Source organism: Paenibacillus sp., assembly GCF_035645235.1.
Lineage (GTDB): Bacteria > Bacillota > Bacilli > Paenibacillales > YIM-B00363 > Paenibacillus_AE.
Genome location: NZ_DASQMZ010000065.1, coordinates 1 through 57671 on the forward strand (window position 1 = coordinate 1; position 57671 = coordinate 57671).

Annotated in this window: 52 protein-coding genes (1 of these 52 running past the window's edge); 3 read left to right on the plus strand and 49 right to left on the minus strand. The window is 62.2% G+C overall.

The window, feature by feature from the left end:
• The 36 genes from VEZ38_RS05955 to VEZ38_RS06130 form a co-directional block, all read right to left on the minus strand.
• A partial coding sequence (locus tag VEZ38_RS05955) for an SNF2 helicase-associated domain-containing protein (protein WP_324892427.1) occupies positions 1 to 783 on the minus strand: 783 nt, incomplete at its 3' end.
• 166 nt (positions 784 to 949) lie between these two features.
• Positions 950 to 2374: an FHA domain-containing protein gene (locus tag VEZ38_RS05960; RefSeq protein ID WP_324892428.1), complete on the minus strand. Its 1425-nt coding sequence runs from the start codon at positions 2372 to 2374 to the stop codon at positions 950 to 952.
• Positions 2375 to 2388: 14 nt separating this feature from the next.
• Positions 2389 to 2892, minus strand: coding sequence for a prepilin peptidase (locus VEZ38_RS05965; RefSeq protein WP_324892429.1), 504 nt, complete (start codon positions 2890 to 2892; stop codon positions 2389 to 2391).
• Entirely contained in the window at positions 2889 to 3479 is a 591-nt protein-coding gene (locus VEZ38_RS05970; protein WP_324892430.1) for a hypothetical protein, read from the minus strand. Before VEZ38_RS05970 ends, VEZ38_RS05965 begins: the two co-directional genes overlap by 4 nt.
• A 15-nt stretch (positions 3480 to 3494) precedes the next feature.
• Complete coding sequence (locus tag VEZ38_RS05975; protein WP_324892431.1) at positions 3495 to 5306, minus strand: hypothetical protein; 1812 nt, start codon at positions 5304 to 5306, stop codon at positions 3495 to 3497.
• 13 nt (positions 5307 to 5319) lie between these two features.
• Entirely contained in the window at positions 5320 to 6336 is a 1017-nt protein-coding gene (locus tag VEZ38_RS05980; protein WP_324892432.1) for a hypothetical protein, read from the minus strand.
• Positions 6311 to 6520 (minus strand): Flp1 family type IVb pilin, encoded by a 210-nt coding sequence (locus VEZ38_RS05985; RefSeq protein WP_324892433.1) that lies wholly within the window; start codon positions 6518 to 6520, stop codon positions 6311 to 6313. Before VEZ38_RS05985 ends, VEZ38_RS05980 begins: the two co-directional genes overlap by 26 nt.
• Positions 6521 to 6540: 20 nt before the next feature.
• On the minus strand, positions 6541 to 7419 hold the full coding sequence (locus VEZ38_RS05990; RefSeq protein ID WP_324892434.1) for a type II secretion system F family protein: 879 nt from the start codon (positions 7417 to 7419) through the stop codon (positions 6541 to 6543).
• A gap of 1 nt (position 7420) precedes the next feature.
• Positions 7421 to 8188 carry a type II secretion system F family protein gene (locus VEZ38_RS05995; protein ID WP_324892435.1) on the minus strand — a complete coding sequence of 256 codons (768 nt, stop codon included), beginning with the start codon at positions 8186 to 8188 and terminating at the stop codon, positions 7421 to 7423.
• A complete protein-coding gene (locus VEZ38_RS06000; protein ID WP_324892436.1) occupies positions 8185 to 9384 on the minus strand; it encodes a CpaF family protein in 1200 nt (399 codons plus the stop codon). The genes VEZ38_RS05995 and VEZ38_RS06000 overlap by 4 nt, the downstream gene beginning before the upstream one ends.
• Positions 9342 to 10418: a hypothetical protein gene (locus VEZ38_RS06005; RefSeq protein WP_324892437.1), complete on the minus strand. Its 1077-nt coding sequence runs from the start codon at positions 10416 to 10418 to the stop codon at positions 9342 to 9344. The genes VEZ38_RS06000 and VEZ38_RS06005 overlap by 43 nt, the downstream gene beginning before the upstream one ends.
• Positions 10419 to 10494: 76 nt before the next feature.
• On the minus strand, positions 10495 to 12111 hold the full coding sequence (locus VEZ38_RS06010; protein ID WP_324892438.1) for a serine/threonine protein kinase: 1617 nt from the start codon (positions 12109 to 12111) through the stop codon (positions 10495 to 10497).
• A gap of 98 nt (positions 12112 to 12209) precedes the next feature.
• A complete protein-coding gene (locus VEZ38_RS06015; RefSeq protein WP_324892439.1) occupies positions 12210 to 13298 on the minus strand; it encodes an SAM-dependent methyltransferase in 1089 nt (362 codons plus the stop codon).
• A complete protein-coding gene (locus tag VEZ38_RS06020) occupies positions 13274 to 14041 on the minus strand; it encodes an ABC transporter ATP-binding protein (RefSeq protein WP_324892440.1) in 768 nt (255 codons plus the stop codon). The genes VEZ38_RS06015 and VEZ38_RS06020 overlap by 25 nt, the downstream gene beginning before the upstream one ends.
• A gap of 90 nt (positions 14042 to 14131) precedes the next feature.
• Positions 14132 to 14980 (minus strand): deoxyribonuclease IV, encoded by an 849-nt coding sequence (locus VEZ38_RS06025; protein ID WP_324892441.1) that lies wholly within the window; start codon positions 14978 to 14980, stop codon positions 14132 to 14134.
• A 15-nt stretch (positions 14981 to 14995) separates the two neighbouring features.
• Entirely contained in the window at positions 14996 to 15934 is a 939-nt protein-coding gene (locus VEZ38_RS06030) for an Fpg/Nei family DNA glycosylase (protein ID WP_324892442.1), read from the minus strand.
• Positions 15935 to 16462: 528 nt separating this feature from the next.
• The gene (locus tag VEZ38_RS06035) at positions 16463 to 17932 is read right to left on the minus strand and encodes a ribonuclease H-like domain-containing protein (RefSeq protein WP_324892443.1); all 1470 of its coding nucleotides are present in this window, start codon (positions 17930 to 17932) and stop codon (positions 16463 to 16465) included.
• Positions 17929 to 20220, minus strand: a complete 2292-nt coding sequence (locus tag VEZ38_RS06040) for a DEAD/DEAH box helicase (protein WP_324892444.1) — start codon at positions 20218 to 20220, stop codon at positions 17929 to 17931. Before VEZ38_RS06040 ends, VEZ38_RS06035 begins: the two co-directional genes overlap by 4 nt.
• A gap of 117 nt (positions 20221 to 20337) precedes the next feature.
• Positions 20338 to 24558, minus strand: coding sequence for a discoidin domain-containing protein (locus VEZ38_RS06045; protein WP_324892445.1), 4221 nt, complete (start codon positions 24556 to 24558; stop codon positions 20338 to 20340).
• A 147-nt stretch (positions 24559 to 24705) separates the two neighbouring features.
• A complete protein-coding gene (locus VEZ38_RS06050; RefSeq protein WP_324892446.1) occupies positions 24706 to 25698 on the minus strand; it encodes a LacI family DNA-binding transcriptional regulator in 993 nt (330 codons plus the stop codon).
• The gene (locus VEZ38_RS06055) at positions 25695 to 26789 is read right to left on the minus strand and encodes a GTP-binding protein (protein WP_324892447.1); all 1095 of its coding nucleotides are present in this window, start codon (positions 26787 to 26789) and stop codon (positions 25695 to 25697) included. The genes VEZ38_RS06050 and VEZ38_RS06055 overlap by 4 nt, the downstream gene beginning before the upstream one ends.
• 4 nt (positions 26790 to 26793) lie before the next feature.
• Positions 26794 to 29196, minus strand: a complete 2403-nt coding sequence (locus tag VEZ38_RS06060) for a GH116 family glycosyl hydrolase (protein WP_324892448.1) — start codon at positions 29194 to 29196, stop codon at positions 26794 to 26796.
• Between the two features lie 456 nt (positions 29197 to 29652).
• Positions 29653 to 29868 (minus strand): hypothetical protein, encoded by a 216-nt coding sequence (locus VEZ38_RS06065; protein WP_324892449.1) that lies wholly within the window; start codon positions 29866 to 29868, stop codon positions 29653 to 29655.
• 87 nt (positions 29869 to 29955) lie between these two features.
• On the minus strand, positions 29956 to 31227 hold the full coding sequence (locus tag VEZ38_RS06070; RefSeq protein ID WP_324892450.1) for a molybdopterin-dependent oxidoreductase: 1272 nt from the start codon (positions 31225 to 31227) through the stop codon (positions 29956 to 29958).
• Positions 31228 to 31382: 155 nt separating this feature from the next.
• A complete protein-coding gene (locus tag VEZ38_RS06075) occupies positions 31383 to 32768 on the minus strand; it encodes a hypothetical protein (protein ID WP_324892451.1) in 1386 nt (461 codons plus the stop codon).
• A 21-nt stretch (positions 32769 to 32789) separates the two neighbouring features.
• Entirely contained in the window at positions 32790 to 33440 is a 651-nt protein-coding gene (locus VEZ38_RS06080) for a PulJ/GspJ family protein (RefSeq protein WP_324892452.1), read from the minus strand.
• Entirely contained in the window at positions 33437 to 33835 is a 399-nt protein-coding gene (locus tag VEZ38_RS06085; protein ID WP_324892453.1) for a type IV pilus modification PilV family protein, read from the minus strand. Before VEZ38_RS06085 ends, VEZ38_RS06080 begins: the two co-directional genes overlap by 4 nt.
• Before the next feature lie 24 nt (positions 33836 to 33859).
• Positions 33860 to 34486, minus strand: a complete 627-nt coding sequence (locus tag VEZ38_RS06090) for a copper amine oxidase N-terminal domain-containing protein (RefSeq protein WP_324892454.1) — start codon at positions 34484 to 34486, stop codon at positions 33860 to 33862.
• Positions 34487 to 34490: 4 nt separating this feature from the next.
• Positions 34491 to 35282 carry a hypothetical protein gene (locus tag VEZ38_RS06095; RefSeq protein WP_324892455.1) on the minus strand — a complete coding sequence of 264 codons (792 nt, stop codon included), beginning with the start codon at positions 35280 to 35282 and terminating at the stop codon, positions 34491 to 34493.
• The gene (locus tag VEZ38_RS06100) at positions 35279 to 36169 is read right to left on the minus strand and encodes a hypothetical protein (protein WP_324892456.1); all 891 of its coding nucleotides are present in this window, start codon (positions 36167 to 36169) and stop codon (positions 35279 to 35281) included. The genes VEZ38_RS06095 and VEZ38_RS06100 overlap by 4 nt, the downstream gene beginning before the upstream one ends.
• Positions 36166 to 37278, minus strand: coding sequence for a type IV pilus biogenesis protein PilM (pilM, locus tag VEZ38_RS06105; protein WP_324892457.1), 1113 nt, complete (start codon positions 37276 to 37278; stop codon positions 36166 to 36168). The genes VEZ38_RS06100 and pilM overlap by 4 nt, the downstream gene beginning before the upstream one ends.
• A 76-nt stretch (positions 37279 to 37354) precedes the next feature.
• Positions 37355 to 38125 (minus strand): A24 family peptidase, encoded by a 771-nt coding sequence (locus VEZ38_RS06110; protein ID WP_324892458.1) that lies wholly within the window; start codon positions 38123 to 38125, stop codon positions 37355 to 37357.
• A 58-nt stretch (positions 38126 to 38183) separates the two neighbouring features.
• The gene (locus VEZ38_RS06115; RefSeq protein ID WP_324892459.1) at positions 38184 to 38543 is read right to left on the minus strand and encodes a competence type IV pilus major pilin ComGC; all 360 of its coding nucleotides are present in this window, start codon (positions 38541 to 38543) and stop codon (positions 38184 to 38186) included.
• A 27-nt stretch (positions 38544 to 38570) separates the two neighbouring features.
• On the minus strand, positions 38571 to 39779 hold the full coding sequence (locus VEZ38_RS06120; RefSeq protein WP_324892460.1) for a type II secretion system F family protein: 1209 nt from the start codon (positions 39777 to 39779) through the stop codon (positions 38571 to 38573).
• Between the two features lie 22 nt (positions 39780 to 39801).
• Positions 39802 to 40854: a type IV pilus twitching motility protein PilT gene (locus VEZ38_RS06125; RefSeq protein WP_324892461.1), complete on the minus strand. Its 1053-nt coding sequence runs from the start codon at positions 40852 to 40854 to the stop codon at positions 39802 to 39804.
• 138 nt (positions 40855 to 40992) lie between these two features.
• Positions 40993 to 42666, minus strand: a complete 1674-nt coding sequence (locus VEZ38_RS06130; protein WP_414694675.1) for a GspE/PulE family protein — start codon at positions 42664 to 42666, stop codon at positions 40993 to 40995.
• Positions 42667 to 42868: 202 nt separating this feature from the next.
• On the opposite strand from VEZ38_RS06130, the gene VEZ38_RS06135 reads away from it, so the two are divergent.
• Positions 42869 to 43183 (plus strand): YbjQ family protein, encoded by a 315-nt coding sequence (locus VEZ38_RS06135; RefSeq protein ID WP_324892463.1) that lies wholly within the window; start codon positions 42869 to 42871, stop codon positions 43181 to 43183.
• A 127-nt stretch (positions 43184 to 43310) separates the two neighbouring features.
• Here VEZ38_RS06135 and rnz read toward each other — a convergent pair whose 3' ends face one another.
• The gene (rnz, locus tag VEZ38_RS06140; RefSeq protein WP_324892464.1) at positions 43311 to 44237 is read right to left on the minus strand and encodes a ribonuclease Z; all 927 of its coding nucleotides are present in this window, start codon (positions 44235 to 44237) and stop codon (positions 43311 to 43313) included.
• A gap of 3 nt (positions 44238 to 44240) precedes the next feature.
• Complete coding sequence (metH, locus tag VEZ38_RS06145) at positions 44241 to 47684, minus strand: methionine synthase (protein WP_324892465.1); 3444 nt, start codon at positions 47682 to 47684, stop codon at positions 44241 to 44243.
• A 179-nt stretch (positions 47685 to 47863) separates the two neighbouring features.
• On the opposite strand from metH, the gene VEZ38_RS06150 reads away from it, so the two are divergent.
• Positions 47864 to 48406 (plus strand): acireductone dioxygenase, encoded by a 543-nt coding sequence (locus VEZ38_RS06150; protein WP_324892466.1) that lies wholly within the window; start codon positions 47864 to 47866, stop codon positions 48404 to 48406.
• A gap of 29 nt (positions 48407 to 48435) precedes the next feature.
• Here VEZ38_RS06150 and VEZ38_RS06155 read toward each other — a convergent pair whose 3' ends face one another.
• The 5 genes from VEZ38_RS06155 to VEZ38_RS06175 all read right to left on the minus strand — a co-directional run bounded on the left by VEZ38_RS06155 (position 48436) and on the right by VEZ38_RS06175 (position 51053).
• A complete protein-coding gene (locus tag VEZ38_RS06155) occupies positions 48436 to 48903 on the minus strand; it encodes an Hsp20/alpha crystallin family protein (RefSeq protein ID WP_324892467.1) in 468 nt (155 codons plus the stop codon).
• A 120-nt stretch (positions 48904 to 49023) separates the two neighbouring features.
• Positions 49024 to 49806: an HAD family hydrolase gene (locus tag VEZ38_RS06160; protein ID WP_324892468.1), complete on the minus strand. Its 783-nt coding sequence runs from the start codon at positions 49804 to 49806 to the stop codon at positions 49024 to 49026.
• Positions 49803 to 50333 (minus strand): hypothetical protein, encoded by a 531-nt coding sequence (locus VEZ38_RS06165; RefSeq protein WP_324892469.1) that lies wholly within the window; start codon positions 50331 to 50333, stop codon positions 49803 to 49805. Before VEZ38_RS06165 ends, VEZ38_RS06160 begins: the two co-directional genes overlap by 4 nt.
• Positions 50334 to 50337: 4 nt before the next feature.
• Entirely contained in the window at positions 50338 to 50523 is a 186-nt protein-coding gene (locus tag VEZ38_RS06170) for a DUF896 domain-containing protein (protein WP_324892470.1), read from the minus strand.
• A 149-nt stretch (positions 50524 to 50672) separates the two neighbouring features.
• Entirely contained in the window at positions 50673 to 51053 is a 381-nt protein-coding gene (locus VEZ38_RS06175) for a LysM peptidoglycan-binding domain-containing protein (RefSeq protein WP_324892471.1), read from the minus strand.
• A gap of 195 nt (positions 51054 to 51248) precedes the next feature.
• Here VEZ38_RS06175 and lexA point away from each other — a divergent pair, with 195 nt between their 5' ends.
• Positions 51249 to 51872, plus strand: coding sequence for a transcriptional repressor LexA (gene lexA, locus VEZ38_RS06180; protein WP_324892472.1), 624 nt, complete (start codon positions 51249 to 51251; stop codon positions 51870 to 51872).
• A 209-nt stretch (positions 51873 to 52081) separates the two neighbouring features.
• Here lexA and glnA read toward each other — a convergent pair whose 3' ends face one another.
• From glnA to VEZ38_RS06210, 6 genes are all read right to left on the minus strand, one after another.
• Positions 52082 to 53410 carry a type I glutamate--ammonia ligase gene (gene glnA, locus VEZ38_RS06185; protein ID WP_324892473.1) on the minus strand — a complete coding sequence of 443 codons (1329 nt, stop codon included), beginning with the start codon at positions 53408 to 53410 and terminating at the stop codon, positions 52082 to 52084.
• Positions 53411 to 53434: 24 nt separating this feature from the next.
• The gene (locus VEZ38_RS06190) at positions 53435 to 53845 is read right to left on the minus strand and encodes a MerR family transcriptional regulator (RefSeq protein ID WP_324892474.1); all 411 of its coding nucleotides are present in this window, start codon (positions 53843 to 53845) and stop codon (positions 53435 to 53437) included.
• A 96-nt stretch (positions 53846 to 53941) separates the two neighbouring features.
• Positions 53942 to 55201 carry an aminotransferase class I/II-fold pyridoxal phosphate-dependent enzyme gene (locus VEZ38_RS06195; RefSeq protein ID WP_414694674.1) on the minus strand — a complete coding sequence of 420 codons (1260 nt, stop codon included), beginning with the start codon at positions 55199 to 55201 and terminating at the stop codon, positions 53942 to 53944.
• A gap of 29 nt (positions 55202 to 55230) precedes the next feature.
• Entirely contained in the window at positions 55231 to 56511 is a 1281-nt protein-coding gene (gene hflX, locus VEZ38_RS06200) for a GTPase HflX (RefSeq protein ID WP_324892475.1), read from the minus strand.
• Positions 56512 to 56641: 130 nt separating this feature from the next.
• Entirely contained in the window at positions 56642 to 57292 is a 651-nt protein-coding gene (locus VEZ38_RS06205) for an HD domain-containing protein (RefSeq protein ID WP_324892476.1), read from the minus strand.
• Positions 57293 to 57361: 69 nt separating this feature from the next.
• Positions 57362 to 57671 carry the end of a glycosyltransferase family 2 protein gene (locus VEZ38_RS06210; RefSeq protein WP_324892477.1) on the minus strand. 1142 nt of this gene lie beyond the right edge of the window, so only the last 310 of its 1452 coding nucleotides appear in the window; its start codon lies beyond the right edge, outside the window; the stop codon is at positions 57362 to 57364.

Genomic DNA, 57671 nt, shown 5'->3' on the forward strand with positions numbered 1-57671 from the left:
GGCTTCGAGCGGCGCCGGCGCGTGCCACCACGACGGCAGCAGCGTCGCGAAGCCTCGCCGCTCGAGCGCGGCGGCGCCCGCCTCCAGAAAATCCAGCGCCTCCGCCTCGGTCAGCGCGACGTCCGAGCGGTCGATGCGCGAGCGAGCGAGCGGCGAAAACCGCTCGGCCGCCTCCGCGAGGCCGCGCGCAAGCGCATCGTGCGCGTTCCGAAAGATGCGGCCGCCGAAGGCGGGATCCCGCTCCGGCCGCATCCACACGCGTCGCGCCGACACGAACAGCGTTTCCTCGTCCGCCGCTTGCAGCCCGGGAACGAGCCGCCACGCTCCATCGGCCCGGTCCGGCTCGAGCAGCGCGAAGGCGACGCGCACGTCGGCCGCGGCCGCGTCACGCTCGATCGCACCGAGCCATTCGGCGATATCGTCCGCGAGCCAATCCGGCACCGCGGGCGCCCGCTCCGGCGCGTCGGTCAAGAGGCCGTACGCCCATCGCTCGAGAGGCGTATGCGGCACCCCGTACCGCGGATCGAGCGCGCGGAACGCCGCTTCGCGCAGCTCGGTCGAAATCGCCGCTCGCACGCGCGCGTCGACGAGCCGCTCCACCGCCTCCCGGTCCGGGAGCGCCGAGCTTTCCCCGGGCGACGATCGCAGCGCGGGATGCGACCAAAACGGCGCCCACCGCGCCCGCGCCGCCGTCTCGCCGCCGCCGGCGTCTTCGAGCTTTGTTGAGGGGGCGTACCACCCTTCCCGGATGATGCGTCGAGCCCAGACGTCCTCCGTATTCAATCGATTCGACTCCTCGCTTTTCCATCAAAAGGTGTATCTACTAGCATAACAAATGGAAAAGCCCCACCGCAACGACCGCCCCGTTCTTCCCGCCCCGCCGCGCCGTTCGCTACGCGGAGGAACGAGGCGCCATGAAAAAAGGAGCCTCGCGGCTCCAAGAAACATGTTAAACGCTCGAAGAGGCCCGGTGGATTGCGCCCGCGCGGCGAATGCGGATGACGGCTCCCGGCAGCCGAAGCATATCCCCGTCCCCCAGCTCGTAACTCTCATGTGGACGCATAAGCCGGTCCATGGCGTACGTCCCGTTCGTAGAGCCGAGATCGCGCGCGTGTACTGCGCCCTCGCTCGCGGCGAGCTCCAGATGGATGCGGGAGGCGGCGGCATGGTCGACGACGACGTCTACGCCGGTCGGCCCTCGTCCAAATCGCAGCGGCTCGCCGCCGATCTCCACGGTTTCGATGCGGCCGGAATCCTCGTGCGTAATGTCCAATGCCCATTCGGCCGGAGTATCGACCATACCGGACAATAAGACGGTCGGCTCCGCGCCGACGTCGGAAAGCAGGGTCGTGCGGAGCGCCAACGACTCTGGTCCGCCGCCTTGGAACGGCTCGTCCGCCGCTTGGCGCGTCGCCGCCTCCTGACGGAACGATGCCAGCGAAGGCCCGGTTGCCGGTTCGCCCGCTTCCCCCGCTAATTTCTCGCTTTTGTAGCGCTTAGCGAGCGTGACGACCAGGGGGACGCAGCCGAGGCAGGCGGCGACGAACGTCAGGGACGTCGGTCGTAGCACGAACAAGATCGCGCACGCCGTCGCGGCAAGCAGCCGTATGCACTCGGCCGAAGAAATACGAGGCGTACTAAAGCGCAACGTCTCGCCGTCCCCGGCGTCTCGACGCGTCCCGTCGCCGGCGTCGCTTCCGCCTTGGCTTGCGGCGCCCCGCGCTAGAGCGCCAAGGAAATCGTCGCGTTCCGGCGATTCGTACGGCGCCCTCACCACGCAATGTTCCGCCCCCGAAGCCGGCGCCCAACGTTCGACCTCCTCCATCCACACGCGATGGCTGAAAGTATCCGGCTCCCACCGACCGGGATGAAGCCGCTTCCGCCACGCCTCCGGCAGTCCGTTATCGGATAAACAGTCATACAGCGCTTTCCATTGCTCGAATGCGCGCTCGGGCGTCCCGAACCCGACAAGCGGGACGGCCATCAACAACACCTCGTCGAGATCTCTCCCCACCCAAATCCAATCCGGATCGAGCACGTATTCGGTCTCTCCGATGCAATAGGTGTAGCCCTCCCTCAGCGCCGAGCCGAGCGACGCGAAGAAGGCCTCCCACTTCGTCTCCCGCGGGCGCTTCCCCCGCAAAGCGTTCCGAAGCTTCCTCAATCCGGCGACCCGGTAGCGAAACGCGATAAGACCGTCCGTCGTCTCGGATCGAAACGGTACCGTACCCGCCAACCGGTTATGCTCCAGCATGCCGACTTGCGTTCGGATCGCAAGGTCAGGGGACAATCCCTCCTCCCGACATACAACGATTTCGGGACCGTTTCGCGTATCGATTCTTGCCACCAAACCGGCCTTAGCCCATACCGACATGCTCCCGTTCCCCCTCAATGCATCTTCCATAACGCGACCGCGACGGCGGCCGGGGCGGCGCAGAGCAGGAACGGGAACTTCGTCGTTCCCCGTTCCGGCAGCCGCAGCCGTTCGAATCCGACGCGAACGTATATCCCGGCGACGGTCTCCATCCATCTCCGGCGCAGTTCGGGCGACGCCGCTAGTCCGATCGCGGCGGCGACGCCCGCGATCGCGACCGAGGCGGCAACCAACAAAGCCGCGGATTGGGGCCCGACGAAGGCTCCTGCCGCCCCGAACCATTTCGCGTCGCCGGCGCCGACGGCTTTGACCGCGTAAAGCGCCGCGCCGAATGCAAGCCCGACGGCGGCGCCGGAAGCGGCCGCCGACCAGCCGACGGCGGACGGATCGACGCCGTGCATGGCCGCAGCCGTCGCCGCGCCGGCCAAAAGCCACCCGTTCGGCAATCTTCGATACCGAAGGTCCCACCATAAGGACGCGGCCGCAAACAATACGAAAGCAACCGACGGAATGTTCATAAGGAGGGAAGCTCCGGCTTTTCGCCGACCCAGCAGCGCTCCACCGCGTACGCCGTCAGAACGACGTCCCGATTCAGGAACGGGATCGGGAGCGCGAACCGATATTCCGCGGCAAGCCCGAAGTAGCTGCCGCCTTCGGTCGCGAAATTCGGAAGCAGCGCCGCGGAGACGGTAAGCCGTTCCCGCTCGAGCAGCGGTTCGCCCTTGGGGTTGCGATCGACGAACGACATGACGAACGGTTCGGCCCAAACGCGGTGCGCCGCCGCATCCGTCCAAGCCGGCGTCGACGAAGCGCCGCTCGCCTCCGGAGCGAGCCGCTCCTGAAGCAGGGCTTTCGCCGAGTACGGCAGTAATCGCCCGATTTGCTCCTCCAGCTGCCGAACGAACTCGTTCTCTTTGACCGCTCGGGCGGCAAGATCGACCGGATACGCGTGGGCGGCCGTCGCTTTCACCGCCTCGTCTACCGCTTCCCGAAGCGCGGCTTCCGTCTTCCCCGCCAGCAATAACGATGCGAATGCCAGCACTAAACAAAGCAGGAAGGGAAGCGCGACGGCCGCTTCCAAGGCGACCGATCCCTTCTCGTTCATGCGTTGCTCCCCTTTCTAGTAAGACTCCACGACCGTTGCCTCCCTAGGCGCGAACGGCAATAAGCTTCGCCTGACCGGGACGGTCGTTCGGACGCGCACAGCCGTGTAACGTTCGGTCAGATCGATGCCCGTGTTCAGCTCGATTAACGCTTGCATGCGCGACATCGTCGATTCGTTCCGACTGTGGAGCAAGTAAAACAGGCGAAGATGATCCTTATAATCCATGACCGCTCCGGGGACGAACGGAATCTCTACCGCTTCCCCCGACAGCAAAACATCCGCGTCGTCGTTCGCCTTCTTGGCTCCCTCCGCGAGGGCGGTCAATAGGGCGACCATCGGGGATGCGGCTTTCGCGGCCGATTCCGGCGCGAGAAGCGCCTCCAGCGTCCGCAGTCCGGTACGGAGGGCGAACAGCTCGGCATGCATCGCGGATAAGTTCAAGTGGCACGTCGGCAGTCCATACAAAATGTACTCGGCCTCCTGGCCTTGCAGACGATGCGAGCTCGCGTTCCCGATCCTCGTCTTCACCTTCGCGGCATATTTTTGTTTCTCGCTTGTCCGAAACGTAAAATGCGTGACCGCGAATTCGTTCAGATAGGTTTCGTCCCTCAGCTCGGCGACCGCACGCGCGATTCGATCGGTAAAGTCGAGGGAAGCGGTCAAATAGGCATCCGCATCGCCCTCGTCCATCTCGGGCTGCATGCCCCCGGACGCGAGATGCTCGTTGTAAACGCGATATTTCTCGAACAACCCTTCGGGACCGGTTAACGTCATGTAATCCGAAAACGTGTCGACCGTGCAATAATCCTTCCAGTTGTCTCGCCTGCGGCTCAGCTGCCTTTCGGCGGCTTGCCTTTGTTCGGCTTCCATCCTGCGGACGTTCCCGCGTTCACGCTCCCGGTCGGCTTCGGCCGCGCTCCTGGCGGAAAGCCATTCCGAGGAGGCGGTTCGGACGTCCTCTCGCAGCTCCTCGCGCCGACGCTCGCGCTCCTCGACGCCTTCCTCGCCGTCCTCCTCGCCCTCGAGCGCCAACCATGCGGCGTGCATCGAAGCGACGGTCGCCGCTCCCGACAAATACGTGCCGAAGTAGGAGGAGGGATATACCGATACGTGCGGGAACGTCGTCTCCGGACCGTTCGGCGCTCTCGGCGCGGGGGCGTTCAACTGCTTTCTCAGTTCGTCGTTCGCCCGCTCCGCGTTCGAAAGCGCCGTCTGTAAGTCGCTTACGGACGGCTGCAGAGAACCGCCCGCGGCGCCCGCCGATCTCGCGATACGTTGCGCGATCGACCACGCTTGATCGAGCGCAACTTCCCGACGCTCTAGTGCATCCTGCAGCGTCTTGGACAAAGCGGCGTATTGCTGAGCCGCGGCGAGCTGCTGCTTGCCGGCGGCGAGCTTCTGAGCGACATGGATGCCGAACTCGATCGGCGCGATGAATTTCATGCGCTCCAGCACCTGCCGTCGGAAGACGCGATGGTCCCCCAGGTGGTAGAACGGCTCGATTTCCAAGGCTGCCGGCGGCTTCGCCGCGTCGTACCACGGAAAGCCGCCGACATCCGCTTCGGCGCGCAACCCCGGTCCCGCGGGTAACCCTCCCCCCATGCGTGTGGACTTCCCGGACGTGCCGAACAAGCCGTATTCCAACAACCCCGGCTCGAAGCTCGACAACGCCGCTCTCCCGATCCTTCGCGCCTCCGCCTCCGCTTCGGAAGCCCCAAGGCGTGCGCGGACAAGATCGCTTAATCCCAGAACGAGCGTGAAACACGATACCGCCGCGAGGAGCGCGTACAACGTCATGCCGCCCCGTTCGTTCCGCACCCGTTTCATATCATCACCTCCGTTACGCATGCACGACGATGACGATGCCGCGCTCTTGCAACATCCGCCGCAGCGCCGCCGAGGGACCGGAAGCCGATTCTCCGGTTCGCCGGTAGAAATGCCAGACGACGCCCCGAACCTTCCCGTCCTGCAGAAGCTCCGCATCCTTCGCAAGCTGATCCAGCACGTCTTTATTCGGATGCTTGCTCCCGATATACGTCTGGTGAGCCACGTTCTGCTTATCCAGCGCGTCGACGAGCCTCCATTTTCCGTTCTTCCGCGTGGAGATCCTCGCCTCCCGTCCCATTACGAGGGTTCGCGTGTATCGGACCGCTTCGGCATGGTGACGAAACGTCAAATTTCGGTCGGCGGCCGCGGCGGAATTCGCCCGATCGAGCCAAGGGGCGAACGTGCTTCGGATTTGTCCAACGCCGAAATCGAGCCGCAAAGCGGGAAGATACCCGAGCAGCAGCTCGAAATTTCGAATCGTTTCCGCCGGCTCGACGATCGTTTCCGCCGAGGCGCCGGCAGCCGTACGCGCGAAGCCGACCGGCGCGGATAGCGGAACGGCCGCCTCGACGGCCACCTGCCTCGACCACCCGCCGTCGCGGAACGCGCTCTTGCCGCGATACGCCGAAGGCCAGCCGAACGAAGCGCCGGAAAGCTTCTTCGCGATACGCTCTTGCGAATCGACCTCGGACGGCAACGCCACCTCCGCCGCGGCGACGGTCCCGATCGTTCCCAGCCAAGCGTTTCCCCCGTCTTGGTTCCACCGCCAATACAAGGACTCCGAGCTCGTCTGAGCGAACATTCCGCTGGCGGGATGTTTCGCGCTGTCGTTCCAGTTCGCGGCCACCCGATCCGCGGACTGCTCCGCCGTCGCATAGACGAGCGCGGCTTGCGCGCACGCGATCGCGAGGAATGCGGCGGCGGCGGTAAGCGCGAGGGCGACAGGCAGCAACAGCGCGGACTCCAAGGTGTACACGCCTTTCTCGTCGCGCCATCGTTCCGGGTTACGGCAGTTGAATCGTATTTTCATTCAACGTATCCGTCACGTGATCGTTCGTGTTCTGGAATAAATCGTTAATCCACGCCATGATCCATTTCCGAAACGCGATCGCGACCACAAGCACGACGGCGATAATCAACAGCATCTCTAAGGTGCCGATACCGTCCTCCTCTTTCCAAAACGCGTTCCACCGTTCTCTGGCCGTCGTTCCCATTCGAACTCCTCCTCATAAAATTATCTCATCATCATCACGGCGGGCGCGGCGACGATCGTCATGACCGCGACGAGCATCAGCATCATCGGGAAGAGCAACTTCGCCGATGCTTGTTCGCCTTTCGTCCGCACATATGCCTGTTTCTTCTCCAGCAACGAGCGCGATGCGTCCTGAAGCGCTAACGCGAACGATTCCCCGCCGCGCTTATAGTGCATCAACACCGTCGTCACCAGCGCGCTTACTTCGGGGAAACCGCATCTGCGCTGCATTTCCTCTAAAGCTCTAGGGAATGGAACGCCATTCGCCATGGCGACGCCCGCCTTCGCCAGCTCGGCGTACAGCGGATGCAACCGCTTCTCCCCGTACGCTTCGCCGGCGCGCCTCCAAGCGCCGTGGAGCGTCTCCCCCGCGGCCAGCAGCAAAGAAAGCTTGTGCATGAACGTCGGCAGCTCGGCTACGAAAGCTTCCCTTCTTTGCGCAGCCTTCCCCGCCAAATCCCGCCACCGAAGGAACGGAATCGCGGCCGAGACGGCGGCTAAAAACGACGCGACGCCGGCGTCCGCCGCAGCCATCAGCGCTGTTACCGTCGCCAGTCCGGCGGCCGCCGTCATCGCGAACGTCTCGACCGTCCACGTATGGGCAGGGTCCGCTTCCTTGTCTCTTCCGTATACGATCGCGCAATACCTGGCGAGCTGGGGAAGCTGCGCGATCAGCAGCGAATACCCTCCTGTCCATCGGAGCCACGCCGCGGCGACCGCCATCCCGGCGGCGTACGCTTTGGCCGAGGCGGCGGAAGACGGCTTCTCCCCTAAAAATCTTGCGACATCGGCGGCCGGGAGCCTTCTGTAAGTCCAAAGCGCCGCTGCAGCCGCGGCCAATATACAGACGAGCGCCGCCATGTCACGCCTCCAGCCTCATGATCTTGTCGGCGAGCCAGCTTCCCGCTCCGAGCATGCCGAGAGCGGCGATCATCACGAGCCTTCCCTGACCCGTATAAAGCGGCTCCATATATTCCGGCGAGCCGTACCGAAATACGCCGACGATCAAGAACGGAACGACGGTCAGCGCCTTCGCTTCGAACCGTTTGCCGGCGATGAGTACCGACAGTTCGCGATCGATATTCATCTTCTCGACGATCGTACGGGACGTCTGACGCATCACCTTCACCAAATCGCCCCCGGTCCGCCTGCACGTCGCGAACATGTCCGCCCATTGCTCGATTTCCTCGATCGCCAATTCCCGGCTAAACTGCTGCAAACCGGATTCCAACGGCAAACCGTTGTCCGTTCTTCGGTTCAACCTCTCTAGCTGAGACAGGAGCGCCGACCGGCTCCCGCCGTACAACCGGGTTACATCCGCTTCCGCCTCCCGGAAGGCGTTCTCGATCGATTTCCCGGCTTGTAACGAGGAGGCTAGAGCGAACAGCAGCTCCTCGAATTGAGCCGAGGTCGTCCGCTTGCGGCGGACGACGAGCGCATCGATGCGCCGGAAGGCGACGAAGCTTCCGGCGGCGGCGAGCGCGGCCGAGGCGATCCATGCCTCGAAGAAAAGCCAGCCCACCGCGGCGAACGCCCCCATCCACCCCGCGGCGACAGCCGTAAGATACGCCGCGCCGGGTCGGTACGCCGACGGAATGCGCTCTAGTTTCGTTCGAACGAACCGAATCATTCCCCTCCTCCTTCCCCCGCTTCGAGCCTTTCGTCGTACCGGATTAAGGGTCCGTCGCCGGCAGTCTTTCGTGCGAACAGGACGCGCAGGCGGTACTCCTCGCCGGCTAAGCCGTCGACGGCGACGATCTCCGTAACTTTCCGGCTGTAATCCGGCATGCGCGAAACATGGACGATCAGATGCAATGCGGAAGCGATCTGCCGGCGTACGACCGGCACGGGGAGGTCCGCGCCGCCGATCGCCATCGTCTCGAGCCGGCTCAACATATCTCGAACGGAGTTCGCATGTCCCGTAGACATGGAGCCTTCGTGCCCCGTGTTCATCGCCTGAAGCATATCGAGGGCCTCCGCCCCTCGCACTTCCCCGACGATGATGCGATTGGGCCGCATGCGCAGAGCGGCTCGAAGCAGTTGCCGGATCGTAATTTCTCCCTTCCCTTCCGTGTTGGCAGGTCGCGTCTCCAAAGAGACGACGTTAGAAAGCGAGGTCAAGCGGAGCTCCGCCGAATCCTCGATCGTCACGACCCGTTCGCCGTCGGGAATCGCTTGGGAAAGCACGTTCAGCATCGTCGTCTTTCCGGAACCGGTGCCCCCGCTGACGAAAATGTTTTTCTTCCTTCGCACGGCGCTTTGAAGGAAAGACGCGGCATCCGGCGTCAACGCCCCCCATTCGAGCAAGCGGTCCAGCGTGATCGGCTTCTCCGGAAATTTACGAATCGAGAGGGTCGGGCCGCAAAGCGCGATCGGCGGGAGCACCGCGCAGACGCGCGAGCCGTCCGGAAGTCTCGCGTCTACGATCGGCGACGCTTCGTTCACCGTTCGATTCACCTTCGATACGATCGATTGAATAATGTCCTCGAGCCGCTCCTTGCTTTCGAACCGATGCGGGTATCGATACAACCGTCCCTGCTTCTCGTAAAACAACGCTTCATGCCCGTTCGCCATAATTTCCGTCACGTCCGGATCGGCGAGCAGCGGCTCCAAAATATCGAGTCCGCGGAACGACGCCAGCACCCGTTCCTCGATGCGAATCCGTTCGTCCGACGTCCAATGCCGCTCCTTGCCGACTGCGGCGATGCGTCGGCGGACAAGCGCCCGCAGCGCTTCTTCCGAATAATCGCCCTCCGCGTCCAGCTCGGCGCGCACCGATTCCCTTAGTTCATAGGTATCGCGCTGTACCATCGAGGCGTCGTACATCGGATCATCAACTCCTCCGCGATCCGCTCCGCGGCTTTCCGAAATAACGCATCGTTCCATGATGCATCTTGCTTCCACTCCGGAACGTAAGGCAGACGGAAGGCGTTCGCCGCCCAGGATGGCGAATCGAGAACGTTGTCCGGAAGGCATCGATTCAGCACGAACGCCGCCTTGGCGCGGTAGATGCCTCCCTCCCTCCATTCGGGCCAATCTCCGAACCACTTCTCCGTCTTCTTGAGACATCCCTCGTCGCTGGCCGCGACGCAAACGATCGCGTCCGCGCGATCGCAAACCGATTCCGCCCAGGGAGACCAGCCCGCCCCCGCATCCGCCAAGACGACGCCTCGACCGATATGACGGGAGGCTTCCTCCAGCAGCCCTACGCCTTCCGCGCGGCCGACCGAATGCCATTCCCGATACGACCCGCTCGGATCGAATCCGTGAAGCCAGGCGTCGCCCCGCTGCGCGGCTTGCGCGGGAAGCGCCGACTTCAATGCGTACAGCCAATCGGAGACGTCGTGCGTCGCCGTATCGAAGCCCGGCCCTTCGGGCAGGCTGCCGGGTTCGAGACTCGCGACGAACGTGCGCGTTCCGCTCGCCGCCCAAGCGGATGCCAAATGCGCGACGATCCGGGTCCGTCCGACCCCTCCCGCCGGAGACCAGACGCCGACGACGACCGACTCCCCCGACGTTCCCACGCGCTCCGCGCTTCGTTCGATCCAGGCGCGAAGCAACTTTGGAGCCGCCGTGTATTTCGAAGCGACCGGCACGCCGTTCGGTCCGACGCCATATCCGACTTCCCCGAACCAAACGACGCTGCGATCCTCCGGCTCTATGGGACCGATTTCGCCCGCCAGTTCGATTCCGACCGCGTAAAGATCGAATCGACGCTCCCTTCTCCACCCGGCCAGCAGCTCCGGCCGCGTGCATATCGTAATATCCGCCTCCCTTCGAATGTCGGAATTTCTCGCGTATTCCGCGATTCGGCGAGCGTAGTCGCCGTCCGTGTCGCATAACGCGATGCGCAGCCGCATCTTCCTCCCCCTTCCGTAGACGACAAAAAAAGCACACGCAGACCAACAATGGTCAGCGGTGCTTCCGCATGTCAACCTATGGATGAAATTTGTTTTTATTATAATCGATCGCCCATTTATTGGCAAGCCATCTTTTCGCGGTCGCCGCGAAGCCGTCGCGCCGGCCGGACGCGGGAGCGACGCGCAGCAGGAGCGGCCGCAGCGACGCCGCGAGCTCCGCGCGCACCTCCGAATCGTCGAAGGGCAAGCGGCCGCGCCACTTCGCGGACGTCACCCGATCGTACGGCAGCTCCGGAACGACGGCGATCGGCCGCGCCGAAAACAGCGAGAAAAAATCGGGCAGCTTCGCCGATACGGGCATCCGATTCGCCGCCCATTCGACGCGTCCGTCGGCCCCGCACTCGTTCAAGCGACGCCAATTGGCGACGGCCGCGGACGAGCGCAGCCCTCCGGGATCCGGGGCCGCTACGGCGACGACGAGATCGCTGGCACGCAGCAGCGCCTCGGCGGCTTCCGGCTCGGCGGTGGACGGAATATCGAACACGACGACGTCCCCCCGGAGCTCGAACAGCAGCTTATACAGCGCCGCGGCATCGTACGCGGCCGGCGTCGAGGAGGAATCGTCCGGCGAAAGTCTCCAGTTCGCCCCGCCGTCGCGCCACCCTTCGCCGCCGGAAGACAGCATCCGAAGGAAAACATCCCCTTCCGACCACGGGAAAGACGCATACGTCGGCCGAAGGCTTCGTTCGGCGAGCAGCCGGACGACGGCGACGGCGAGGAACGTCGCGCCGGCCTTCGGGAATAAGCCGTAGATGCTTACGATCGTCCGATGTCCGCCCCGCCCCCCCGAGCCCCCCGCGGAAAATTCGCGGCTCTCCCCCGGGGCCGCCCCTTCCCGCGCGATCAAGGCGGCCTTCGCCGATTTCGCGTCGGGGAACCGCCTTGCCGGATCGTCCTCGAGCAGCCTCTCCACCGCTTCGCAGAGCTCGCGGGGGAGGCCGGGAGCCGCCTCCCGCAGGGGGCGTTTCGTAAAGTTGTAAAACTGTCCCCCGCTAAGCAGAAAATACAGCATGCTGCCCAGCGAATATAAGTCGGCGCGATGATCGGTCTGGCGATTGGCGAGCAGCTCCGGCGCGGCGAAGCCGACCGATCCGACGTGCACCGTGTCCGCCGATTTGCCTTCTTTATACGTACGGGCGATGCCGAAGTCGATCAGCCGCAGCGCGTCGTCGGGACCGACGATCACGTTCGACGGCTTCACGTCCCGGAAGACGACCGGACTGTCCCGCGAATGTAAATAATCGAGCAGCTCGCAAAGCTGAGCGCCGTAATGCACGACCGTCGTCCACGGCAGCGCGTGCCCGTGCGCGGCGGAACGTTCCAGCAGCGTCTCGCCCTCGAGATAATCCATAACTAGGCAGCAGCCCGCGCCCGCGACGGAAAAATAATCCACGATGCGCGGCAGCGACGGGTGGCGCAGCGTCGTCATGATCGCCGCCTCCTTCTCGGCCTGCGCCGGATCGGCGGCGTCCGGCGGCACGCACTTCAGCGCCCAACGCTGCCCCTTGAGCCGCAAATCCTCTGCGAGGTAGACGCGTCCCATGCCGCCTTCCCCGAGGCGTCGTTCGATACGGTAGCGGCCGGCGACGACCTCGCCCGAACGGAACGGATCGGGCGGATCCTTTTCCAACATAAGCTCCCTTCTTTCCCAAAAAAAATAGCAAACCGGCATACGGGAAGCCCGCATGCTGGTCTGCTACCATTCAGTATAATAGGACGTCGGAAGCACCGTCAAGACGACCGGCGCCAGCGGCACGTCAGTTCCTCCCGATTGTGGAACAGCTGCTTCGCTTGCACGAGCTTCGCCTCCGGCGCCATAATGCTCTCCACCTCTCGGAGCGTCGCGAACGCCTTGCCGTGCATCAGCTTCACGGTCGTCAGGACGAGGCCGTCCCTCGAGACGGACGGGAGGAGCCGCTTGACGAGCTCCGCCATCCGCAGCGGATCCCAGCTCATGTCGCATACGAGCAAGTCGAACTCATTCGCCGGGAACGTCACGTCGGCCGCGTTCTTCTTGATGTACGTGAAGCCGTGCTCGCGCAGCAGCGACGGATGCATGTCCGCCGGGTCGACCGCCGTCACGCGCAGCCCTTTCTCGAGCAGGAACGAAGACCAGCCGCCGGGCGCCGCCCCGATATCGAGCGCGCTGTGGTACGCCCCGAAGTCGATTCCGAACGCCACTTCCGCCTCCATCAGCTTGAATTTCGCTCGGGAAATATCCCCATCCTCTTTTCGAAAATGCACCGCGCCCCCCGACCACGACGACAAATTGTCCCGCGGCGTCGACCAACCGACGTAGGCCGTGTCTCGGGCCAAATAGACGGACACGATATATTCCATGTCCTGGACGACGGGGATCGCGCCGTGCGCGGCCGTCAGCGCGTCGTCGACCGCTCGCTTCACGTCGATCGGCGCCAGCTCCGTCTTCGGCGTCTGCGGCGCCTCCGCCTTGCGCGCCTGCACGGCGACCTTCTTGCCCGACAGCGGCGCATCGGCTTCTGCGACCGCCGTACGTATCGCCGCCAGCGCCGCCTCCGCCTCGCCGCCGAGCGGTACGGCCGCATGCACGGGCTGCACATGCCGCAGGAAGACCGGCGGGCGCTCGCGAAGGCAGCGCAGCGCCGCCTCGCGCGGCTCGTCGACCTCGAAGCGGAATACGTCGCCCGGCGAGAGCGACTGCGTCTTCGCCTTGCCGAACAACCGCTGCAGCTCGTTCGCCGCCAGCTTGCCGAAGCCGCGGTTGGCCGTGCCGATCCAGACGCTGCCCTCGGCGGATGCGTTTTCTGTCTCTTCCGTCAGCTTCGTTTCACTCGAATCCAAGGCCGATCCCCCTCCCAATCGAGCGCTACCTTCACGTCGTACGCTTCTTCGATGAGCGCCTCCGTCAATACGTCATGCTTCGGTCCCGCGGCGGTAATCCGCCCGTCGCGCAAAAGGGCGACGTGCGTAAGCGCCGGAATGAGCTCCTCCAAATGGTGCGTCACGTACAGCAGCGTCGCTTCGCCCGCGATCGATTCGACGACCTCTAGGTAATTTTCGCGTTGATATAAATCTAGTCCCGAGCACGGCTCGTCCAACACGATCAGCTCCGGCTCGCCCATGAGCGCCCGGGCGAGCAGAGCCTTCTTCCGTTCGCCCTGAGACAACGTCCCGAGGGGATTGTCCGCGAGCGCGTCGAGCCCGAATCGGCGCAGCCTCGCCATCGCCCGCTCCTTCACCTCGGGATCGATGGCTTCGTAGAAGCGGAGGTGCGCGTACGCCCCGGTCGCGACCGCTTCCCACACCGGGTCGCGCGGCGTCAGCTTTTCGAACAGCGATTGGCTGATATACCCGAGCCGCTTGCGCTGCTCGCGCAGGTCGACTTGCCCGTACGTCGCGCCGAGGACGACGACGCTTCCCTTCGACGGAAACTGATATCCGCTGATGATTTCGAGGAGCGTCGTCTTGCCCGAGCCGTTGCGCCCGAGCACCGCCCAATGCTGACCCTTTTCTACATGCCAGGAGATATCGCTAAGAATATTGCGCTCCTCGCGGATGAACGTCACGTTGGACAATCGAATCATGGCTGCCGAATCCTCCCGTACAATGCCTTCTCGTAGGGAAGTGTATCGCTCGCGCCGCAGGATTGCAAGCGATCGATCGTCGCTTCGCCCTTAGGCCAACGTCCGCACGAACTCGATCTCCGCCTGATGAGAGGACGCGGCCGGCACCGGCGTCTCCAGTACGACCGGTATTCCGGCGAGCTCCGGGGTGCGCAGCGCCTCCGAGAGCACCTCGCCCCCGATATGACCGCCCCCGATATTGGCGTGCCGGTCGCGGCGTGCGCCGGAGGCGTAGACGGAATCGTTCAGGTGCAGCGCCTTCAGGTGCTGCCAGTAGCCGATTTCGCGTCCCTTCTCGAGCAGCTGCGTCCAATTCGTTCCCGTCCAGACGCCGCTTGCGAACAAGTGGCACGTGTCGAGGCAAAACCCGATCTTCTCCGGGTAGTCGGACAGCTGCCGGATGCTGACATGCTCCTCGAGCGTCGTCCCGATCGCCGTGCCTTCGCCGGCTTGGTTTTCGATGAGCAGCTTCGCGCGGCCGTTCCAATCCCGCAGCGTCTCGTTGAGCGCCGACAAAATGATCTTGTACCCCTCAAGCGCGTCGCCGCCGCCCTTCCACTTGCCGAAATGGACGACGACCCCGTCCGAGCCGCATGCCTCCGCGATGTCGAGATCGTTGCGGAGCGAGCGGATCGTCGGCTCGCGCAGCGCGCCTTCCGCGGCCAAGTTCGTCGCGTACGTCGTGTGCGCGATGCTCCGGATGCCCCGCTCCCGGCACAGCGCGGCGCAAGCGGCCGCATCGGCTTCGCCGAACGCCTTGATCGATAGCCCCCTCGGGTTTTTCGGAAAATATTGAAACGCCGTCGCGCCGATCGCCGCCGCTGTTTGGGCGGCGCCGGCGTATCCGTGCTTTATGCTGATATGGCAGCCGACATGCTTGAGCTTCGTCGTCGCGATCATCGCCATCCTCGCCTCCTACCGCTGGCACCGTTCGCAATAAAACACCTTGCGTCCGTTGCTTTCGGTCTTCGTAATCGGGCCGCCGCAGCGGTCGCACGGCTCCCCGCCGCGGTCGTACACCTTGCAGCGGTCGTTGTAGCCGCCGGTTCGTTCGTCCCCCGCGTAGAGGGGGTCCTCCATGTACCCGCCGTACCGGATCGCTTCGGCGAACGTCGAACGCATGGCCGCGAACAACCTGCGCAGCTCGGCGTCGTCGACGTCGGCCGTCTTTCTTAGCGGCAGGATGCCGGCGGCGAACAGCATTTCGTCGGCGTAGCAATTGCCGATGCCGGCGAACACCGCTTGATCGGTGAGCGCGAATTTGATCGCGCCGCGCGCCCGCCGCAGCCGCGCCGCGAACGCTTCCGCGTCGAGCGCCGGATCGAGCGGGTTGGGGCCGAGCTTCGAGAGCTTCGTCTCCAGCTCCTCCGGACCGTAGATGTGCAAATACCCGAGACGAAGTCCATGAAAATATAGCTTCTTCCCTGCGTCGAACGTGAAGACGACTTGGGCGGTTCGGTCGGGCGCCTCGTCCGGCGAACCGTAAAACATCGAACCGCCCAGCATCAGGTGGAGCGCCAGCGTGTCCGCCGTCGCTGCGCCAGCGTCGGCGTCAGCGCCGACGCTGGCTTCGGGGCGCTCGAGCGTGGCGACGCCGCCCCGGCCGGCGGGCGCTCCGGCTGCCGCCCCCCCTCCGCCGCGAGTCGCGCCCCACCGGTCGTCCAACCGGAAAAGCAGCATTTTCCCCGCACGATCCACCCGTTCGATCGCCCGCCCTTCGACGCGCCTGCGGAACTCGTCGACCGGCACGTTCACCGTCTTCTCCCTCGTCACCTCCACGTCCCGCACGACCCGTCCGGCGATCCGCTCGTTCAACATCGTTCGGTACGTCTCCATCTCCGGCAATTCCGGCACGCGCTCACTCCTCCAATCGGCATTCCCGCGGTACGCGGCGCTTGATCCGGCATGCATGCCATGACGACATGCGCGGACCGTGGGCCTGCCTCTATTTGGATTAGATTGCCTGACGAAGTGGATTTTTATGACAAGCTCAGAATTTGAGCATTTTTCGCCGTTATGCGCAAGATTTGCGCATAAGTTAGCCCGCCGCTGCTCTCGAAAGCGTAGCGCGGCGCCCCGCGCCGACGTGCCGACGGCGGAAGGGCATCGTATGCTCAGAATTTGAGCATATCTCGCCGTTATGCGCAAAATTTGCGCATAAGTCAGCCCGCCGCCGCTCGCGAAAGCGCAGCGCGGCGCCCCCGCGCCGACGGCCGCGGGCGCAAAGGGCCCCGTATGCTCAAAATTTGAGCATATCTCGCCGTTATGCGCAAAATTTGCGCATAACCCGCCCCCCGCCGCTCGCGAAAGCGCAGCGCAGCGCCCCCGCGCCGACGGCAGCGGCGAGAAGCCGCCCCGCCAACGCAAAGCGGCGCCCGCGGCTTAAAATAAGCCGCCGGCGCCGCTTTTGCGCGATAGGCGCGCCTTGCGCTTGCGCAGCTCCGAGAGCTGCTCCCGCAGCTTGCGCTCCTCGCCGTCGCCCGCTCGGCCCGCCAGCGCTGCGCGCCGCTGCGCGGCGTCCAGGGCGGCTTCCGTCCAGTACAGCGCCGCGGCGGCGTCTTTCAGCCGATGCTCGTAAGCCATCGCCAGCTCCACGTACGGCTCAAGCGGCGCCCACCGCCGGCCGGCCGTCTCCTCCGCCAGCATCCGCCAGAGCCGAACCGCCTCCGCCCAACGCTTGCGCCTCTTATAAAATTGCGCCGCCTCGCCCCAACACGCGTACGCTTCCGACGCCGGCCGCTCGGCCAGCGCCTCCATCGCGCCGCACGCCTCGTCCTCGAAGCCGAGACGCTCGTACCAGAGCGCGAGCCGAAGCAGCTCGGCCGCCGGCAGCTCCGCGAGCGTTGCGCCGACGTCGAGCAGCCGGCCGAAGTGGATCGCAAGCGTCAGCAGCGTCGCGATGTCCGTCTCGTTGTGCCGAACGACGCCTTCGAGCACGGAGACGTTCCGTTCGGCCAAATACTGAAAGTACAGCGCCGGCGCCATCGAGCCGGGCACGTCGTCCTCGCGAAACACGCCCAGCTTCGCCTCCTCCACGGCGCCGAGCCGCACCGACGGCATCGTCGTCCGCCAGAGGCTGCGGGACGGATACAAAAAATCGAAATGCGCCGGATCCTTCGGCACGGCCATGCGCTGCAAAATAAACCGATTTTTCACGAGCGGCCAGTCGAACGTCCGCCCATTGTACGTGACGAGGTGGGTAAACGCGGGCAGCGCCTCGGCGAGCATGCCGAGCATCGCCGCCTCCTCGCCCGGATGGCGAATCAAATATTGCCGCACCGTGAAGCCTTCCGCCGTCCACCAGCCGATGCCAATGAGGAACGGCACGTTGCCCGCGCCTTGCCCGAGACCCGTCGTCTCCGTATCGAGAAACAATAGCTTCTCCGGCTCGACGCGCCGCCCCGCCGGATCGAGCCGCGTCAGCGCGGCCCCCGCGCTCGACAGCTCGGACACCCCGTACTTCCCGTGCCGATGCGCCGCGCCGTACCGCACCTCGCGCACAAGGCACGCCCCGGTCGGCCCCGGCGCCAGCGCGAATCCGAGCTTCGCCCACGCCGCCGCCTCGACATCCGCTTCGTCCGCCTTCCGGGCCGTCCCCTCTACCCGAGAAGACCCCGACGACGTCCCCGCCTCGACCGACACGACCGCCTCCGGATCCCGCACCCTCGAATCCGCCGCTTCCAACTCCAAAAACGCGCCCGCACCTGGCAGCGGACCGGCTCCCGATTCCGGCATTGCCCCCGCATCCGCCGGCGCGCCCGCCCCCGGGTCCCGCTCCGGCAAATCCGCCGGCTTCGCCCGCGCGCCGCTCCCGGTCAGCCGGCCGAGCCGCTCCCGCAGCCTGCCGCTCATACGTCCGCCGCCAGCCGCTCGACCAGCTGCAGCGCGAGCGACTTCCCGAGGAGGCCGACCTCCTCGATCGGGCCGACGCACGCCGGGCAGCCGCTGAGGCACGAGCAGCCCGAGATGATGCGCCGCGCCTCGGACAGCAGCTCGCGATGCGACTCGTACAGCCGCTCGCTTAAGCCCACGCCGCCCGGATAACGGTCATAGAAGAAAATCGTCGGCAGCTTCGACTGCGTCGCCTTCACCTGCGGCACGACGCGAATGTCGAACGGATCGCACATTAAATACAGCGGCGCGATATGAATCATCACGTTCGCCAATCCCAGCAAGGCATACTGCAAATCGTTCGCGGTCGCAAACCCGCCGTGCTCGTCGTTCAGCGTGATCCAGTACGAGCTCGTGTGCAGCTCCTCCTCCGGCAGATGGATCGGACCGGCGCCGATATTTTCGTGGGTGCGAAGCTTAATTTTCTTGAAAATGGTCGCCCGCGCGTTCACCGTCACTTCGCCGTAATTCGTCATATGGCCGGCGCCGCCGGGGCGCTCCCGGTCGGCATGCAGAATCTTCAGGTCGACCGCCAGGTTCGCGTCCGTGAAATAATCGACGTCCACCTCGCGCACGTACGCCTTCTTCTCCTCGTAATCGAGCTTCTCGACCTGGTACTGCACGCCTTCGTGAATATAAATCGCTTCCTCATGCACGAGCGTCTGCGCGCTGAACCGATCGACCTCGCCGATGACCCGGTGCTCCGGTTTCGTCATGTCGATGATGACGATATTTTCCTGCGCCGCCGTCCGCAGCGAGATGTTGTTCGCGGGAAAATGCTGCTCCATCCAGTAATACTTGCCGCCGTTCTGATGCAGCACGCGCTCCTCGACGAGAAACTCGAGCAAATCTTCAAGCCGCTCTTCGCCGAACTTGTCCCCCTCTTGAAAAGGAAGCTCATACGCCGCGCACTTGACGTGATCGAGCAGGACAAGCAGATTATCCGGGTGAATGCGCGCCTGCTCGGGCGACCGCTCGAAGAAGAAATCCGGATTTTGAATGACGTATTGGTCGAGCGGATTGCTGCTCGCGACCAAGAACGTCACTGCCGTCTCGTGGCGCCGGCCGGCGCGGCCGGACTGCTGCCACGTGCTCGCGATCGTGCCCGGGAAGCCGTTGAGGACGCACGCCTGCAGCTGCCCGATGTCGATGCCAAGCTCGAGCGCGTTCGTCGACACGACGCCGCGAATCTCCCCGTTCCGCAGCCCTCGCTCGATCTCGCGACGCTGCTTCGGCAAGTAGCCGCCCCGGTATCCGCGGATCGACTTCACGCCGAGCTCGTTCTTCACCAAGTCTTGCAGATACGTCAGCAAAATTTCGACCCGCACCCGGCTGCGCGCGAACACGATCGTCTGGATGCCCTGCTTCAGCAGCAGCGCCGCGAGCCGCTGCGACTCGAGCACGCTCGACTTGCGAATGCCGAGCTGCCGATTGACGACCGGCGGATTGTAAAACACGAAATGCTTCTCCCCCGCCGGCGCGCCGTTGTCGTCGACGAGCGCGACGGTCTCTCCGATCAGCTTCTCCGCGTGCTCCTTCGGGTTCGCGATCGTCGCCGAGCAGCAAATAAATTGCGGATTGGAGCCGTAAAATCGACAAATCCGCTTCAGCCGCCGAATGACGTTCGCCACATGGCTGCCGAAGACGCCCCGGTACGAATGCACCTCGTCGATGACGATGAATTTCAAATTCTCGAACAGCTTGACCCACTTCGTATGGTGCGGAAGGATCGCGCTGTGCAGCATGTCCGGATTCGTCACGACGATATGGCCCGCGTTGCGGATGGCGGTACGTACCGTCGGCGGCGTGTCGCCGTCGTACGTGTGCGCTTTGATCTCGACGCCCATCCGCTCGACCGTCTCCTGCAGCTCCGCGACCTGATCCTGCGCGAGCGCCTTCGTCGGGAACAGGTACAGCGCGCGGGAGCTGTCGTCGGCGAGCAGCTGCTGCATGACGGGCAAATTGTACGTCATCGTCTTGCCGGACGCGGTCGGCGTCACGGTGACGACGTGGCGGCCCGCTTCGATCTCGCGGAACGCCGACGCCTGATGCGTATATAGCTTCGTAATGCCCTTTGCCTCGAGCGCGGCGCGGATTTCCGGGCGCAGCCCGTCCGGGAAGGCCGCATACTTCGCCTCGCGAGGCGGGAGGGTGCGCCATTCGGTGACATTTTCCATAATTTCTTTCGTCGATCTTATCAGTTCAAGGAGCTCCTCCATGGAGGAGACTTTGCCGGTCAGTCGGTTCATGCGTTCGTTGCCCTCTTCCGTATATGCATACCCCTATTGTACAGAATATACGTTCGCCTGGGAAGCGAAAAATAACCGGCGATCCCGGAGCGCGAAGCCCCGAAATCGCCGGAACGGTTACGGCTCGACGCCCCACACGAGGACGCCGTTATGATACATGGTCACGTTCGAGAATTCCCCGTACGACGTAAAGCTAGGGCCGTACGAGTAGTCGTTCGACTCGTTAAAGTTAGACCAATCCGCATTGTTGATGCGCGTCTTGATGTTGCCGGTATCCGCGCCCGCGGCGAGGCTGCCCGCGCCGGAGGTGAAGCCCACCTCGAGGTACGCGTCCGCGGTCGACGTCGCAGGACTGTACGAATGAATCGTCCCCGTCACGTACGACTTGCCGATCGTCGCGAAATCGATCGTCGCCGTCTGCGAGCCGGAGGATTCCTTCTTGTAGTAATAGCGAATCTTCAGCTCGCTGAGCGGAATCGACGTCGTGCCGTCGTTGACGATCGTAAAGTACGGACGGATGTCGTTGTCGCCCGTCGTTCCCCCGTCGCCTTCTTGATACAGCAGCTTCAAGGCCGAAGTCGGCGGAGGCGTCGACGACAGCGTCGTCGCGCTCGCCGAACCGCTCGCCGGCGAGACGTTGCCTGCTGCGTCCTTCGCTCTGACCGTATAGGTATACGTCGTCGAAGCGGCAAGACCGGTATCGCTGTAAGAGGTGCCGGTCGTCGTGCCGACGAGCGTCGAGCCGCGATAAACTTCGTATTGCGCGACGCCGACGTTGTCGCTCGACGCCGTCCAAGCGAGGTTGATCGCGCTCGACGAAGCCGCCGTCGCCGTCAAGCCGGTCGGCGCGGTCGGCGCTTGCGTATCCCCGCCACTGCCGCTGCCGTAGCCCCAAATTTCGACTTCGGTGATGCTGTTCCACAGGTTGTCGCTGTTGCCGTGGCCGACGATGCGCACGTACCGGGCGGACGCATCGGCGAAGTCGAACGTCTCGAGCGCCGTCGTCGTCCCGCTGCTGGAGCCGCTGAACGCTTGCGTCCAGCTCGTGCCGTTCGTCGACAACAGAATGTCGATGGCCGTCGTCCGAGACGCGCCGTTATAGAACGCGATCTTCACGAGGTCGATCGTATAGCTCGAGCCGAGATCGTACTGGATCCACTGCCCGTCGCCCTCCGCGGACCAGCGCGTCGACAGGCTGCCGTCGATCGAGTCCCCCGGCTCGTTCCCGGATTGATAGCTGCTGGCCGTCACGGCTGCGATCGTCAGCTTCGCCGACGTGCCGCCGCCCCCGGAGCTCTGAGTCGTCGCCGACGCCGTCGCGCTGTCGCCGGAGACGTTCCCGGCCGCGTCGAACGCCCGAACCGTGTAGTTATACGTCGTCGACGCCGTCAAACCGGTGTCGCTGTACGACGTCCCGGACACGGTGCCGACGAGCGTGCCGTTCCGATAGACGCGATACCCGGCTACGCCGACGTTATCGCTGGATGCCGTCCAAGCGAGATCGATCGCGCTGGACGAGACCGCCGTCGCCGTCAGACCGCTCGGCGCGGTCGGCGCCTGCGTATCGCCGCCGCCTCCGCCGCCGCCGCAATCGAGCGTCGCGGTGCCGGCGCCCAGCAGCGAGGCTCCCGAGAACGTGTAGCAATCGTACACGCCGGAGTTCGGCGACGCGGAGAAATCGACCGTCTCGTTGTAGGTCCAGGTCCCGATCAGCGTGCCGTCCGGCTTCTCCAGATGCGCCCAGCCGGATCCGTCCCAGCCGATCTGGTAGATGCGATTCGTCTGATCATAAGGCGCATACGACGTATACGCCGCGCCCGCGCTTTGCTGTTTCTGCATGTTATTGTTAAAGAACACGTTGTTCTCGCCGGTCGCGCCCGACCACTTCGACGCATGCGGACCGGCGCCGTACCAGATCGGGTACCACGTGCCGCCCTCCGGCTCGGCACCGCCCTCCCCTTCGCCCCAGCTTTGATGCAAATACGGAATGACGATCGTGTTTCGTTCGATCAAGTTGTTCCGTTCCCACCCGCCGTGCAGGTTCATATCGACGGAGAACGAATTGCCGGTCACGACGTTGCCCGTCGCCGACCATTGCAGCGTAACGTGACGGATCCGGTCGACCGTATTGTTCGCGATGATGCTGTCATAGAGCTTCGAGCCGCGCAAGTAGCCGTGACCGCCTTTGCCCTTGTTCCATGCGCCGAATAGGACGTTGTCCCGGAATTCCATATGTCGCGCGAATTCGGTGACGATCGGATGCGACCCGGTCATATGCGTCCGAATCCCTTTCACCCAGCCGTTCGCCGCCCACTTGAAAACGATCGCATGGAGCGCGTATTCCGGCGCTTCGTTCGTGTATTTCAAGCCGACGCCGTTCGGATTCGAAACCGCGTCGTAATCGTTGGAGTTCTTGTGGCTGTACGGCGTATAAGAGATATCCTGCGTGAAATAGAAGTTCTCGAAGCCGACCCCTTCTACGGTCTTGACCGGCATGACCCGGCTGTAGTACGTCGTTCCCAAGATGTCTCCGCCGTTGCTGTAAGGTATATCGAACTCCAGCGGCTTGTCGATCGTCAAAGTATCCCCGCTGACGCCGGTCACCTTGAACATCTGGCTCCGCATATGCTGATTGATCCAATACTCCTGCGGCGCGCCCATCGATTGGTAAAACTCGACGGTGTTCGCCGCCCCGACGTAGATCGTGTCCCCGACGGAGAAGCGGTCCCCTTCCCCGGACGCGACTTGCACCGTCGTCCCCCCCTTGCTGCCGCCGCCGCCGGAGGCGACGCGCACGCCGGACAGCCAATGGAAGTTAATGCTGCCTTCGTAATTCGTATCGTTCGGATGCTTCTCCCGGTCTTCGACCCGGAACGCGCCGTACCCCGGCCAGAGCCGCCCGTCGATGACCGGGAGGCCGTTGTCCGACACGTACGTGCTGGCCGGCTTGAACACGATTTTCGTCCCCGTGTTCGGATCCGATCCGGCGCCGCGCAGCGTCACCCAGCTCGCGTCCATCCGGATGAAGCCGGACAGGTCGATCTGACCGGCAGGAAGCTGAAGAATCGCCCTGTTGTTCTCGCTGACCGGACTGCCGTTCACCGTTAAGCTGCCGCTGCGGATACCGTCGATGACGGCTTGCAGCTCCGCCGTATCGTCGTTCCCGTCGTTCGCCGCGATGCCCTTCGTCGTCAGGTCGACGACCGTGCCGCCGGTCGGGAGCGATTGCCCTCCCTTATAGCCGGCTTCGGACCAATCGGGCAGCACCAGACTTCCGCCGGTCGGAGGCGGCGGCTCTTCGCCCGGAGGCGGATCCCCCGCGTGGAACGTATTGTTCGTGTACGTGTTGCCGTCCCCCGTATTCGTAAGGCTCTGGTTGGAGGTTTCGTTTGACGGACACCACGGATTCGTGCTCGTGCGGTTGACCTCCGCGATATCGTTGTCGATGTTCGAATTGTTTTGGCGATAAAACACGTTGTTTCGAATCGTCGTGTTATACCCCTTCACGTCGATGAAGCTGTCCGCGAAGTTGTACGTATCCCCGACGATGCCGCCGCCGAGAAACGTATTGCCTTCGACGAGCGTGCCGCCCGCGCCTTCCTTAATGTCCATCGGCTCGGCGCGCACGAGCGAACCGGTCGTGTTGTTCCGAACGATCGTATTCATAACCATCCGATCGTACCCGTAACCCGGCTCCACCGAGCTGCCGCTTTGGCCCTCGTTGACGTCCCACGTCGATCGGTCGGAGCCGATATAGATGCCCTCGGCGAAGCCCATGTCCGTCGCGTCGAGCGTCGCGCCCGTATCGTCGACGAAGCTGTTTTCGATAATGACGTTAGAGCTTCCGTCCCGTACGTGAATCGCCTCTTGACCCGTGTGGTATACGCGGGCGCCGTCGATGACGGTATGGTTCGAATTGTCCAAGATAATGCCTTTCTGGCCGTGCGTGACGTGGATGTCCTCGATTCTCCAGTAATCGCCCGTAATGTAAAGCGTGTACCCGATCTGGGCGATGTCTCCCCCTTTGAGGATCGCGGGGTTCGCCGGATCCTGACTGCGAATCGTAATCGGCGCCGACGACGTGCCGTCGACCGTCGAGTAGAAATACGCCGATCGCAAGCCGACCGTATCCGCCGTCGGATCCTCGTAAGTACCCGGCGCCACCAGAATCGTGTCGCCCGGCTGCGCGGAAGTCAGCGCGGCTTGTATTTCCGCGACCGTATCCACATAGACGTTCGCCGCCTCGGCCCGATCCATCGGCCCCGCATACGCCAACGCAGACGCCGTCAGCGCGAATGCGAGCAACGCTTTGCACCCTTTGTTTCCGCCTCTTCTCATCGTCTTCCTCCATTCATTTTGTAATCGCTTTCGCGGCACAAATAGAACATAACGGAAACGATACGCGGGCGACAGAGGTTTTTTTTATACGTTATAGGAGGTTCCGCAGGTCGTATTGGGTTTATTTTAGATGCGGCATGCAATGATTTACAGCGCAGGCAAAATCAGCGTTCCGGGGAGCACGACCCTTCCGCGCAGCGTATTCCCCTTCATCGCCTCCGCGAGAAACCGGACGGCCATGGCGCCGACCTCTGCCCTCGGCACGTCCACGGTCGCGATGCGCGAGGCGACCTCCTGCTCCCCCCGAATGTTGTCGCAGCCGATCAACTCGACGTCTTTGCCCGGCGTCAGTCCGACATCGCGCATATAATGCAGCGCGCCGTACGCGGATCGGTCGCTTACGGCGAATACGGCGGTCGGCCGATCCTCCAGCTCCATCACGTACTTCATTTCCAAATAGCCCTTGATATGCTTTCGGTCGAAGTTAGGCGAGACGTAGTCCGGCCTCGGCGGAAGCCCTGCCGCCATCATAGCGGCGCAATAGCCGGCGTATCGGTCGACCAGCGGCTTGTATTTGACCGGACCGCTCAGGAAGCCGATCTTCGTATGGCCGCGGCCGAGCAAATATTCGGTCGCCGCATAGCCGGCGCCGAAGTGATCCGGATGCACGGACAGCACGTCGCCGCGTCGCGTGTAGTTGTCGACGAGCACGAGCGGCGTCTCGTAAGACTTTAATTCTTCGATCATCGCGTCGGTAATTTCGCCGCCGCCGAGCAAGACGATGCCGGAGACGTCGTCGACCCAGTCCGCCGGCGACGCATCCGGGCGGACGAACGTCAGCGCGACCTCGAAGCCTAAGGCGCGCGCTTCCAGCTCGATCGCTCGGATGATGTCGCCGTTATACGGATCCGACCAAGCCGCCGACTCCTCCATGAGCAGCCTGACGAAAGGCCGTCCCTCGGCCATGGCGCGGTCATGGTTGATTTCGGCGTACGCTTGTCGAATCGTTTGCTTCGTCTCCTCGGAGAAGGAGCCTTTGTTATTCAACACGAGGGAGACCGTCGCCGGGGAAAAGCCGGTTTTCTCCGCGATGTGTTTAATGCCGGGCTTGCGCCGAGCGTTGTCCTGCTTTTCCGTCATGTCCGGGCCTCCATTCGATGCGTCGGCACGGGCCTCGCCGGCGCGAAGCATTCCAGCTCGCGAATCGCGACGTCCAGGCCGAACGCGTCCGCGATCCGTTCCAAGCCTCGGAGCGCCCCCCGCTCCAGCGCCGTTTCGTCCGCCTTCGCTCTCGCGTTGATCCACACCGCCGCGCGGTCCGTCCGCCACGACGGCGCCGTTCCGTCCGAGACGGCCGGCTCGTCGCCGCGCACCGCATTCATGCGCAGCGCATGCGCCGCGTCCTGCGCCCAAAGCTTGAGATGGGCGATTTCCGCGCCGGCCTCCGCGAACGCTTCCCGGAGCGCGGCCATGAGCGCGGCGCATACGGTCGGCGCGTCGAAGCCGCGCCCTCCGACGTCGCAGGAGAGGTTCAACCAGCCGAGCTGCGCCTCGCCGGCCGCGTAGACGTCGTAGTCGATATCCAGCGCGGCGCCGCGCGAGGCGTCGGCCGCAAGCGCCGCGTCGAGCCAAGCGTCGACGCCTTCTCCCGTTCGCGCCGACACGCCCGCGACGAATGCCTTCGGGTAATCCAGCCGCAGCCGCTCGAGCAACGCTTCGGCCCGCGGCGCCGCCAGCGTATCGACCTTGTTAAGCAGCAAGAAGGACGCTTCTTCGAGCTGCTTGCGGAATATATAATCGATCTCCGGCGTGAATCGGCTTCCGCCGCCGTACAGCTCCTCCAGACGCCGCGGATCGATGATCGAGGTGACCGGACGCGGCCGGACGCGGTCGCCGTGCAAGGCGAGCAGCGGGCGCACGACGGTCGCCGCCAGGTCGGTGCAGCTGCCGACCGCCTCGGCCAAGACGACGTCCGGCCGATTCGCGGCGAGCAGCACGTTGACCGTATCGGTCAGCTCGTCGAATTTGCAGCAGAAGCAGCCGCCGCGCACTTCTCCGTACGGCATGCCGGAGCGTTCGGCCGACTTGGCGTCGATCAACAAGCCGCCTTGATCGTTGGCGATGCAAGCGGCCTGAAGCCCCCTCGCCTTCAGCCGATCCGCCGCGGCGAGCATCCATGTCGTCTTCCCGGCGCCGAGAAACCCGCTCAGCGGAATGAACGTCGTCGCCATCGCGTTACGCCTTCGCGATGCGGTCGATCGGCACGGCGCCGCTCGCGCAATCGAAGAACGGGACGCCGCCGCGCAGGCCGGCGATGCCGTAACCGCCTGCGGCCGCGAGGAAGCAGCTGTAATCGCCGCGCCCGCGGTCGGGCACATACAGCGTCCGTTCGACGGCGTCGTACCGGACGCCGCTCCACCCTTGCAGCAGCGCGTAGGACGCCATCGCCCGGGCGTACCAGTGGCCGCACTCGTATTCGTTGTACGGATTGCGGCGGCTCCCGTCGTAACGGCTTCGGCACGCTTCGACGATGTCCAGCGCCTCCCGCTCGCAGCCGAGCGAGAGCAGATGCGATGCGACCTGATATTCGATGCCGGTCCACACCTCGTTGCTGTAGACGAACGGCAGCGACAGCCGCCCGCCGCGCGGCCACGTGCACAGCAGCAGCCCGCCCTCGTCGCCGAGCGCATAGCCGGGGCGCTGCGGATTCGCGTGCTCCGTCAACTCCCGCTTGAAATTATACCGGTACACGCTGAGCAGATGGCTCCGGACCTTCTCCCGATCCAAAATGTCCCCCAGCCCGCACATCTCCGCGAGCCATGCGCCGATGACGCCGTCGGATAAGCAGCCTTTCCCGTATTGGTATTTAGGACCTTCGCGTTGGAGCAGCTCCAGCGCCTCGGGCGAATAATGAGTCTGGAACGAGAGCTCTTGCTCGGGCGGCTTCGCCCGAAGCCCTTCCCAGACGATCTTCTGCTCGAAATACTCTCCGTTGAACAGCTCGTCTTCCAAATACGCCTTGCCCTTGCGGTACAGCGCCTCGTACCGATCCGCCGTCTCGCGCGCGCCGAACGCCTCGGCCAGCCGCGTTCCCGCCTTCAACGCTCCGAGGTACACCGACGAGCACATACCGTCAGGCCCCCAAAATTCGATATCGTACGTGTTGTGATGCGGCTCAATCAGGACGCCGATGCCGTCCGGGTCCCAGGTCGCGATGCAGTACTCGAGCGCCGATTCGACGCGCGGCCAAAGGGACCGCATCCAATCGTCGTCGCCGGAGACGCGCCATTCCCGGTACGCCTTCATAATTTCGCCGAGCTGCCCGTCGGCGGCGGCGTGAAAGCCGTGATCCGCGACCGGCCGGATCGGAAGCGGGACGCGGAAATTTTGGTGGCCGCGCTCGTCCTGCCCTTCGACGAAGGCGGTGTCGCGCAGCGTCCGTTCCAGCGCAGGAAACAAATGCGGCACGGCGTGCGCATAGTTCCAGACATGCGTGCAGGAGCCGTGGCAGCAGCCTCGGTCGTCGTGGCAGCCCTCCCAGCCCCACAGCCGGCCGTCGGTTTGCCGAAGGACGGTCGGCGACTTCAATATCGATAAGTTCGCTGCCGCCGCCTCGACGAACGGTTCGGGCACGGTCGTGCCGAAGAACGTCGACGTGAACCGTTCGCTCTCCGTCCGAAGCCGGTCATAGTTTTGGGCCCAGTACAGCGCGACGTCGCCGACGCTCCCGAACTTCCCGGCGTACCATGGACGGTAGTATGCGGCAGCTTCGCCGGCGGATTCCTCCTTCGGAACGCCTACCGAGAGATCGGAATCGGGGACGTACCATGCGAACGAGACGCGGACGGTTCGCTTCTCGCCCGGCTGCAGCGACAGCGGCACGTAGACGCTGCCGCCCGGGCTCGGCTTTCCTTCGTCGTACGGCGCTTTCGCTTCGCAGCGCCCGGCTTCGATCGCGTTCCAGACCATGCTGAGCGGATCGAACCATCCGCCGCGAAACCAGGCGCAGTCCGCTGCGGCGTCGGGCGCGTCGACTTCGGCGAGGAAGGCGCCGGCGTCCCACGGCCTTCCGTCGTCGGCCGGCTGGACGAGCGCGAAGCCGCGGCCGGACGGCGCAAGGTCGACGCGATGCGTCTCGGAGCCCGGCGTCGCCATAAACTGCGACGCGTGGAACGAATAGACGAGCTCGAGCGGCGCGTCCGCGACATTTTCGAACGTATATTCAACCCCTGCGACAGGCAGGCTTGAATCATCCGCGTTCGGGGGAACGAACGGGCTCCAGGCGGTCGCCGCCGCGGCGACGGGCAGCTTATCGTCCCGGAGCGTCACCGTCGCGAACGGGAACGAAGGATCGAATTCGGCCTTCGCGAATCGAGGCAAGCCGTAATGCTTACCCGGGAGGCCGTTGCCCGGACCGAACGCGGTATCGGAGACCAGCGTCCCGAATATTTTCCATGCGGGGACCGGCCCCTCTAGCACTCTGGCGAACTCGCCGCCCTCCCCCCGTCCGTAGATCGCCGAAAACAGCATCGGCTCGTGGTCGACGTCCGGCCGATGCCGGAGCGAGACGTGAGAGAAGCCGCCCGTTCCTTCAATACAGATCATCCCTGCCCCGATGCCGCCGAGCGGGAATGCCACTCTTTTGTTACCGCTTTCAACCCGAGTCGTTGTTTCCAATCGTACCGCCATCCGCTTACCGCCTCCGCTCCAACGATTTTCGTTACGATCATAACTCAGAGGGTAAAATCAGTAAACATGGTTTTATAGAATTTACTATATTTATTCCGCGCTCGCGTCCATCTATTTCAAAAGCGCAGGTCGGTTCTTTCGTCTGAATAACCTGTATTCCCTGCAAATGAAGCGCTTTCATTCCGCTGGGAAGAAAAAATAACTGTACAATTTGTCCAGCCGCACGCATTTATGAGTAGCCCCCCAAACCTATAAAAAGGGCCTTATCGGCCCTCCTTTTCCCGATTCGACCGTGCCGAGGCGAAGCAATGCTCTCCCCCTCGACACATTTGTCGAAATTGTCGGAAAACTTGTCGATCATCGAATATTTTGTGTCGCTTCCTGCGGTTTCCCGGGAAACTATCGTTACGCGTTCAAGTCGGATCGATCGTCGTAATCGTAACGGAACCCGTCCTGTGCCGCGGCGGACATGCCCCCTGCGACGGGGTCCCCGGAATACATCTCTTGCATCTTTCCGAGCACCGACTGATACGTCGAAATCTTATGATAGTCCGCGCCCTGATTAATCGCCTCGCGAAGCGCCTGCTCGATAATCGCCATGTCGTACCGGTTTAATTGCATCCCGATGAGAGCCTCCCTGATCTTGATCCTGTCTGCGTTCATGCGTATTGAGGGTAGTATGCCCATGGAGAATATTGTTATGCGCCCTTACGCCTTCCTCTCTCCCGGTACCCATGCGTCGATTTCGTAGCCGCGCTCCTGCCAATAACCGATGTGCTCCCGGTCGATCAATTCGATGCCTTGAAGCCACTTCACGGATTTATACGCATACATCTTCGGCACGATCAAGCGCACCGGTCCGCCGAGATCCTCCGGAAGCGGCTTCCCGTCGATCAGCGCGGCGACCATGACGTCTTCCATCCCGGCTTGCTCGAGCGACAGCGCGTCGGTGTACACGCCGTCCCCGGAATAAAATTTTACGTATTTCGCTCCGGCCGCGACGCCCGCCGCCGCGAGCAGCTCCTTCAGCGGCACGCCCTCCCACGTCGCCCGGTATACCGACCAGCCGGTTACGCAATGGAAATCGCTCACTTGAGCCGTTCGGGCCAGCTTCGCGAAGGTCGGCCAATCGAAAGACAGCGGCCGCTCCACGAGACCGTCGACCGTGAATGTCCAGTTCCCGGGATCGAACCGCGGAATCGGCGTCACGGTATAAATCCGAAAACGGCCTTCCGCGCCGCCGCCGATCGGCGGGTCCGATTCGGGCAGCGGCTCGAGCAGCTCTTGTCCCGGGGCTTGATCCGGTAATCTCCCCTGCGGCGCGACGACCGCGATGTCGTCCGTCGCCATACTGCCCGAGGCGCCTAGGCGCGACAGCCACCGGTATACGGCCGGTCCCGCGACCAATGCCGCCGCCGCGGCGAGGCCGCCGACGACAAGCCGCCTCCTCGTCCCGTCGTACCGGTCGAAGCTGCGTCTGCCGTCAAGCGCTCCCTCGAGCTCCGCATCGACCGCCCGCGCCCTTCGCTCCCGCACCCAGCGGCTTCGCGAGACGGAATGAAACATCGCGTACGGCACCCCGACCCACGTCAACAGGTCATGCCCGAGCAACGCCGCGGACGTCCACGCCGCCGGCACGGACCGCTCGAGCCACAGGATCGTGCCGGTCACGCTCCAGCCGACGAGAAGAATCAGCACGACCGCCAAGTTCCCGAGCTGCGGTCGCTTGCCGCGAAGCTGCTTCGCGTGCCTCGCCAGAAACTGGGCATACAGCAATAACAGAAGAACTGAAACGACGCCCGCCGCGATATGCCCTTGCTTCAGCGCCGTTCGAATCGGCGCCGTCGGTCCGCGCAGCGCCGGCGCGTACAGCACGACGCCGGAAACCGCGAGAAAGCAAACGATCCACGCATTCCAAGCGTGAAGGCGCTTGAGCTTTCCTCCCATCTTGGAAGTGTACCGTCTCGCCGCTTCGCGCATCGCGTTCGCCTCCTGTCCATTGTTAATTAATCCAATGAATATTTCATGCGTTCAATGTTTCGTCCCGCTTACCCTTACAAGGAAAACATTACCGGAACGCGCGCGAAAATACTAGCCGGGCGAACAAAGAAAAAAACGGCCCCGCAAGGAGCCGTTCAGCCTTTCCGATCGATCGCCCAGCCGGTGCCGGGCGTCGGTTCGGGATCGACGTCGCCGTCGAACGTATCCGCTACCTCGTACAAGGAGGTCGACCCCCCTCCGGTCTCCAGCGTCGAGCCGGTAGCGATCGAGAAGTCGCCACCGGCCGCGATGACGCCCCCGGTCGAAATCGTGTTGTTGCTTCCGCCGGCGAAGTCGCCTTCGACCAGAAAGTCGCCTGCGGTTACGGTCAGCACCGTATTGTTGTTGACGGTCATCGAGCCGACCGCGATGTCCTTCGTGATGTTCAGCGTCGTATTGTTCAAGACGTCGAAATGGCCCGTTACGGTCAAGCTGTCCGCGGTCACCGTCGCCGTGTTGTCGAAATCGAGCGAGCCCGCGAATACGTCGCCGTCCGCGTCGATCACGAGCGTATTTTGAGCGTATAACACACCCTGAACGATCAAGTCTCCGTAATTCCCGCCGACCGAGTTGACCGTAAGGGTGGAATTGTTGCCGGAGAAAGACAGATCCTCCGTAAGGTACAGGCTGCCGTTCAGCGTTAGGTTTGCGGAATTTCGACTGCTGTTTATATCTTTCGCGACGAGGATCATCGGCGCGCCGGAGGTCCCGAACGTAAAGTTCTTATCGATCGTCACCGCCGCGGCCGTAGATTTTATCACGACCGGCGACGTCGGACCGGCGAAATCGTCGTAAACGTTATACGCCGTTAAGATTTCATCTACGGTTGCGCAGGTGCATTCGTGCGCTGCTTGGGCATAAGCGGTCAGTTCGTCCGCGAATTCCGCTTCGCTCTCGTCGATGATGCCGCCGATAATCGTTTCCAGCGTCGAGATCGACCGATTGACAACCGTGGGGTCCACGCCGTTGGCGTTCTGATCGGAATCCACGTAAATTCCCGTCGAGTTTTCCGGCACCTCGTACCGTCCCTCCTCGTTCGGCACGGGAGCCGAGGTTGACGAGGTGGGCGGAACGAGCGTATACGCTACCGTTTTCGTTCGCTTAGCAGGCGCGGCGCCCGCCTGTACGGATACCACGGCGGTGTACGCGCCTTCGTTCGGTCCGGTCATGGCGAGCTCGACCGTCACCGGCGTGCCTTCCGGGGTTTCGTACGACGTCGTGCCCATCCCCGGATACGCATTGATGAACGCGACCGGATCCGTCCCGTCCTGTTCCTCCTCATAAGTATATAAATACGCGAGGAACGTCTCCATCGCGCTGACGGATAAGTTCGTCGCAAGCAGCGAGTGCCCGTCGGTCTTGCCGCGCAGCGACTCGTTCGACGTCGTCGCGAGCACGGCGGGCGTCACGACCGCAAGTACAAGAGCGATCATCAGGATATACAACAACGCGGCGCCGCCTCGTTCATTCCGAAGCTCCATCATCGTGCCCCCATTCTCCCTTTACGGTTCCGCGGCCGGCTCCGCGAGGAGCTTCACCGTCCGCCGCCGTTCCTCGATGTTCGGCTCGGTCGCGCCGGACACTTTGACTCGCTCGGTTTCGAACGCGGCGACGATCTCGATCCGCTCGCCGTTCTCGACCGGCTCGGCCGGCACCGGGTTTCCGTTCGATAAGAAGTACGCGACCGACGTTACGTTGTCGCCGAGCCGGACCGGACTCGTATATAACGCCGGGTGAAGAGCGAACGATTTCGTCTCGTCCTCGAAATGCGCCCCGTCGTTCGTCCCGTCGTCGTCCGCTTCGCTGAATCGGTAAATCGTCAGTCGCGACGCGGACGCATCGAACACCGCCACTTTATAGACGACGCCTTCGCCGTCCCCCGTCAGAAAACGAAGTTCCCCGATATCCGGATAGAACGCGACCCTTGTCGAATTCGACAGCTCGGCCGCGAGCGTATTCATCGTCAGCTTGATCGCCGAATCGTCCTTGTAGCGCTGTGCGTTCGACGAAAACAAATGCGAGAGGTTCGCAAGCACGAGCGTCGCGACGGCTAAAATCATCGCCGAGATCGCGACCGCTGCCAACAGCTCGACGAGCGTCAGCCCGCGTTCGTTCCGAAGCGGAGCGTCCGCGCCGTTCCCGCGCGGCCTCATTCCGGCTCCCCCCACGACACCGTCACCGTGACGAGACGAGGCATGCCCCCGATCAACGCGTGCGCCTGGAGCGAGGTATGCCGGGGCGCGAAGGAGGAGGCGTCGTAGGTAACATTTTCAAGATCGTCGTCGGCTTGTATGGTAACCGTATATTCGTCGATCGGGTAGACGAGAGGCGCCGGCAAAGCATCGTTCGCGCGGATGTGTTCCCGGACGATGCTCAGCTTCTCCTCCGCGATCTGCTGCGCTTCCTCCATCGAGGTTGCGCGCGCGTTCGCGTTCATCGTATACCCCGACAGGTTCATCACGCCGACGACCACGAAGCCGAGAATGACCATGGACGCAAGCGCTTCGAGCAGCGTAAACCCTCGTTCGTTGCGAAGCGGCATCGGCATGGCAGAATCCCTTCCTTCTAACTTCTATTGTGCGGCTTGCGCGACCGCAAGGCGCGATTGCAACAGGCCGCGCAGCTCCTCGTACGAACCGCGCAGCAGCTGCCAGGCGACCATGTAATCCTCGAACGTCTTCGACGCCCATCCGCTTCGCAGCACTTCGGCCGCCGCCATCAGCTTGGCGAACGAATCCGCCATGTCCTCGTCGCCGATTTCGAGCGAGACGTCGCGCAGGACGGCCCATGCCTCGATGTCGGCGCGAATGCCGGCCGCATCGCCGCTGCGGAGATGGGTCGCGAGGCTCTCGACGACACGGTTGTGCTCCAAGGAAATGTACTGGTACATGCCTTCGTTCGCAGCGCCGAGCAGCGCATCGATATCGTCGCCGACGAATTCCAGCGTGACCGAGCGCGTCGCCGCGTCCCAGAACGGCTTCGCCCCGAGCAGCTCGGCGACGGTTCGCAGCGGCACGTAGATGGACCCGTTATAGATGAACGATTCTTTCCGTACGGCGGCCGCCTGTCCGTTGATACGGTAGTCGATCCGGTCGAAAAACGCTTCAATCGTACGGTACTTCCCTTCCGCCCATGCGAGGCCGGACACCGCGAACGACGCCGCGACCATCAGCGGAATCACCCAAGCTTTGCGACGCATCGTGTCACTCCTTCCCCGGCGTGCCCGTCAACCGGTCATAAAATTGCTCGTCCGTCATGGTCGGATCAAGGCGGGACGGTTCGCGGCCCGACGGCGACGACGCATCCGCCGGCGCCAAATCCTTGAACGAAGGGGCCGTATACAGGCGGAAGCGCAGCTGTAACCGCACGGTCGCTTCCGTCGGGTCGGATTTCTCCGTTTCGGCGGCCGATAAGCTCCATTGTTGGATGACCGCGACCCGCTCCATCCCGGCGAGACGTTCCCAATATGTCTTTACTTGCGAAAATGTTCCCGCGACCTCGATCGTCACGAGCTCCGCCTGCAGCGCCTCCGCCGCCGGGGCTTCGGTCGGCTGCCGCGCTTTCGCTTGTTCGCCACCCGCGCCGCCCGCGGCTGCCTGGGACTGCGCCTCCGCCAGCAGGTCGATAAGGTCCTTCGGCGCTTCTTCCTCGCCTACTTCGAATCGCTCGATGCGTGCGCCGCTCTGTGCCTCAATGTCCAGCAGCAAGGATAAGAGCGACGCATGGTTTTCCTCGGTCGGCACCTTCGCGAGCCACGCGATCAGTTCTTCCTGCCGGAACGGATCCGGCATCGGGGACGAACTCAATCGGTCGTGCGCCTCCCGCATGATCGCCAGCTCCCCGGCGGACGCCGCCGCCAGCTGCGCGGCGGGCACATACGCCCGCGCGAACAGCAGCATCGCCGGAAGCGCGCCGACGAGCGCGACGACCGTCAACAACGTCTTGGGGTCGCGCAGCGCCGTCAGCAGCTTTTCGATTTGCTGCTTGCTCGTCATGACGGCCCGCCCCCTTGCTTTGCGGCATCGGCGGCTTCGGCCGGAATCGGTTCGACGCCGGCGACGCCGAGCGACAACTGAACCCGATAATAGGGAACGGCCGCCGCCTCCGCTTCCGGGAGCGGAGCGTCCGGTTCCCCGTTCGATTGCTGCCGCCTGACGGCTTCTCTCGCTTCTTCGATTTCCGCCGGCGTGAACGTGCCTTCGAGCTCCGGATAGGCAGACGGCGTCTCGTACGGCGATTCGACCGGCAACGCGATGCCTTCCTGCTGCGCGATCGCCTGCCGCAGGATAATCCACTCCAGCTCCCGCAGCGCCGGATCGTCGGCGGACAGCTCGTATCGGAGCAGCGGCGACGCCTCGACGACGGTTTCCCCCGGCTCGGTCGATTCATCGGCGACCGGCGACGCTTGCGCGGCCTCGATCCCCGTGACATTGGCGCTCGAAAAGAGCGGCTCCGCCCGAAGCGCGCCGACATAAGCGGCCGCGTCCGTAAGCGACTTGAACTCTGTCTCGAGCGCGACGCGCGCCGACTCCGGATCGTAAGACGCATTCGTAATCCGCGCGGCGGCGGGAAGCCGTCCGACGATCCCCTCCAACACCGGCACCCAATCGTAGCGGCTGCTTTCCAGCGCGCCGACCACCTCTTGGAATGCAGCGAACCGGTTCATGGCAGGGTCGGGAACGCGGTCCTCCCGCAACGCTTGCATCTGCTGCAGGAGCGCCTCCGTCTCCGCCTTATTGCTTCGATGCGCCGACTCGTTGGACCAAGTCGCCCAAACCATCGCCGCGCCGATCATGAGGTACATGCACAAAATCCCCGCCAGCAGCGGTCCGAACCATTGCACCCAGAAAGGCTTTCGCGGCAATAAATTGATCGCCCTCATGCTTCCCGCCCCCTAAGCGCGAGTCCGAGCGGCGAGATGTATCGGATGAGATCAAGCCCCGTCCCGGGATGCTTGACCTTCCCCTCGATGCGAAGCGTACCGATATCGAACGGAAACCGATCCCTGAAGTATGCCGCGATGTCCTCAATACGCTCCGCATCTCCCGAGAGCAGCAGATGCCCCACTTCTTCGTCCCGATTGTTGAGCGAGTACCGGTAGAAGTTGATGAATCGTTCCACCTCGGAGGCCAAATCCTGGCAAGCGCTTTGGAACTCGAACTGCGACCAATCCGTCGTCGGATCGGCGGACGGCTGCGCCTTCGGAAAACGGATCGCCTTGTTTCTAGTAATGCGCAGCGCCCCGTCGCGGTAGATGCCGATATCGGCGTAGGTTGCCGTCAAATCGATCAGGACGAATGTCGAAGCCGGATCGATCGGACGAAGCCGTTCCACGACGCGAAGCAGCGACAGCGCTTTGATCTCAATGCTGATCGGCTTTAGGCCGGCAGCTCTGGCGGCGCCGGCGTACTCTTCGATCGTGTCGAGCGGCGCCGCGACGATCATCACTTCGCATTCCTTCGTCGGCCTCGTCTCTTCCGCTTCCTTCGACGCCGCGGCCTCCAGCGCGCCGCCGCCCAGCGTCCATTGTCCGAGCGGCGGCTCCGCGGCGGCGGGAGCAGGCGCCGCCGAGGCCGTCGGCTTCGTCGCCGGCAGCTTGACGTAATCGTAATATGGCTTATCGAACGGCAGCGGAATGTTGAACCGCAGCTCGAAATCGATCATTTTCTTTAGGTCCTTCGCGGGCACGTCGGGCAGCTTCAAGAAGCGCACCATCGTCAGCGTGCTCGGCAGCAGCAGATGGACGTTCTTTTGCCTCGTGCCGACGCGCTGCCGCAGCGTTTGCAACGCTTGAATGACGGCAGGCACCTGCAGGATGCGGCCTTCGTCGACCGCCCCCTCCGGCAGCGGCTCGGACGCCGCCGCCACGATGTCCGGGACGCCGCCGCCTGCGGTTTCCACCCACCGCACCTCGCGGTCGGTGATTTCGACGCCGATGGATCGGGCGGAGAGGAGGCGACGCACGAACGGCAAAGCGATCGAACGTACCATCTCTCCGCCCCCTCTAAGATGCCGTCGTTTTCTTTTCACTCGAACCATGGATGCTGCTCCGTTCCTCCGAACTTTATTACGACATCATCCACCGGATATACCCGTCGACCCAAGCCTCGCCGTACAGGAACGAGAGGAACGCGCCGACCGCGATGAACGGCCCGAACGGAATCGCCTGCTTCGGCTGCAGACGTCCGAGCCCCCGAACGGCGATGCCGTACGCCGCTCCGAGCGCGCTTGCGGCGAACAGCGACAAGAACGTCGCTTGAAGCCCGCAGAGCGCTCCGATAAACAAATAAAGCTTTATATCGCCGCCGCCCATGCCGCCCTTGCTCACGACCGCCAGCGCATACAAGAGGCCGAAGCCCGCCGCCGCCGCGGCGGCGTAGCTCCACAGCGGCTGCGGATGAAGGAACGCACGGAGCAGGACCGCCAGACCCAAGGCGGGAAAGACGACCGCGTCGGGAATGAGCATGGATTTGAGATCCGTATGCGTAATGACGACGAGAATCGAAACAAGCAACAAGCCCGCAACCCATTCCAGGTCCAGCGGTCCGTAATGCCAGCCCACCCAAGCGTAAAGCGCGGCGGTCGCCGCCTCGCCGACCGGATATACGGGCGAGATGCGTCCCCGGCAGTCGCGGCAGCGCCCCCGAAGCGCGAGATAGCTGACGACCGGGACGAGGTCGTACGCCCGCAGCCTGTGCCTGCAATGGACGCAATGGGACGGAGGGAAGACGATCGATTCCTTCTTCAGCACCCGAATCGCGACGACGTTCAAAAAGCTGCCGACGAGCAGTCCGAGCGCCCCGAGCGCGAGTGCGAACCAAAGATGCAGTTGCTCCATATCCATGCTCCTTAGGTAAAGAAGGGTAACTCGGTGGAGTTACCCTGACTGGAAAACATTATGTTCCTGTCGATACGGCCGTGGCCGTCCATCCCGTCGTCGAGTTGTAAGATATGGTCACGGTCGTATACGCGGCCCCGTTGGATTGCTTCGTCGGCGCGGATTTCAGATAACCGTTCGCCACGAGGTCCGCCACTGTAACCGATGTCGTCGTCGTCGGCAAATTCTCGTCCAGCGCATACCGTTCCGCCGCATCCTTCAACAAAGCTTCCGATTGCACGTCCGCGTTCGATTTCGAATTCGCGATTATGCCGCCGATCGACGGCACCGCGATCGCGGCGATGACGCCCAAGATGACGATTACGGCTAGCAACTCCACCAACGTTAAGCCCTTCTGGTTTTTCAAAACTTTCAGCATGTTTCCGTTCCTCCTGCCAAATAAATTTTATATGTTATTGAACAATGAAAACGTAGGTAACATGACGGCGAGGACGATGCCGCCGACGACGCCGGCCAGCAGCACGATCATGATCGGCTCCAGAGCCGCCTTCAGCCGGTCGGTCAGTTGGTCGACGTCGGCTTCGTAGAAATCGGCAACCTTCGCCATCATGCTGTCCACCGAACCCGATTTCTCCCCGATCGCGAGCATCTGCACGACCATCGGCGGGAACACCCATGACTTGCGATACGGGTCCGCGATCGATTCGCCGCCGCGAATGTGCTCGCGGGAATCCATAATGACCTTCGAGACGACCCGGTTGTCCACGACGGATGCGACGATTTGCAGCGTCTGCAGCATCGGTATCGCGGCGCCGTACAGCGAGCTGAAGACGCGTCCGAAGCGGGCAAGCGCTTGCTTCTGGGCGAGGACGCCGAATACCGGCATTTTAAGACGAAGCCAGTCGAGCACATAGGGGCCCTTGGGAATCCGCTTCATGATTTGAACGAGAATCGCGGGCACGAACAGGCCGGCGATCACCGCATACCAATACCCCTGAATGAAGCCGCTCATTGCAATGACGATCCGGGTCGGGAGCGGCAGCTCGAGCCCCATCGAGGAGAAGGTGCTTACGAACCTTGGGATGATGAAAAGCATCATCGCCGTGACGACTAGCACCATGATGACGAGCATCAAGACCGGGTACACCATGGCGGACTTCACCTTTTCCCGCGTGTTGTGCTCTTTCTCGTAGAAAATCGCGAGACGGCTCAGCATCTCGTCGAGATTGCCGCTCGCCTCCCCGGCGCGCACCATGTTCACGAACACGGCCGTAAAGACGGTCGGATACTGCGCCGCCGCGGCAGACAGCTGGGAGCCGCGCTTGAGATCCTCGGCCACGCCGGTCAGCACCTTGCGGAATTCCTTGCTCTCGGATTGCTCGGCGAGGACGCGGACCGCTTCCACCATGTTGACGCCGGCCTTGTACAGCGTCGACAGCTGCCGGCAAAACACGGTGAAGTGCTGGGTCTTCACCTTCGGACCGCCGAATTTGATCTCTCGGTGCCAGATGCTCGCGCCGGGATCGAAGCAGCGGATCGGCCACAGCCCCCGCTCGCGAAGCGCCTCTACGGCGCCGGCGAGGCTCGACGCCTCCAAGGTGCCCTTATTGTAAACCCCGTGTTGATCGACGGCGACATATTTGAACCTCCCCATCGGCCGACACCCCTTGCTTTATTTATCCTAGCTCGCCGAATCCGAACAACGCTTCCTTCGCCGCGTCCATCGTAATGATGCGCTGCTGCACGAGCTCGCGAAGCGCCGTCTCCATCGTCTGCATGCCCTGCGCGCGTCCCGTCTGCATGATCGAGCGAATTTGATGCACCTTCTCGGTACGGATCAAGTTCGCGACGGCCGGCGTGCTTACGAGAATTTCCATCGCGGAGACGCGTCCCGAGCCGTCGGCCCGCGGGAGCAGCCGCTGGGCGACGACGCCGAGCAGCACGGCCGCGAGCTGCACGCGCACCTGCTGCTGCGCTTCGGGCGGGAAGACGTCGATGATTCGATCGATCGTCTGCGGCGCGTCCGCCGTATGGAGCGTGCCGAAGACGAGGTGACCCGTCTCCGCGGCGGTAATGGCGGTTTGGATCGTTTCGAGGTCGCGCATCTCCCCGACGAGAATGACGTCGGGATCCTGCCGCAGCGCCGCGCGCAGCCCGACGCCGAACGAGGCGGTATCCGCGCCGATCTCGCGTTGATTAACGATGGAGCGCTTGTTCGGGTGCACGAACTCGATCGGGTCCTCTAGCGTGATAATATGATCGCTGCGCGTCCGGTTGATGTGATCGATCATGGCGGCGAGCGTCGTCGACTTCCCGCTTCCCGTCGGTCCGGTGACGAGCAGCAAGCCTTGCGGCTTATTGACGAAGTCGAGCGCGCTCGGCGGCAAGCCCAGCCGCTCGAGCGGCGGGATGTTCGTCGGGATCAGGCGGATCGTCATCGCCGCGTTCCCCCGCTGCCGGTACGCGTTCACCCGGAACCGGGAGACGCCTTCGATGCCGTACGAGCAATCGTAATCGCCGCGTTCGAGGAAAGACATGTATTGCTCTTGCGTAAGCAGCTGCTTCGTCATGTCAAGCGTCTGCTGCGGCGTCAGCGGTTCGCCGAAGGCCGGCTGCATCGCGCCGTGGATGCGGAACACGGCAGGCGCGCCCGCGGTTATATGAACATCGGAAGCGCCGCGTTCGTGCGCCAATCGAAGCAGATTGTCCATTTGCAGCAGCGGATGCATCGGCGTGTCGCCCCTTTACGTAGTCCTTCAGTCGCATCTAAACTATGTTCTAATGAGACCATTATACTATTATACCGTATCTACCAACACGATTTTATGAAAAAGTTATGAAGTTTTTTCAGAGATTTCTTTTTCCGATTACTGCACATCGCCGCTCGTCACCCGCAGCACTTCCTCTACAGTCGTAAAGCCCTTCGCGACCTTGGCCAGTCCGTCCGCGAGCATCGGAACGTATCCCCGGTTCACCGCATAATTTCGATAGTCGCTGTCCGATTTCCGCTGAAGCACCATCGATCGAAGCTCGTCGTCCAGCATGAGCACCTCATGGATCGCGAGCCGGCCCCGGTAGCCCGTCCGGCCGCACTCCTCGCAGCCGGCGCCGCGCAGCATCGCCCCGACGGACAGACCGTACGCCTCCATCAATCCGCGCTCCTCCGCCTTCGGCACGTAGGGCGCCGCGCATTTCGAGCAAATGTGGCGCACGAGCCGCTGCGCGACGACGCCTTTCACCGCCGAGGCGATTAAGAACGGCTCGACCCCCATGTCGATCAAACGGGTAATCGCGTTCACGGACGAGTTCGTGTGCAGCGTGCTTAATACGAGGTGGCCCGTCATGGCGGCGCGAATCGAAATTTCCGCCGTCTCCGAGTCGCGAATCTCCCCGACCATGACGATGTTCGGATCTTGGCGCAGGATCGCCCGCAGGCCGACCGCGAACGTTACGCCGGTTTGCGGATTGACCTGGACCTGGTTGATGCCGTGCAGCTGATACTCGACCGGATCTTCGATCGTGATAATGTTGACGTCTTCGCCGTTCAGTTGGGCGAGCGCCGAGTACAGCGTCGTCGTCTTGCCGCTGCCGGTCGGTCCGGTAATCAAGACGACGCCGTGCGCGCTGGCGATGCACGACCGGAACAGCCGCAAATTGTGCTCGGAGAAGCCCAGCTTCTCGATATCGGTCATGGCGCTGCCGACGTCGAGCACGCGCATAACCACCTTCTCGCCGTGAATCGTCGGCATCGTCGAAATCCGGATGTCGACCTTCCGGTACTGCACGTCCATCTCGAACCGCCCGTCCTGCGGCAGGCGCCGTTCGGCTACGTTCAAATTCGCCATAATTTTGACGCGGGCGACGATGACGCCCTGCATGTGCGGGGGCAACGTCTGCTCGGTCCGCATAACGCCGTCGACCCGATACCGAATGCGAAGCGAATCCTCCTGAGGATCGATATGAATGTCGCTCGCCCCAAGCTGTACGGCGGATAGGATGATCTGGTTGACCGTCTTGACGACGGGCGAATCTTCTTCCTCGGGCGCCGCCTGCGGGGCCGACTCGGTTTCGCGCGCCTGCAGGTTTTGCATGATTTGCTCGACGTTCTCCTGCAAGCCGTAAAACCGCTTGATGCCCCGCAGCATCTCGTCCCTGGAGGCGAGCACCGGCTCGATGCGAAAGCCCGTGCTCATGCGAAGCTCGTCGATGGCGAAGTAGTCGAGCGGATCGGCCATCGCGACGACGAGCTTGTTTCCTTCGATGCGCAGTGGAATGACCGTATGCTGCTCGGCGATCCGCTGCGGAATCAAGTTGATGACCTTCTGTTCGATTTTTTGCCGGAACAGCTGCACGTGCGGGATGCCGAGCTGAAATTCGAGCACCTGTATAAACTGCTGCTCGGTAATATACCCGCGCTGCACGAGCAGGTCGCCGAGCCGCATTTTCGATTCGCGTTGCTCTAACAGCGCCTGTTGCAGCTTTTCCATCGGCAGCACGCCGGCTTCGACGAGCAGATCCCCGATCCGTTTCCGCTGCTGCATGCTCATCGTGTTCGCCCCCGTACGCAAATCATGTCGAATCATGTTGAATGATGGTTTTGTAATATTTAATCATAGCAAAATCGACATGGTCAATAAAAATTGGCGCACGTCATTTCACCGTTAGATTGAAACGCCGGCGGAACGGGGACCGTAATACGTAGCAGCATAACAAGATAAAACCATTCCGGAGGAGGCATTCATCATGATCATTACGACGACGAATTCTATCGAAGGCAAGCGGATTACCGAGTATTTGGGCATCGTGAACGGAGAAGCGATTATGGGCGCCAACATCGTGCGCGACCTGTTCGCGTCGATTACCGACATCGTGGGCGGCCGGTCGGGCGCCTACGAGCAGAAGCTGAAGGAAGCCCGCGAAATCGCCATTCAGGAGATGAAGCAAAGCGCGAGGAACGCCGGCGCCAACGCGGTCGTCGGCATCGACATCGATTACGAGGTTGTGCGCGAAGGCATGCTGATGGTGACGGTGAGCGGCACGGCGGTGCGGGCGGAGTAATTTTTGGGAAAAGGAAAAGCGAAACCGGCGAACGCGGATCGAGCGCGCTGCGGTTTCGCCTTTTTTTTATTGCGGACCAGGCGTTACGGTAACGAAAGTATATTCGTTACAGCGCCGCCCCGCAGTCTCACGCCCGTCTCGTCACCCGGAACGACCAGAAATCCTCGGCGACGTGCGAATTCGGGAAAATCGCCCGCGCCTCCTCCAGCAGCCGGTGAACGCTCTCGTCCTGATACCGGGACGACAGGTGCGTAAGGATCAGCGCTCCGACCCCGGCCTCCGCCGCGAGCGACGCCGCTTGCGTCGCCGTCGTATGGTAATACTTGTGCGCGTTGTCCGCCTTCTCGTGCATATACGTCGCTTCGTGGACGAGCACGTCCGCGCCTCGGGCGAGCGCCAGCTCGCTTCCGCACGGGCGCGTATCCCCGAACACGCAGACGGTGCGGCCCTTCAGCGATGCGCCGAGGTAGTCGTTCCCGTCGATCGTCCGACCGTCCGGCATCGTGACCGTCTCGCCGCGCTTGAGCCTCGCGAACAGCGGCCCGGGCCGATAGCCTTCGGCGGCAAGCCTCGCGCTGTCGAGCGCGCCCGGCGTATCCTTCTCGACGATCCGATAGCCGTACGAGTCGATCCGGTGCTCGAGCTTCGCCGCCGTGACGACGAATCCGTCGTCCTCGTACACGATCCCCTCGCCGATCTCCGCGATACGCAGCTCGTAGTCCAGGTGCGCCCCGCTGACGTCGAGCGTCGTCTCCACGAAACGCCGCGTCCCCGGCGGTCCGAAAACAGTCAGCGGCGACTCCCCGCCCTGATAAGAACGGCTCGTGAGCAGCCCCGGCACCCCGTACAGATGGTCGCCGTGCAGATGCGTCAAAAATAAAAACTCCAGCTTGCCCGGCTTGACGGGCGAACGCAGCATCTGCTGCTGCGTTCCCTCGCCCGCGTCGAACAACCAGACGGTGCCTCGCTCCTGCATGAGGCTCAGGGCGACCGACGTGACGTTCCTCAGGCGCGTCGGCATGCCCGCGCCCGTGCCGAGAAAATACAATTCCACGCGTTATTCCGCCTTATCTACGTTAAAGTATCGGGCTTCCGGATGCGAGAAGACGATCGCCGACACCGACGCCTCCGGCTCCATCATAAAGCTGTCCGTCAGCTCGACGCCGATGTCGCCCGGCTGGAGCAGCTCGAACAGCGGCGCCTGATCCTCGAGGTTCGGGCACGCCGGATAGCCGAAGGAAAACCGCTGCCCGCGATACTTCGCCGCAAAGAGCCCTTGTATCGTTAGGTTCGCCGGATCCGGGATTCCCCATACGTCGCGCATCAATTGATGGACGCGTTCCGCGAACGCCTCCGCCGTCTCGAGCGCCACGGCCTGCACCGCGTGGGACAGCAAATATTCGCCGCGCGCCTTGTACGCCTCCGCCCGATCGCGAATGCCCGCCCCGGCCGTAACGACGAGGAAGCCAACGTAATCCATCTCGCCGCTCTCCACCGGCCGCAAATAATCCGCGAGGCACAAGTAAGGCTCCACTTCTTGGCGGGGGAAGACGAACGTTTGGAGCACTCGCGTCGTATCGTTCGGGTCGTATACAAGCACCGCATCGCCCTGCGACTGCGCCGGGAAGAACCGATACACCGCATTCGCCTTGAGCGAGCCCGTCTTGATCGCGTCCTCGTACAGCTCGTCGACGACCGCCTTGAGCTGCAGCGCCTTCGGATCGCCCTCCGCGAGCAGCGTCGCGACCTTGCCCTTCAGCCCGAGGTGATGGCCGAGCAGCATCTGCATGTTAACGTACGGCAGCAGATGCGGGATCGGATAATCGCGCAGCACGTGGCGATCCATATCCTTCGGCACCTGCACCGGCACGTCGCGGGAGACGTTCGACACGCGCGGCGCGCCGTCTTGCGCCGGCTTCTCCCGTTTTCCCGATTCCTTCACGTCGGATTCCAACGCCTCGCGAAGCTCCCGAATAAGCCGTTCCCGCTCCGAAGGGTTCATTACCTTGTTCGCGAGATCGAGGCCGTCCATCGCGTCCTTCGCGTACAACACGAGCCCCTCGTACTCCGGCGCGATGCGCGTCTTCGTAAATTTGCGCGAGAGCGCCGCGCCCCCGACGAGGATCGGCACGTCGACGCCGGCGGACTTGAGATCCTGGGCGGTCGTGACCATCTGCTGAGCGGATTTCACGAGCAGCCCGGACAGCCCGATCGCGTCCGGCTTGTCCTTCCGATACGCCTCGATGAGCTGCTCCGGCGGCACCTTAATCCCAAGGTTAATAATGCGGTACCCGTTGTTGGAGAGAATGATTTCGACCAAATTTTTCCCGATATCGTGCACGTCGCCTTTGACGGTCGCGAGCATAACCGTCCCCTTGACGCTCGACTCCGATTTCTCCATGAACGGTTCGAGATGCGACACCGCCGCCTTCATCACTTCGGCGCTCTGCAGCACCTCCGCGACGATCAGCTCGTTGTTGTTGAACAGCCGGCCGACCTCGTCCATGCCCGCCATGAGCGGACCGTTAATTACTTCGAGCGGAGCGTATTTTTGCAGCGCCGCATCGAGATCCGGAATGAGCCCTTCCTTCGTCCCCTCAATAATATAGGAAGCAAGGCGCTCCTCGAGCGACAGGTTGCTCGTCTTCTCCTTCTTCTCGACCTTCTTCTCGCGGAAATACGCAACGAAAGCGGCAAGCGTATCGTCGCTCGTGTGGAAGATCAAATCCTCCGCGAGTTTCCGCTCCTCCTCCGGAATCGAAGCATAGCGCTCCAGCTTCTCCGTATTGACGATCGCGTAGCCGAGCCCCGCCTTCGTGTTGTGATACAGGAAGACGGAATTGAGCACCTCGCGCCCCGCCGGCGGCAGGCCGAAGGACACGTTGCTGATGCCGAGTATCGTCGAGCATTCCGGGAACTGTTCGCTGATCAAGCGGATGCCTTCGATCGTGGCCGCCGCCGAGCCGACGTACTGCGGATCGCCGGAGCCGACCGGAAAGACGTTCGGATCGAAAATGATATCCCGCGGGTTCACTCCGAAGTCGTTCACGAGCACCTCGTACGACCGGCGGGCGACCCGCAGCTTGTCCTCCGGCCAAACCGCCATGCCCTTCTCGTCGATGAGGCCGACGACGACGGCGGCGCCGTACTTGTGGATGAGCGGTACGACGCGCTCGAACCGCTCGAGCCCGTCCTCCATATTAATGGAGTTGATAATCGCTTTGCCCTGCGAATGCTTCAGCCCGATCTCGAGCACCTCGGCGTTCGTGGAATCGAGCATGAGCGGCACTTTGACCTTCTTCGTCACGAGCTGAAGAAATTCCGCCATTGCCTTCTTCTCGTCGAGCTCCGTGTCCTCGAGGTTGACGTCGACGATATGGGCGCCGCTCTTCACTTGCGCCCTCGCGATTTCCGACGCTTCCTCGTACTTGCCTTCGAAGATGAGGCGCTTGAACTTGCGCGAGCCGATGACGTTCGTACGCTCGCCCACCATGAGCGGCTTGTTGTCCGCTTCGAGATACACCGTCTCGATGCCGGAGACGGCCGGCGGATGCTCGCCCGCGCGCGGTCTCGGCGCGTATGCCGACAAATACTCGGCGATCGCACGAATGTGGTCCGGCGTCGTGCCGCAGCAGCCGCCGGCGATGTTGAGCCAGCCTTGCTCGGCGAAGCCGGCCAGCTTCTTCGCGAGCGACTCCGGCGACTCGTGATAGTTTCCGTTCTCGTCCGGCAGCCCCGCGTTCGGGTAACAAGACACCGCGGCGTCCGTGAGCGTCGAGAGCGTCCGGATATGGTCCTTCATAAATTCCGGCCCTGTCGCGCAGTTCAACCCGATCGAGATCGGCTTCAGATGCTCGAGCGAGACGAGGAACGACTCGATCGGCTGGCCCGCGAGCGTCGTGCCCATCGGCTCGATCGTGCCGGAGAGCATGATCGGCAGCGTCTTGCCGGACGACTCGAACGCCTTGCGAATGCCGATGCTGCCCGCCTTCACGTTGAGCGTATCCTGCGACGTCTCGAGCAGCAGCGCGTCGACGCCGCCATCGATCAACGCGAGCGCCTGCTCGTAATACGACTCGACGAGGCCGTCGAACGTCACGCCGCCGGTCACCGACAACGTCTTCGTCGTCGGCCCCATCGCGCCCGCGACGAACCGAGGCCATTCCGGCGTCGAGTACTTGTCCGCCGCTTCCCGGGCCAGCCGCGCAGCCGCGAGGTTCAGCTCCCGCGCCCGCTGCGGAATGTCGTATTCGGCCAGCACGACGCTCGTCGAACCGAAGCTGTTCGTCTCCACGAGATCCGCGCCAGCGGCGAAATACGCCTCATGAATGCTGCGAATCAAGTCCGGCTTCGTCAGGCACAACATCTCGTTGCAGCCCTCGAGCTCTTCGCCGCCGAAATCCTCGGCCCCTAAATCCGCTTGTTGAATCATCGTGCCCATGGCGCCGTCTATGATTAAGATCTTTTTCTCTAATTGGCTTTCCAGCAAGGATTTCGCCATATTTCTTTCCACGCCCCCTAGCATTCATTCATCATAGTGTAGCAAAATACTCGGAATTGGAAAAGCGATTTGACAAAACGCATGACATGCAGGGTAAAATATCTTATAATACGTATCAATTGCTTGCTGATAAGAATGATTCTAATTTGAGCAAAGCCGATTAGAGGAGAGGGATTCCGATGGCAGAAATACGCATTCGCAACACGGAAGAGCGCATCGTCGGGGAAGACAACGTCCGCGCGTTCCTGAACAGTCAAGAGGTACTGTACGAGCACTGGAACCCGTCGAAGCTTCCGGCGCATCTTCAAAATAAATTCGTCCTGTCCGACGAGGAGAAAGCGGAAATCTTGTCCACGTACGATGAAGAAATTCGCGATTTGGCAAGCCGCCGCGGCTACAAAACTTGGGATATCGTCGCTCTTTCCGACGCGACGCCGAATCTCGAGGAGCTGCTGAAGAAATTCGAAAACGTCCACACGCATACCGAAGACGAGGTTCGCGCGATCACGGCCGGCCGCGGCATCTTTATCATCAAAGGCACGGACGATGTCGGCTACTTCGACGTCGAGCTCGAGGCGGGAGACGTGATTTCCGTACCGGAGCATAAGCCGCATTTCTTTACGCTGATGGACAACCGCCAAATCGTCGCGGTTCGGCTCTTCATCGAGACGGAAGGCTGGATCGCGCACCCTTACGCCGACCCCGCGTTCCAGAAAGCCTAATATGTAATGTGCGCGCATCCCCTTCCCGGCTACCCGCCGGAAGGGGATGTTTTTGCGTTGCAGCGCACCCGGCGCAGACGTTTCGCCGCCGTTTTTTTCCGCAGCCGGATTTCTACGATTCCGTTCGCGTATGCCGCGCGCGGCTTCTTCGGAACGACGCTCGCCGGAAGCTCGATCGTCTCGTCCAGCTTCCCGGGGATGCCGCAGAGCGTTAACGTCCGCTCGTTCACGTACAGCTTCGGCAGTTTGTCTTCGAGCCCCGCGGGCAGCGTCACCCGGACGATGACCGAACGGAACGTCTCGAAGCAATCCCACGTATACCCCGACGCACGATGCGTTTCGAGCGCCGACAAGCATTCCCTTACCAATCGGTCCCACTCGTATTCGCCTCCCGCCTCACGCGAGCGTTCCAGCGACGCGAGCTTCCTTCGAACGACGCTTTCGAACGACTTCCATCCGTCGCGAAATCGCGGATCCTTCCACCATGCGTTGCCCATTCGCACCGTCCCTCCTCCGCCGTAGCCCGTCATGCTACAGCGTATTCCGGAAGTCCTCCATCCGTTCAAGAAAAAAACCGCTGGGTGGGATCCCGCGGTTTAGCGCCGTCTTTCCAAAATTTAAATAACTTCCAAAACATGCTTCAGCCTCGTGACGGTGTGCTTCGGAGGAACATGCGACCCGACCTCCGCGCCGTGGTGATTAATCCACACGTTGTCCATCCCGATCCGGCTCGAGCCGAGAATGTCGGTCGTCAGCTTGTCGCCGATCATCACGCCCTCCGCCGGCTCGATCCCGAGCAGGTCGACGGCGTGACGGAAGATGCCCGGGTCCGGCTTGCCGCGTCCGTAATCGCCGGAGATGACGATATGATCGAAATACGGGGCAAGCTTCGGCACGCCGGCGAGCTTCTCCTTCTGCAGGTCCGGGGACCCGTTCGTCAGCAGCAGCAGCTTGACCTTCCCCTTCAGCGCGTCGAGAACGTCATACGTCTCCTCGTACACGTATGCAAGCGAACGGCGGATCGCCGGGAACCGCTCCCCGAGCGCCGCCCCGAGCGCCTTGTCGTTCACGCCGACCGCCAGCAGTCCCCGCGTCCAAGCGTCGGCCCGGTATTGCGGCGCGATGCGCTCCAACGCCCGAAATTCTGGCGCGGCGCCTTCGCGGAAGTTGCCCCACAGCCCTTCGAACGGGTTGATACCGATCATCTGCGTGAACGGGAACGTCTCGTAGGCTTCGTACAACGCGCGAGCCTCTTTTCGCACGGCTTGCTCCAGCGCTTTCGGATCGACGCCCGCGGCCTCCGACGCCTCACGGCATGTCAAATCGAACGCCTCTTGTACGGAACGCTCGTCCCAGAGCAGCGTGTCGTCTAAGTCGAATAATACGGCTTTCTTCTTCATGTGGCTTTCGACGTCTCCTTCTCTTCCCCGGTCAGCGGAATCTGGTGAACGGCGGCGAATTGGGACAGCTCCGCGTTCACGCGCTGCATCGGATACAGGTGGTACAGCTTCGAAAACGTACGCTTCGTCTTTCCGTCCTTCAACACCACGGTCGAGCGCCGCTCCCCGATGCGTATTTCGGCGACGTCGCCGGCCTTGGCGACGCGGTCCCCCGCATACGTTCTCCAAGACAGCTCCTGCTTCCCGACCTTCAGATACGGGCGCCGGATGACGAAATGAAAGAAGGCTAACAGCAAATACAACCCAACGGTGATTTGGTACAAGGTATTATCTCCGGTCGCGGACGCCGGCATCGTCAAGCCGAACAACAGCCCGGCCGATGCCAGCGCAAGCGGAAACAACCAGCTTCGGCCGCGGATCGGCGTCGGTCCTTCTTGGCTCCCGATCGGCGCTTGCCCCGACTTAGCCCTTACTTGATTCATGCGCTTCGAGTTTTTCTCTACCATTCGTTCCCATTTGCGGGACATACGCTCAGCCCTTCTCTCCGTCGTCGTCTACGAATTCGATCGAATCCAACTGTTGTCTCAGCGACGCCTTTAGGTTATCGATATATTGTTTTCGCAATTCGGCTTGCTCCAGCTTCTCGGCGTCCGTCAGACCGACGGCCTTCTGTTTGCGGGCGAGCTCGTTAATGCGTTGTATGCGTGCGGATAACATGATGACCTTCTCCTTTCTTTCAACTACTTTGACACAGGACCGAGAGTCAAGTCAAGGCGCAGAAAAAGAGAATAGCCGCTTGCCCCGGGAGGGGGCAAGCGGCTTCGGGAAGAACGCGAAACCCGCGTCGTCGGACAACTGCATCAAACTTACGGGAGCACCAACACTTGACCGACGGAGAGCGCCGCCGAGTCGAGCTCGTTCGCTTCGAGAATTTGTTGCACGTACTTCTTCGTCGGCACATCCTCCGGCCCATACTTCTTGGCGATCGCCCACAGCGTGTCCCCGGGCTCGACGCATAGTACCGCCGCAGGGGAGGCAGGCCGCTCTCCAATGGCATCTCCGGGATTGTCGAGAGCGGCCGCTTCGAGCTCGAGCGAAGCCTCTCCCGGGTTCATCGCATGGGCATGAATCATGACCCCCGACGTCGCCCCGATCCCGACCAATGCTAAGAACAATAAAATTCTTGCCAAGAACACCTTGCCTGCATTCGTTCTGTTCTGTTTGTATGTAGTCCTTCTCATCGTCATCTTCTCATCATCCTCCAAACGTCTGTTCCGAAACATTTGTTCTGATTTGAATGTAACACGAACACCCGTTTGTGTCAACGATTTTAGAGAACTTTTGTTCTCGTTATTGAACCGAACTCGAACTTATGTTTGTACGAACTCCGGTTCTATGTTATACTTCAAATAATTTATTACCAATCCTTGGAGTGATCGAATATGACGACCAAGCTATCGAATCGACAACAAGCAATTTTAGAATTTATTAGAAGCGAAGTCCGGGAGAAGGGGTATCCGCCTTCCGTCCGCGAGATCGGAGAAGCCGTCGGTTTGGCCTCCAGCTCCACCGTTCACGGCCATCTCGACCGACTCGAGAAGAAGGGGTTCATCCGGCGCGACCCGACGAAGCCGCGGGCGATCGAGCTGCTCGGGGACGAGGACGAAATCCAAATGGTACGTCTCGCGGTCGCTCGCGTTCCGCTCGTCGGCAAGGTAACCGCCGGCATGCCGATCACGGCCGTCGAGAACGTCGAGGAGTATTTCCCGCTCCCGTCCCACATGGTGCGCGACGACGAGGTATTCATGCTGTCGGTCGTCGGCGAGAGCATGATCGAAGCGGGCATTCTAGACGGAGACTATGTCATCGTCAGACAGCAGCAAACCGCCTCCAACGGCGATATCGTCGTCGCGATGACGGAGGATGACGAAGCGACCGTCAAGACGTTTTATAAAGAGCGCGATCATATCCGTTTGCAGCCTGAGAATCCGACCATGGAGCCGCTCCGCTACAACCACGTCACCGTACTCGGGAAAGTCATCGGCCTTTTCCGCGAAATTCATTAAACCTGCCGCCGCGTCGTTCCCGCGCCTCGCCCTTGCAATAAGGCGCGGGGCGTTTTTTTATTCCGGCGTGTCCCGGTCCTCAACGAAAAAAACCTCCCTCCTTCGCCCGGAATCCCAAGTTTCAGGATTCCAGTCGAAGAGGGAGGCTCCTCCTCTTCCCCTGGCGCAGTCCGCTTCCGCGCGCGGGGGAACTCGCTATGACGTACGGCTTAGTACAGCGCTAAATACTGATCGCGTTCCCACTGATGCACTTGCGTACGGTACATATCCCATTCGATTTCCTTCAGCTCGACGAAATGCGCGAGCGCGTGATCGCCGAGCGCGTCGCAGACTACTTCGTCGCCAAGCAGCTCGTCGAGCGCTTCCTTCAGGCTGGCGGGCAGGCTCGGAATGCCTGCCGATTCCCGCTCGTCTTCGCTCATAATGTAGATGTTCCGGTCGACCGGCGCCGGCAGCGACATCTTGTTTTTGATGCCGTCGAGCCCGGCTGCGAGCATGACCGCCATCGCCAAATACGGATTGGCCGCCGGGTCGGGGTTGCGCACCTCGATCCGGGTGCTGAGGCCGCGAGAAGCCGGAATCCGAATCATCGGGGAACGGTTGCTAGCCGACCATGCGACGTACACCGGCGCCTCGTACCCCGGCACAAGCCGCTTGTAAGAGTTAACCGTCGGGTTCGTAATGGCCGCGAAACCGCGGGCATGCTTCAGCACGCCGGCCATATACTGGCGGGCCGTCACGCTAAGGCCTAAGCGGTCGTTCTCGTCGTAGAAGGCATTCTGGTCGCCCATGAACAACGATTGGTGGCAGTGCATGCCAGAACCGTTCATGCCGAATAGCGGCTTAGGCATAAACGATGCGTGAAGGTTATATTTCCGCGCGATCGTCTTAACGACAAGCTTGAACGTCTGGATTTGGTCGGCCGCGTGCACCGCGTCCGAATATTTGAAGTCGATTTCGTGTTGGCCCGGGGCGACCTCGTGGTGAGACGCCTCGATCTCGAAGCCCATCTTCTCGAGCACGACGACGATTTCGCGTCGGCAGTTTTCGCCGAGATCGGTCGGCGCAAGATCGAAATATCCGCCCTGGTCGTTGGTTTCGAGCGTCGGATTGCCTTTCTCGTCCGTCTTGAACAAGAAAAACTCCGGCTCCGGCCCCACGTTCATCGTCGTGTAACCCATCTCTTGCGCCTCGCGAAGCGCCCGCTTCAAGATGCCGCGAGGGTCGCCGGCGAACGGCGTGCCGTCCGGCATGTAAATATCGCAAATCAGCCGCGCGACGCGGTCGTCCGTGACCCACGGGAAGATGACCCACGTGTCCAAATCAGGGTACAAATACATATCCGACTCTTCGATTCGAACGTAGCCCTCGATGGAAGATCCGTCGAACATCATCTTGTTGTCAAGCGCTTTCTCCAATTGGCTGACCGGGATTTCCACGTTCTTGATAACGCCCAACAAGTCCGTGAATTGCAGTCGTACGAAGCGAACGTTCTCTTCCTTCGCGATTCGCATAATGTCGTCCTTCGTGTAACCCAATGCGCTTCTCTCCCATCAAAGAAACTAAGTATTAAAAAACCGGGACAACTCGCCCTGAATGAGCGAAACCTGCCCTCTTCGATTCCCGCCAAGCAGCTGTTGCTTGAGCATCTTATGAAGCTGCTTGTCGGTCAGCTCGCGCCGCTTGACTTCCGTATGTTCGTTCAACACCGTGGCATCGTCAGATTCCTTGTTGACCGGCAGTAAAACTTGCTTTATGCCCGCGATATTGACGCCTTTCTCGATCAGCGCTTTGATCTCGAGCAGACGCTCGACGTCATTGAAAGAAAACAGACGTTGGTTTCCAGACGTTCTAGCCGGCATAATGAGTTCATGTTGCTCGTAATAGCGAATTTGTCTCGCCGTCAAATCGGTCAGCTTCATGACGATTCCGATGGGGAACAAAGCCATATTGCGGCGAATTTCATCACCCATTATACATCAACCTTCCAGCGTTTATAAGTGCTACAGTACATTTTAGCGAAATGACGGATACTTGTCAATTCGTGTTAGGTTATATGTAATAATTATTCACAACAATTTTTCTTCCATCATACGCTGCACAGCGGAAACGACACCTATCTTCACATGGGAGTATGTTAGACCCCCCTGCATATAAGCCGTGTACGGCTCCCGGATCGGCGCATCCGCGCTGAATTCAAGGCTTCCGCCCTGAATGAACGTGCCGGCGGCCATTATGACCGGGTGCTCGTACCCCGGCATATCCCATGGCTCGGGAACGACATGCGCATCGACCGCGGAAGCGCGCTGCACGCTCTGCACGAACGCGATCAACTGCGACGGCTCCTTGAATCGAACCGCTTGAATGATGTCCGAGCGCGGTTCGTCCCACCTCGGATGGGTGACGAAGCCCAGCGCGTCGAACAGCGCCGCGGCGAACACCGCTCCCTTGAGCGCTTGCCCGACCGCGTGCGGCGCCAAAAACAAGCCTTGATATATCGGACGCGTCGCGCCTAACATCGACCCCACCTCCGCTCCGATCCCCGGCGCGGTAAGCCGGTACGCCGACAGCTCGACAAGCCGGCGGCGCCCGACGATATATCCCCCGGTCGGCGCAATGCCGCCTCCCGGATTTTTGATCAGCGAGCCGGCCATCAAATCGATCCCGACCTCCGTCGGCTCTCGTTCCTCGGTGAACTCGCCGTAGCAATTGTCAAGGAACGTAATGACTTCCGGATTCAACGCTTTGGCCCGCCTCGCCATCTCGCCGAGCTCTTCCACCGTGAACGAAGCGCGCCATTCGTACCCCCGGGACCGCTGCATCGCGACGACCTTCACCGCCGGATTCCAAGCCGCCTCCACCGCCGGCCAGTCGACGCGCCCCTCCGGCGTCAGCGGCACGATCGTTACCTTGACCCCCCAGTCGCGAAGGCTGCCGGTTCCGTCCCCCTCGGCGCCGATCGCCTTATGCAAGGTATCGTAAGGCGAGCCGGTCACGAACAGCAGCTCGTCGCCCGGCCGGAGCACCCCGAACAACGCCGTCGCGATCGTATGGGTGCCGGAAGCGAAGTGGGGCCGGACAAGTCCCGCCTCCGCCCCGAACACCGTCGCATAAACCTCGTCCAACGTCTCGCGCCCGCGATCGTTGTAGCCGTACCCGGTCGATCCGTGGAAATGAAAATCGCTCACTTTATGCGCTTGGAACGCCCGAATCGTCTTCCATTGATTGACGTCGATCAACCGATCGATGTCCCGCAGCCGGGGTTCGGCGATCTGCTCGGCCGCCGCTACGGCGTCACGAAGTCTTGGATGTAACTCATTTATGTTCAATTACCTTCCACCAACCTATCATATACTTATCACTTCAAAAGAAATGGCTCCAACTTTGCGGCAACCGACGCGTAAGCTTTCGATTGCGGCTTAATCGTCATCTTCACCGCGTCGTCCTCCGTCTCCGATTCGAGCACGTCCCCGGTTCGGTAGGCCAAGGCGATCAAATCCCCGCGTTCGATCGGAAACCGGAACGTAACGACTTCCCCCATCAAACGACGTTCCAGCATGTCCTTCAATGCGTCCAAATGCGCGTCGTTCAACGCGGACAGCTGGATCGCGTCCGGACCGGAAGGAATCATATCGCAATCCCCTGGCGCGCACAGGTCGATTTTGTTGTACACCGTGATCGTTTCTTTCCCTTGGGCGCCCAGCTCCTTCAGGACTTCCTCGACGACGCGGATGTGTTCTTCGCGCATCGGCGAAGACGCGTCGACGACGTGCAAAATCAAATCCGCCTCAAGCACCTCCTCGAGCGTCGCTCGGAAGGCGGCTACAAGATCGTGCGGCAGCTGCTGGATGAACCCTACCGTGTCCGTCAGCACGACCTCGCCTGCCGACGGAAGCGGCATGCTCCGCGACGTCGGGTCGAGCGTGGCGAACAGCAAATTTTCCGCATAGACGTCCGCATTCGTCATTCGGTTCAGCAGCGTCGACTTGCCGGCATTCGTGTACCCGACAAGGGCCACCTGGTACACGCCGCTCTTCTTCCGCCGCTCTCGATGGAGCTTTCGGTGCCGCGTAACCTCGTCTAGTTGGCGCCGAAGATCGGTTATCCGGTTCCGAATATGCCGGCGGTCGGTCTCCAGCTTCGTCTCGCCGGGGCCTCTCGTCCCGATGCCGCCGCCGAGGCGCGACAAATTTTTCCCGTGTCCGGACAGCCGCGGCAGCAGGTAGCTCAGTTGGGCCAGCTCAACCTGCAATATGCCTTCCCTCGTCTTTGCGCGCTGCGCGAAGATGTCGAGAATGAGCTGCGTCCGATCTACGATCTTGGCGTCAAGCGCTTCTTCGAGGTTGCGAACCTGCCCGCCGGACAGCTCCTGATTGAAGATGACGGTCGTGCCCTCCAGCTCGCGGAGCCGGACGCGAACCTCTTCTACCTTTCCCTTGCCGATAAACCACTTACTGTCCGCTTTCTCGCGCTTCTGCAACGCCGTGTCCAACACTTCGACGCCGGCCGTTTCCGCCAGTCGGACGAGTTCCTCCAAAGAATATTGAATCAAATCGTCGTTTTCATCGCCGGTGACGAGGCTCACCAGAATCGCGCGGTCCTTGATTTCGGTGCTTGTTGTCATCGTGCTTTGCTTCATTTATGTCGATGCCCCTTTCGGCTCGAATTCTCCCCCATACCATACCATCTCCGACAAACATTTTCCACTTGACGCCCTGCCGAACGCAAAGAAGGCCCCCCGCCCTTGCATCGGCGAGAAAGCCCCCTTTTTACGCTTCGTCCGTCCCGTTCCACTCCGCTTCGAATCTTGCCAAGAACGACTCCATGTACCGATGCCGTTCTTCCGCGATGCGCCGCGCTTCCTCCGTATTCATGAACGCTTTCAGCTTTAACAACTTCTCATGAAAATGATTGTACGCCGTACTTTTCCCTTTCCGGTATTCCTCGGCGGTCATCGCTTCGCGAGGCGGCAGCGCGGGATCGTGCATCGGCTGACCTTTCCAGCCCGAATAGGCGAACGTGCGGGCGATGCCCACCGCGCCGAGCGCATCCAGTCGATCGGCGTCCTGCACGACTTGTCCCTCCAAGGTCGGCATGCTGGCGCGGCCGCCGCCTTTGAAGGATAGCCTCGCGATGATGTCGACGATACGTTCGGCAGATCCCTCGTCGACGCCCTGTTCGCCGAGCCACCGGCGAATGTCCCTTAGGCCCGCTTCCTCGTCGCCGAACAGCTTCTCGTCCGCCAAGTCGTGCAGCAGCGCCGCCATCTCGCAGACGAACCCGTCCGCGCCCGTCCGCCGCGCCAGACGAACCGCCATGCGCCGCACGCGTTCGATATGCCACCAATCGTGACCGCTGCTGTCCCCGCCCAGCTTTTCCTTCGCCCACCGTTCCGCTTCGGCGATGATTCGTTCGTTCACGCGAAACACCCTTTCCGTCTGTAGCTTTATTTGAATTCCGCCCCCGCCTCCCGATCGCGCGCGCTTTCTTCACTTTCGACGGACCGAAATCCCGCGCCGCGCCATGTCGCCCCACCCATGCTTCTTGCCGCGGATCGCCTCGACGAGCCCGACGAGCCGGAACCATAGCATCAGCGGTCGGTACCATAAACTTTCGGTTAACGCGCAGAGGAACAGCTTCGTGACGTCCGAGACGCGGTTATACTTTTTCAAGCTGAGTTCTTCGAGCAGGACGGTGCCGGCGGAAAGCAGGGAACCGTATAACAAAATTAACAACGCGAAGGTAACGACGAAGCCGATATTCAGCGCGCCGAGAAAATAACCGAACACGACCGCGGCG

Excerpts from the sequence above, each read along its gene's own strand:
- VEZ38_RS06075 (WP_324892451.1), bottom strand. The coding sequence starts at position 32,768 with ATGGAGCTTCGGAATGAACGAGGCGGCGCCGCGTTGTTGTATATCCTG.
- VEZ38_RS06035 (WP_324892443.1), bottom strand. The coding sequence starts at position 17,932 with ATGAGCGGCAGGCTGCGGGAGCGGCTCGGCCGGCTGACCGGGAGCGGC.
- VEZ38_RS06020 (WP_324892440.1), bottom strand. The coding sequence starts at position 14,041 with ATGATTCGATTGTCCAACGTGACGTTCATCCGCGAGGAGCGCAATATT.
- VEZ38_RS05980 (WP_324892432.1), bottom strand. The coding sequence starts at position 6,336 with ATGAAAATACGATTCAACTGCCGTAACCCGGAACGATGGCGCGACGAG.
- VEZ38_RS06160 (WP_324892468.1), bottom strand. The coding sequence starts at position 49,806 with ATGAAGAAGAAAGCCGTATTATTCGACTTAGACGACACGCTGCTCTGG.
- VEZ38_RS06040 (WP_324892444.1), bottom strand. The coding sequence starts at position 20,220 with ATGAACCGACTGACCGGCAAAGTCTCCTCCATGGAGGAGCTCCTTGAA.
- VEZ38_RS05960 (WP_324892428.1), bottom strand. The coding sequence starts at position 2,374 with ATGTCGGTATGGGCTAAGGCCGGTTTGGTGGCAAGAATCGATACGCGA.
- VEZ38_RS05970 (WP_324892430.1), bottom strand. The coding sequence starts at position 3,479 with ATGAACGAGAAGGGATCGGTCGCCTTGGAAGCGGCCGTCGCGCTTCCC.
- VEZ38_RS06050 (WP_324892446.1), bottom strand. The coding sequence starts at position 25,698 with ATGACGGAAAAGCAGGACAACGCTCGGCGCAAGCCCGGCATTAAACAC.
- VEZ38_RS06090 (WP_324892454.1), bottom strand. The coding sequence starts at position 34,486 with ATGCGTCGCAAAGCTTGGGTGATTCCGCTGATGGTCGCGGCGTCGTTC.
- VEZ38_RS06010 (WP_324892438.1), bottom strand. The coding sequence starts at position 12,111 with ATGTTGGAAAAGGATCCGCCCGATCCGTTCCGTTCGGGCGAGGTCGTC.
- VEZ38_RS06095 (WP_324892455.1), bottom strand. The coding sequence starts at position 35,282 with ATGACGAGCAAGCAGCAAATCGAAAAGCTGCTGACGGCGCTGCGCGAC.
- VEZ38_RS06055 (WP_324892447.1), bottom strand. The coding sequence starts at position 26,789 with ATGGCGACGACGTTCATTCCGCTGAGCGGGTTTCTCGGCGCCGGGAAG.
- VEZ38_RS06045 (WP_324892445.1), bottom strand. The coding sequence starts at position 24,558 with ATGAGAAGAGGCGGAAACAAAGGGTGCAAAGCGTTGCTCGCATTCGCG.
- pilM (WP_324892457.1), bottom strand. The coding sequence starts at position 37,278 with ATGGTACGTTCGATCGCTTTGCCGTTCGTGCGTCGCCTCCTCTCCGCC.
- VEZ38_RS06100 (WP_324892456.1), bottom strand. The coding sequence starts at position 36,169 with ATGAGGGCGATCAATTTATTGCCGCGAAAGCCTTTCTGGGTGCAATGG.
- VEZ38_RS05985 (WP_324892433.1), bottom strand. The coding sequence starts at position 6,520 with ATGGGAACGACGGCCAGAGAACGGTGGAACGCGTTTTGGAAAGAGGAG.
- lexA (WP_324892472.1), top strand. The coding sequence starts at position 51,249 with ATGACGACCAAGCTATCGAATCGACAACAAGCAATTTTAGAATTTATT.
- VEZ38_RS05995 (WP_324892435.1), bottom strand. The coding sequence starts at position 8,188 with ATGATTCGGTTCGTTCGAACGAAACTAGAGCGCATTCCGTCGGCGTAC.
- VEZ38_RS06110 (WP_324892458.1), bottom strand. The coding sequence starts at position 38,125 with ATGGAGCAACTGCATCTTTGGTTCGCACTCGCGCTCGGGGCGCTCGGA.
- VEZ38_RS06125 (WP_324892461.1), bottom strand. The coding sequence starts at position 40,854 with ATGCATCCGCTGCTGCAAATGGACAATCTGCTTCGATTGGCGCACGAA.
- VEZ38_RS06155 (WP_324892467.1), bottom strand. The coding sequence starts at position 48,903 with ATGGGCAACGCATGGTGGAAGGATCCGCGATTTCGCGACGGATGGAAG.
- VEZ38_RS06065 (WP_324892449.1), bottom strand. The coding sequence starts at position 29,868 with ATGCAATTAAACCGGTACGACATGGCGATTATCGAGCAGGCGCTTCGC.
- VEZ38_RS05975 (WP_324892431.1), bottom strand. The coding sequence starts at position 5,306 with ATGAAACGGGTGCGGAACGAACGGGGCGGCATGACGTTGTACGCGCTC.
- VEZ38_RS06165 (WP_324892469.1), bottom strand. The coding sequence starts at position 50,333 with ATGTCCCGCAAATGGGAACGAATGGTAGAGAAAAACTCGAAGCGCATG.
- VEZ38_RS06120 (WP_324892460.1), bottom strand. The coding sequence starts at position 39,779 with ATGGGGAGGTTCAAATATGTCGCCGTCGATCAACACGGGGTTTACAAT.
- VEZ38_RS06085 (WP_324892453.1), bottom strand. The coding sequence starts at position 33,835 with ATGCCGATGCCGCTTCGCAACGAACGAGGGTTTACGCTGCTCGAAGCG.
- VEZ38_RS05965 (WP_324892429.1), bottom strand. The coding sequence starts at position 2,892 with ATGAACATTCCGTCGGTTGCTTTCGTATTGTTTGCGGCCGCGTCCTTA.
- VEZ38_RS05990 (WP_324892434.1), bottom strand. The coding sequence starts at position 7,419 with ATGGCGGCGCTCGTCTGTATATTGGCCGCGGCTGCAGCGGCGCTTTGG.
- VEZ38_RS06130 (WP_414694675.1), bottom strand. The coding sequence starts at position 42,666 with ATGCAGCAGCGGAAACGGATCGGGGATCTGCTCGTCGAAGCCGGCGTG.
- VEZ38_RS06115 (WP_324892459.1), bottom strand. The coding sequence starts at position 38,543 with ATGCTGAAAGTTTTGAAAAACCAGAAGGGCTTAACGTTGGTGGAGTTG.
- VEZ38_RS06070 (WP_324892450.1), bottom strand. The coding sequence starts at position 31,227 with ATGCGCGAAGCGGCGAGACGGTACACTTCCAAGATGGGAGGAAAGCTC.
- hflX (WP_324892475.1), bottom strand. The coding sequence starts at position 56,511 with ATGAAGCAAAGCACGATGACAACAAGCACCGAAATCAAGGACCGCGCG.
- VEZ38_RS06150 (WP_324892466.1), top strand. The coding sequence starts at position 47,864 with ATGGCAGAAATACGCATTCGCAACACGGAAGAGCGCATCGTCGGGGAA.
- VEZ38_RS06170 (WP_324892470.1), bottom strand. The coding sequence starts at position 50,523 with ATGTTATCCGCACGCATACAACGCATTAACGAGCTCGCCCGCAAACAG.
- VEZ38_RS06190 (WP_324892474.1), bottom strand. The coding sequence starts at position 53,845 with ATGGGTGATGAAATTCGCCGCAATATGGCTTTGTTCCCCATCGGAATC.
- VEZ38_RS06080 (WP_324892452.1), bottom strand. The coding sequence starts at position 33,440 with ATGAGGCCGCGCGGGAACGGCGCGGACGCTCCGCTTCGGAACGAACGC.
- VEZ38_RS06005 (WP_324892437.1), bottom strand. The coding sequence starts at position 10,418 with ATGCGGCTGCGCATCGCGTTATGCGACACGGACGGCGACTACGCTCGC.
- VEZ38_RS06025 (WP_324892441.1), bottom strand. The coding sequence starts at position 14,980 with ATGATCGCGACGACGAAGCTCAAGCATGTCGGCTGCCATATCAGCATA.
- VEZ38_RS06000 (WP_324892436.1), bottom strand. The coding sequence starts at position 9,384 with ATGTACGACGCCTCGATGGTACAGCGCGATACCTATGAACTAAGGGAA.
- VEZ38_RS06175 (WP_324892471.1), bottom strand. The coding sequence starts at position 51,053 with ATGACGATGAGAAGGACTACATACAAACAGAACAGAACGAATGCAGGC.
- metH (WP_324892465.1), bottom strand. The coding sequence starts at position 47,684 with ATGGCGAAATCCTTGCTGGAAAGCCAATTAGAGAAAAAGATCTTAATC.
- VEZ38_RS06135 (WP_324892463.1), top strand. The coding sequence starts at position 42,869 with ATGATCATTACGACGACGAATTCTATCGAAGGCAAGCGGATTACCGAG.